The sequence below is a fragment of the Rhodococcus sp. RCBS9 genome, assembly GCF_029457415.1.
GTDB lineage: Bacteria > Actinomycetota > Actinomycetes > Mycobacteriales > Mycobacteriaceae > Rhodococcus_F > Rhodococcus_F qingshengii.
This window is the reverse complement of the sequence record NZ_CP120422.1, coordinates 6,356,029-6,412,226: the sequence shown is the minus strand read 5'-3', so window position 1 is coordinate 6,412,226 and position 56,198 is coordinate 6,356,029. Positions and strand designations below refer to the sequence as shown.

Sequence of the window (56,198 nt, the reverse complement as noted above, 5' to 3'; positions counted from 1 at the left end):
GCGCCGTCGTTGGCCTTGTACGTCTGGTAGTCACCGTCCGGCGTCACGTTCATGAGGTTGACCAGTGCGCCGTCGCGATCGGCGTGCAGCAGCGCATCCCACTCGCGACCCCAGACGACCTTGATGACGTTCCAGCCGGCACCGCGGAAGAACGATTCCAGTTCCTGGATGATCTTTCCGTTGCCGCGGACCGGGCCGTCGAGGCGCTGGAGGTTGCAGTTCACCACGAACGTGAGGTTGTCGAGGCCTTCGGTTGCCGCGACGTGAGCGAGGCCGCGTGATTCGGGCTCGTCCATTTCGCCGTCGCCGAGGAACGCCCACACGTGCTGATCGGTGGTGTCCTTGATGCCGCGGTCGTTGAGGTAGTGGTTGAACCGGGCCTGGTAGATGGCGTTCATCGGGCCGAGGCCCATCGAGACCGTCGGGAACTCCCAGAAGTCGGGAAGCAGCCGTGGGTGCGGGTAGGACGGCAGTGCGCCGCCGAAGTCGGCGTGGGACTTCTCCTGGCGGAATCCGTCGAGCTGTTCCGCGGGGATCCGGCCCTCGAGGAAGGCGCGCGCGTAGATGCCGGGGGAGGCGTGACCCTGGATGAAGATGTGGTCGCCGCCGCCGGGATGGTCCTTGCCGCGGAAGAAGTGGTTGAAGCCGACCTCGTACAACGCTGCCGAGGATGCATAGGTCGAGATGTGACCGCCGACGCCGACGCCCGGTCGCTGAGCGCGGTGGACCATGATCGCGGCGTTCCAACGGATCCAGGCGCGATAGCGGCGCTCGACCTCTTCGTCGCCGGGGAACCACGGCTCGTTTTCGGTCGGAATCGTGTTGACGTAGTCGGTCGAAGTGAGCGCGGGGAGTGCGACGTGCTTCTCGCCGGCGCGTTCGAGCATGCGGAGCATGAGGTAGCGGGCACGCGTGGGTCCGGATCGATCCAGAAGTCCGTCGAATGATTCGAGCCATTCGGTGGTCTCGTCCGGATCGATGTCCGGCAGGTACGACGCAACACCTTCGCGAATGACGCGAACGCGACCGTCGGTTCCCCCCGGCGTATTCGACGCGGGCGAACCCGACTCGCCGGCGGCGCCGGAATCGGCGTTCTGCCCGGACGCGGGACCCTGGATCAGGTCAGACAACGTGTGCTCCTCATTGGTTTGGGGACGCGTGGTGGGGCGTCCTTACATAGGTGATCGAGGCCTTGTTAGGTCCGACGCACTTCCATCGTGAATATGGCGCGTACCTCATCTTTCACCATCCCGGTCGGTCCGGCACACCTCGCCTCTGGTTACTCTCGGGTAGCGTTTTTCGGCGTGACGCAGGGGTGTGATGGTTCCCCGTAGTCACAGGCTTGGGGGATCGATCGGAACGTATGAAGGGGTGGGAAAAAATAAACAAAGAAATCAATTACGGCAGGGTCGGGGCGTGGGTCTCGGTCGGATCGATCGCAGTGGGACTGTCGGTGATCGTGGGATGTTCGGCGGCGGTGACCGGATCGGCAGTACCCAATGAAGCGCACGTGGCTGCATACCAATCCGAGGTGAGTATTTCGATGGCCGCCGCGTCCTCGTCGAAAGCGGCGGCAGATGCGGCAGAGGCAGCTTTCGCGATCTGTGAGGAAGCGGTCTCTCGATCGAAAAACGACGTGGTTGCGTTCAATGCCTACGTCGACGCCGGAAATCATGGTGAGACCGACCTGAGAGCCGAAGCAAGCGCTGCTGCTTCCTCGGCAAGGGAGACGGCCTCGTGGTTCGACTCGGTCGCGAGTGAACTTCCGACGCAACTTTCCGGACTGTTCGCCGAATTGGCCGCGAACCTACGTTCATCTGCTGTCGTGATCGAGAGTGATCATTCGGCCGATGAAATCAATTCGATCAGCGATACGAGCAATTCGATTCGCAAGTCGATCTTCGATGAATGTGGATCCCTGTGACCTGCGGTAATCCGCAGGCGTAAGGTTCGCCGTGTGTCAGAAGACGATCTTTGGTGAAAGTTTTCGGCGTGGTCGGCTTGCGCTAACGCCTCAGACCATGTTCGCTTTCCCTAATTGATCGTCAAACGGTAGGTGTGCGGGGTCGCCACACACCATCAACAAAAGGAGGACCCCACCGTGGTCGCCGCGGCGGATGCCCAGAACTACGCTCAGAAACTCGGGATTACCACTGACATGGTGGTGCAGGAACTGGGCTGGGATGAGGATACCGACGACGGCATTCGTGCCGCGGTTGAGGAAACCATCGGCGGGGAAATGCTCGACGAGGATTCCGACGAGGTCATCGACGTCGTGCTGCTGTGGTGGCGCGACGAGGACGGTGACCTGGTGGACGCCCTCATGGATGCCATCGGGCCCCTCGCCGACGAAGGCTTCGTGTGGGTTCTCACTCCCAAGACCGGTCTCGACGGACACGTCGAGCCCAGCGAGATCGCCGAATCGGCGCCGACTGCCGGCCTGACGCAGACATCGGCAGCCAACCTCGGTGACTGGTCGGGAAGTCGACTGGTTCAGCCGAAGGCTCGTCCGGCCAACAAGCGCTGACCCGGTCCTTTCCGCACTTTCCCAAGGAATCGCACATGCCTCTCGAAGTTGGTGCCCAGGCACCGGATTTCACCTTGAAGGACCAGAACAACCAGGAAGTTTCGCTCGCAGATTTCCGCGGTAAGAAGAACGTTCTGCTGGTCTTCTATCCGTTGGCCTTCACCGGGACTTGTCAGGGGGAACTCTGCAAGGTCCGTGACGAGCTTCCGAAGTTCGAGAACGACGACACCGCCATTCTCGCGATTTCTGTCGGTGCTTCGCCGACTCACAAGATCTGGTCGGCCGAGCAGGGATACACATTTCCCTTGCTGTCGGACTTCTGGCCGCACGGTGAGGTCGCTCAGAAGTACGAGGTGTTCAACGACAAGTTGGGCTTCGCGAATCGTGGCACCTTTGTCATCGACAAAGACGGAATCATTCGTTTTGCCGAGATGAACGGCCCCGGAGAAGCCCGTGACCACGGACTTTGGGCAAACGCGCTTGCCGCGCTAGAGTCTTAGAGCACTCCCGGTGAGGGTCTCACCGGGAGTTCGGGCGTGTAGCTCAGTGGTAGAGCTCTGGTTTTACACACCAGCGGTCGGGGGTTCGAAACCCTCCGCGCCCACCGAAGAATTCAAACCCCGATCTGCATGTCGATGCAGATCGGGGTTTTTCATTTTCGACAACGAATTGTCCGCAATACGCCATTCTGGACGCATGTCCAGTTCTGTGATCGAAGTAGCCGTCGACCCGACGCGCGTGCATCCCACCCGTCCGCACATACACATCGCCGAGATGCCCAGTCTCAGTGTTGCGTTGTTCGCGGGGCAGACGATCCGGGTTCGTTCCCAGAGCGACGCACTGGCGACCGGGATTGCCCGTGTCTGGGAAATCAACCGAATGCACCGCTTGATCTACCTGACGATCGACTGGGACGGGTAGAGATCGGCTCGTGCAGACACGTGACGGTTGGCCAGAGAACGAGCGTCGCTGCTACAACTACGCTCGTGCAGATTTCGGTTCGTTCGTCCCAGTCTCGATTCAATGCGCGAGCTGCCGGGCTTCTCCTCGGCTTCGTTGCGGATCGGGTCTTCGCCGATCCGGGGCGGTTCCATCCGGTTGCCGGCTTCGGAACCGCGGCTATCGCGCTGCAGAAGATGTCCTACCGGGACTCGCGCGCGGCCGGAACACTTCATGTTGCCGTGCTCTTGGCCGGCACCGCAGGACTTGGGCTCGCAGCCGAAAAAGTGTCGCGCCGGGCCGGTTGGGTGGCCGTCACGGGTACGACAGCGATGGCTACCTGGGCCGTGCTCGGCGGGACGTCGCTTGCACGCACCGGCATCGACATGGCCGCTCGATTGGAGGCGTCACAGGTCGATCGCGACCTGACGAAAGCGCGCGAGCTTCTCCCTTCACTGTGTGGACGCGATCCCTCAGTGCTGGGCGAGGACGGCCTCACGCGTGCAGCGCTGGAGTCGGTCGCCGAAAACACCTCGGATGCAAGCGTCGGTGCAATGTTCTGGGGTGCAATTGCGGGCGTGCCGGGTCTGTTCGTCTACCGCGCCGCCAACACCCTCGACGCGATGATCGGCTACCGCTCCGAGAAATACCGCAGATTCGGGTGGGCTGCGGCGAGGTTCGACGACCTGGTCAACATCGTCCCCGCTCGGCTGACAGGTGCGCTGACGGCTGCGTGTGCACCGGTGGTAGGCGGCTCGGTTCAGGAATCACTGGCAGCGTGGAAACGCGACGCAGCGGCTCATCCAAGCCCCAATGCGGGCGTCGCGGAAGCGTCGGCGGCAGGGGCGTTGGGCATTTCGTTGGGTGGTCGGACCGAGTACGCGCACGGGGTGGAGATGCGTCCCGTCCTCGGCCGCGGGCCTGTGCCGACGCCGAACGATCTGCGCCGCGCGGCGAGGCTTTCGTCGGCGGTGCAGATCAGTGCAGTTGTGGTGTCAGCGGGTATTTCAGCGGGTATTGCCGTATCGATCGGCAAGTTTGGCTTCCTGCGCCGTCAGCGGCACTGATTCCGGCTCCGGCTTCTTGCGACGGCTGAAGGTACGAGCCGGTTCGGCGGGGTGTGAGGCAGGCGCGGACACCGGCGCTTCCGGGGTCGTCTCGGTAGCGGCGTCGTCCGCTGCGAAGCCGTCGACAGCTGCTTGAGCTGCCTTCTCCTTGCGACGTTCGCGCCACTCCGCGCGAATGAAGTAGGCCAGTCCGAGCGGCGCCATGATGCCGAACGCCAGCCATTGGAACCCGTACGAGAGATAGGGGCCTGCATCGAGTTGGGGGAGAGGGATCGTCCCCAGGCCGCCGGGCTGGTCGGGTTCGAGTTGGATGTACGCGTCGATCAGGTCCGTTCCGATGAACTCGCCGATAGGTTGTGCGTCGATCGAGTAGACCTGTTTCGCGCCGTCCTCGAACATCGGAACTCGGCCGGGCGCGGTGCCTTCCGACAGACGCACGCGACCGTTGAGAGTGACCGGATCGGTCGGCGGCGCGGCGATGGGCGGTGCCTCGGCGCCGTTGATCGGCCGAACGTATCCGCGATTGACGAGGATCGTGCGGCCGTCGTCGAGAAGGAAAGGCGTCAGGATCTCGTACGACGGTGCGCCCTCGATGGACTGCAGTCGAACGAGGATGTCGGCGTCGGGCAGATAGGTGCCTGCCGCGGTGATGTTTCGCCATTCGTCGTCCGGTGCGATCGTCGAATCGGCGATGACGTCACCGATCGGCACGGTCTCCGCGTTGATCGAGTTCGAGATCAGATCATTGCGGTGCTCGGTCTTGGTGTTCTTGCCGAGTTGCCATGGAGCGAGCACGGTGAAGCACAGGTAGGCGAAGAGCCCGACCACAGCTGCCAGTACCAACCAACCGGGCCGCAACAGGAATTTCAGTCTTCGCACACGTCCACGGTATCCGTTGCCTGAACGGGAGTGAATTTTGCTCCGGGTTCAGGCTCGCTCGCGGATCCAGTCGAGTATGTCGGGAATGGCCGCTTCGATCTGGTCTCGCACCAGTTCGAAGTCCTCCTGGTCCCCGTAGTACGGGTCCGGAACCGATTCTCCGTCCGCCTCGGGGTCGAACGATCGCAGTAGGCGCCGACGCTCGGTGGGCACGCCGAGATGAGCAAGCTCACGTTCGTGCCCGGTGTCGAGGGCGACGACAAGATCGGCGGCGAGATGATCTGCATTGACCTGCGCGGCACTGTGGCCCGTCGGATATCCGGCCGCTCGGAGCACGACGTTGGTCCGCTCGTCGGCCTCGCTACCGGTGTGAAACCCCTCGGTACCTGCACTGCTGACACGGACTCGGTCGGCGAGGCCTTCACGGTCCAGATGCGCGAGCAAGATCTTTTCGGCCATCGGTGACCGGCAGATATTGCCGGTGCACACAAACGTCACATGAAGTGGTTCAGTCACGTGGAGTGGTTCAGTGGCGGCCATCGAGAAGTCCTCCCAGTTCGGATGCCGACGATACGGAGCGAAACGCTTGCCGCGCTTCCTCGGCGGAACCGTAGCCCCATTCGACGACGACGGTGGGGATGCCGTACTTCGCGGCGCCGAGCACGTCGTGATCACGGTCGCCGATCATGAGAACGTCGGGGGTTCCGCCGTCGGATGCGAGGACGGGAGTGATCCCGAGTGAGGTCAGCGAATGCGCGATCACATCGGGTTTAGCCCGACGAGTTCCGTCGTCACTCGCGCCGCCGATGAACTCGAAGTGCTCGGCCAGGCCGAAATGCTCGAGGATTCGAATGGCGAATCGCTCCGACTTGGAGGTGGCGACGGCCAGTCGGGTGCCGCTCGCGCGAGCCTTACCCAGGACGACGTCCATGCCTTCGTACACCGAGTTCTCCTGCCACCCGGTCGCGTCGTAACGCTCGATGTACGCGGCGATCGCCCGATCCACGTCCGCCGGGGCCATACCGAGTGACCTGAAGGTGTCGACCATCGGCGGGCCGATCACCGATGCCAACATCGCTTCCGTCGGCTCCGGATGGCCGACAGTTGCCAACGCGTGTCGGAAGCCGCCGTGAATGCCGGGAGCGGAATCGGTGATGGTTCCGTCCAGATCGAACAGAACTACGGGAAAGCGGTCGAGCGGTGGTGTCGTCACGGCACTCATTGTCCCGGACGGCAGGGGTGATGTCCGCGCACGGTGCTCGACCGTAGGCTGACCGGGTGAGTACCGGAACGGTTGACCTGGAGAGCTTGCGACATCACGGCGATGTCGAAGCGGAGCCCGGGTTACTCGATTTTGCCGTCAACGTTCAAGGCTCCGGCCCGCCGAAGTGGTTGCGGGATCGGCTGGCCGCAGGGCTGGCGACGCTCGGTTCGTACCCGTCGGCCGCAGCGGAACTGAAGGCTCGCGAAACGGTCGCGCAGCGGCACGGGCGCCGGCCCGAAGAGGTGTTGTTGCTCTCGGGCGGTGCCGAGGGATTCGCGATGCTGCCGCGCCTGGGCGCTCGTTCGGCAGCGCTGATCCATCCGTCGTTCACCGAGCCGGAACTGGCACTGCGAGAGGCCGGTGTGCCGGTGACTCAAGTGATTCTGGAGCCGCCTTTCGAGCTTCGGACCGCGCAGGTACCCGAATCCGCGGACCTTGTCGTTCTGGGCAATCCGACCAACCCGACGTCCGTGCTTCACCCCAAGGCCGATGTGTTGGCATTGCGTCAGCCGGGCCGGATCCTGGTGGTGGACGAGGCCTTCGGCGACGCGGTCCCCGGCGAAACGGAGAGCATCGCCGGTGTCGAGTCGGCGGATGTACTGGTCCTTCGGAGCCTGACCAAGACGTGGGCGCTCGCCGGATTGCGGTGTGGATACGCGATCGGCTCTCCCGATCTTCTGGCTCGACTCAGTCACGGCCGAGCCCACTGGCCATTGGGCAGTCTGCAGATCGAGGCCATCACGGCGTGCTGCGAACCGTTTGCCGTCGAGCAGTCGAGGATCAAAGCCGACGCGATTGCCGTGGACCGCCGAGACATGTCGCGGCGACTGACCGAGATCGGGATTGCCGTGCACCAACCCGCTGCGGGGCCGTTCGTGCTCATCGACGTCCGTGACGGCGCCACGATGCGAGAGCACCTGCGTGCCCGCGGAATCGCCGTCCGCAGGTGCGACACCTTTCCCGGACTCGGCCCGGATCGGCTGCGCGTGGCCGTCCGTCCAGCCGAGCAGGTTGCGGTACTGATCGAAGCGATGAAGGAGATCTTGTGAGTGGCCCCACCCTTGCGGACGTCATAGCCGTGCTGGAATCCGCGTATCCGCCGGCCCTGGCGGAATCGTGGGACTCGGTCGGTCTGGTCTGCGGCGATCCGGCCGACGCTGTGACGAGAGTGGTTTTCGCGGTGGATCCGACCGAGGCAGTGGTCGACGACGCCATCGCCTCCGGTGCCGACCTTCTGGTCGTTCACCATCCACTTCTGCTGCGTGGGGTGGACACCGTCGGTGCTCACACACCCAAAGGTGCGTTGGTTCACAAGCTCATCAAGGCGGGATGCGCACTGTTCTCGGCGCACACCAATGCGGACTCGGCCGACCCCGGAGTGTCCGACGCGTTGGCGCAGGCTCTGGGCCTGACCGTGCTTCGCCCGATCGAACCCAAGCCGACGCAGCCGCTCGACAAGTGGGTCGTCATGGTTCCGGTGGAGAATGCATCGGCCGTGCAGGATGCACTTTTCGAGGCCGGGGCTGGGCGGATCGGTGACTACCGCCAGTGCAGTTGGACCGTCACCGGTACGGGTCAGTTCCTGCCCGCCGACGGAGCGAATCCGACGATCGGGACCGTCGGTGCTGTGGAGCAGGTTCGCGAGAATCGTGTGGAAATGATTGCCCCTCGCGGAAAGCGAAGCGCAGTGCTGGGCGCATTGCGTGCCTCCCATCCGTACGAGGAACCGGCCTTCGATGTCTTCGAACTCGCAGCGTTCCCCAGTTCACTCGGACTGGGGCGGTTGGGTGAGCTCGACCACCCCGAAACCTTGCGGGAATTCACCGCGCGAGTGGCGCGCTCACTGCCCTCGACCGAGTGGGGTGTTCGCGCGGCCGGAGATCCAGACGCGACCGTTCGTACCGTGGCGGTGTGCGGCGGTTCCGGCGACTCGTATCTCGACGTGGTGGCGGCACTGGGCGCCGACGTCTACGTCACTGCGGACCTGCGGCATCATCCCGCGGACGAGCATCTACGCGCCGGTGGCCCGGCTCTGGTCGACGTCGCGCACTGGGCGAGTGAATACCCGTGGTGCGCGCAGGCGAAATCGGTGCTCGACGCCGCGTTTGCCGACAATCCGGAGTGGGAAAGCCGGGTTTCGACAATTCGCACCGATCCGTGGTGTTTGAGTGCGCATTAGTGCAGCGCTCTGCAAGGTACGGTTGCACGAACAATTCAAGAGCAGTTCTTCGAGAGCCGTCCTTCGCGAGCACTGCCGACATCGGACTTACAGCAGGAGTTATACAGCGTGAACGTCGAACCACAGGTGCAATCCAAGCTTCTCGACCTCGCCGGGGTGGATGCTGAGCTCACTCGGATCACCCACCGACGCGGAGCGCTTCCCGAGCAGCAGGAAGTCGAACGTCTCGAGGCCGAGCGAATCAGCCGTAAAGACGCGTCCGTAGCCGTCGAAATCCAGATCGACGACATCGATCGCGACATTCGCAAGCTCGAAGGCGAGGTCGACGCGGTTCGTCAGCGCGAGGATCGTGACCGCACACTGTTGCAGAGCGGGTCGGTCGGGGCGAAGCAGCTCACCGAACTCGAACACGAACTCGGCAGCCTGGTCCGGCGTCAGGGGCTCCTCGAGGACGAGTTGCTCGAAGTGATGGAGCAGCGTGAGGCGTTGCAGGCCGATCACGATCATGCCGGTGCCCAGCTGTCGCAGGCCGAAGAAGAGCTGATCGACGCCAAGCGTCGCCGCGACGATGCCGTCGCTGATCTGGACAAGGCGCAGGAGCGTTGCGCCGCCGATCGTGAACGACTTGTCGGTGAATTCCCCGCCGATTTCCTTGCTGTCTACGAGAAGCAGCGCACCCTGGGCGGACCGGGCGCGGCGCTTCTGCAGGCACGCCGATGCGGCGCTTGCCGGATCGAGATCGACCGCGGCGAGATCTCCCGAATTGCCGCGACACCGGCCGACGTCGTCGTTCGTTGCCCAGAGTGCAATGCAATCATGGTGCGTACCAAGGAGTCCGGTCTGTGAATCCCACGCAGGTCATCGTCGAGGCCGACGGTGGATCGCGCGGCAACCCCGGCCCGGCCGGCTACGGCGCCGTGGTCTTCGACGCCTCGCGCTCGGTGTTGGCCGAACGCAAGGAAAGCATCGGTATCGCGACCAACAACGTCGCCGAGTACCGCGGACTGATCGCCGGGTTGACCGCTGCCGGTGAACTCGGCGCGTCGAAGGTCGACGTCCGCATGGATTCCAAGTTGGTCGTCGAGCAGATGTCCGGGCGCTGGAAGGTCAAGCACCCGGACATGATTCCGCTGCAGCGGCGCGCTGCCGAGCTGGCGACGCAGTTCTCGCGAGTGACCTACACGTGGATTCCTCGCGGCGAGAACTCTCATGCCGATCGTCTTGCCAACGAGGCGATGGACGCGGTTGCCGGCATCGAAACCGGCCCAGTCGCACCTTCGGCCCCCGCACCTGCTGCACCTGCCGCGCCGTCCGAAGAGACGTCGGAGCCGCAGATCGCCGGCTCTCCGGGATGGATCGCCACCACCGGCAAGCCGACACGAATGTTGTTGCTACGTCACGGACAGACAGCGATGTCGGTCGATCGCCGGTACTCCGGACGCGGGAATCCGGAGCTCACGGAACTGGGCCGCGCGCAGGCTGCCGGCGCAGCCGGACGCTTCGGGAACCGAGGCGGTATCGACGCCATCGTCTGCTCACCCCTCGGCAGAACCCGTGAGACGGCAGAGGCATCGGCCCGCGTGCTCGGTTTACCCGTCGTCGAGCACAAGGGTTTGATCGAAACCGATTTCGGCGACTGGGACGGACTCACGTTCCGCGAGGCAGCCGAGCGTGACCCGGACCTGCATCGCGAATGGCTCTCGGACACTTCGGTGCGTCCACCGGGCGGCGAGAGTTTCGACGAGGTACGCGAACGAGTCGTCGCCGCGCGTGACGACCTGATCTCGACCTACGGCGGCGCGACGCTGTTGGTCGTCTCTCACGTCACCCCGATCAAGACTTTGGTGCAGCTGGCCCTCGATGCCGGGCCGTCGTTGCTGTATCGGTTGCATCTGGATCTGGCGTCGCTGAGTATCACCGAGTTCTATCCCGACGGGGGAGCCTCGGTCCGGTTGGTCAACGACACGTCACACCTTCGCTGAAAGAGCCCCGACGGCTGATCAGCCTCTGATCAGATCACCAACCACAGGGCACTCACGGCGGCGAGCAATGTCAGTGGCGTCGTGATGACCCCGAGCAGAGTGAATGTCGCCAGCGTGGGCGGTGCGCCCGCGCTGGTGGCGACTCGTCGCCAGAGCATCGTTGCCAGTGAGCCCACGTAGGTGAGGTTGGGGCCGAGGTTGACGCCGATCAACATTGCAAGCACCAGAGCTGGAGGTGCCGCCGTTCCGAGCGCTGCGATCATCAGCAAGGTTGCCGGCAGGTTGTTGACGAGATTGGACGCAACCGCCGCTACCGCGGCGACAAAGAGCAGTGAGCCGTAGCTGGTGTCGCCTGGCAGGATCTGCGCAATCCATTCACCCACCGGCCCGTTCGCGACTCCGGCGACGATGATTCCGAGAACCAGGACGAACGCGCAGAACCAGAGGTCGGCAGCGTAGAGCATCTTGGCGGCGGTCGTACGGTGCCGAGCCAGAGCGATCGCTCCCAGGACACTCGCACCCACCACCGCTATCCAGGCGGGCTCGATCCCGAAGAAACCCGAAACCGCGAAACCGAGCAGCGTCATTCCGATCACCGTCAGCGGCAGAATCGGCGCAGGCGCAGATCTGGCTGCCACCGGCGGTTCGGCGCTGTCGCCCCGCGCGAGTTCCGAACGGAAGAACAGTCGAAAAATCAGGTACTCGACAGCGATCGTCACAACCCACGGCAACGCCATCAACGCGGTGAAGTGCAAGAACGTCAAACCTGTTGCAGCAAACGCGATGAGGTTGGTCAGATTCGACACCGGCAGGAGCGTCGACGCCGAGTTCGACAGGTGCGCACTGGCATAGGAATGGGGCCGCGTACTTGCTCCGATGGATCGTGCGGCCGCGATCACTGCGGGTGTCAACAGCACGACGGTGGCGTCGAGGCTCAGGACCGCCGTGGTCAGGGCAGCGGCGCCGAAAACGTAAATCAGCAACCGGTGTGGATCGGCGAGGGATTTTTGCTGCAGGATCTGGCTGACCCAGCGAAAGACGCCGAGAGCATCGGCGGCATGAGCGAGAACCAGCACGGCAACCAGGAAGACGACGGTGGGTGCCATGCTCGCCAGTTCGTCGCGGGCTTCGTCGAGAGTTACGACGCCGGTCAGGAGAACGACGACAGCTGCCGGCCCGGCGATGACGATCTCGGGAAGCCCGCGTGGACGCACTATCGCGAAGACGAGGACGAGGGCGACGAGCAGGATCGGTAGAAGAGTCACGCGATGGTGCTCCGTGTCGGGGCGAGCGTCATTTGAGCAGTTTGTAGAGCGTGTTCAGGTTTCGGGTTGTGGTGAACGCCTTGAACTTCGGTTTTCCGGTGTTCCTGCCGAACGCGCTCTTGACGGTCTGCCCCTTCTCGACCTCCCAGTACAGGACTCCGTCGCCTGCCGCCACACGCTCGACCGAGGCATCGAGTTGCGCTGCCGCAGTGCTCAATTCCTCCAGGATTTCCGGCTCGGAGGCAACCATCGCATAAGCATGCCAACCCTCGCGTTCGCGCTCGAACGGGTAGTTGTCCACGATCGCCTGCAGTGTCGGAAGGTCGAGGACGAACACCCAAGCCTCGTAGCCGAACTCGCGGGCAAGGGCGGATTCGATCTGTTTCTTCAGCGTCGGGATGTCGGTGCTCGGACTGTTGAACAGAACGTTGCCTGAGGCCAACACGGTTTTCACCCCTTGGAATCCGAGGTCACCGAAGACTCTCGCCAGGTCCGCCATCTTGATGTTGATGCCGCCCACGTTGATACCGCGTAGCAGGGCCACGTACCGAGTCATACGGTGACCATAGTGCCGGCCACCGACAGGCGCCCGGTAGCATACGGGGGCGGACGAGTTGGCCGGGCGGCCGCGGCTTCTGGAACCAGCGCGTATCGCGCACAGGCCTGGGGCCGAGGAAAGTCCGGACTCCACAGAGCAGGGCGGTTGTTAACGGCAACCCGAGGCAACTCGCGGGACAGTGCCACAGAAAACAGACCGCCTGCCTTTCGAGGCAGGTAAGGGTGAAACGGTGCGGTAAGAGCGCACCAGCACCTCGGGTGACCGGGGTGGCTAGGTAAACCCCGCCCGGAGCAAGGTTGAAGGTCGCATCGCTCGCGGTGCGGCTGCGCAGGTGTTCGAGGGCTGCTCGCCCGAGCCTGCGGGTGAACCGCTCGAGGCACCCGGCGACGGTGTGCCCAGATGGATGGTCGCCACTCGGCACTTCGGTGCCGCAGGACAGGATCCGGCTTACACGCCGACTCGTCCGCCCGCGATCTGCACAGTGAGAAAAAGAAGACCCCCACCGGATCGGTGGGGGTCTTCTTTGTTCGAAAAGCTGTCAGACAGGCTTGATGACCAGCAGCGTAGCCCAGTACGTTGCCGCGTCATGGCCCATGAGCGGGAGGAGGTAATCGTAAAGAATTGCGGACATGCGCACTCCATTTTCTGTTCGTAGCTTGTGTTGGGCATTCAAGCAGAACTCACCGTTCGAATGTCCGGTTCTCACCTGCCAGGCCAAGTAGAAAGAATATCAGTCTCACAGCGATCTACAAGCTTCTATCTCACTCTGATGTCACACTGTGGATATGACTGATGAAGATCGACTCTGGTACTTCGACGTGTCCGACGGTTCCGTCACGCAGGGAAAGGGTGCGTCCTCGCTGACGAGGATGGGGCCGTACCCTGATCGGGACTCTGCCGAGCATGCATTGAAGATCGCTGCCGAACGCAACAAAGCCGCCGATCGGGCAGACGAAGACTGGAACAACTGAGACTTGGAATAACTGAGACTTGGAACAGTTGGGACTCGAACAACTGGGACCGGTACTGCTGCTACACCGGCCCGAACCGATCATGGAGGATGCGTGCCCGCAAGTCGAATGATGGTGCAGGGAATCGACTTCGGAGTGGTTCGGGCGGAGTTCGACTTGCCAGGAGCATTCTCGGCTGCGGCGCAGGCTGAGGCCGAGAATGCGGTGGATCGTTTCGGTGCCGGGCGTGTCGACGAAACGGGTATCGCCTTCGTGACCATCGACCCTCCCGGATCGATGGACCTCGACCAGGCAGTGCACATCGAGAAGACCTCGACCGGGTACGTCGTGCACTACGCGATCGCCGACGTCGCGGCGGTGGTGACGCCGGGTGGCGCTCTCGACATCGAAACCCGCAAGCGGGGCCAAACCTTCTATCTCCCGGACGGTTCCGCCCCGCTGCATCCCCGAGCGTTGTCGGAGGGATCGGCGAGTCTGCTGCCGGACGTGGTTCGCCCCGCCGCGCTGTGGCGGATCGAACTCGACGCGCAGGCCGAGCCGACGTCGTGGCAGGTGAGACGCGCTCTCGTGAAATCGGTGGCACGTCTGGACTATTCGACCGTGCAGCGCGATGCCGACGCGGGAACCTTGCATCCGTCCATCGCCGCACTACCGGAGTTCGGACGATTGCGCAGTGTCTCGGCGGTTGCCAGGGGTGCCATCGAGCTGAAACTGCCCGAGCAGTCAGTGGTTCGGGATCAGTCGGAGGACGAGTCCTCGGCTCGCTGGCGGATCGAACTGGAGCCACGTACCGAAGCGGACGACTGGAACGCAGAAGTGTCGCTGCTGACCGGGATGTGTGCCGGCCGCATGATGATCGACGCAGGTATCGGGTTGCTTCGCACGCTGCCGCCGGCCGAGGAGTCCGCGGTTCGGACCTTGCGGAGAACTGCAGTGGCGCTGGGTATCACGTGGCCGGAGGGGCAAAGCGTCGGGCAGATTCTTGCCGGCCTCGATTCCAACGAGCCGTCGACTATGGCGCTGATGTCGGTTGCGCCGTCGTTGCTGCGCGGGGCAGACTACGCGGCCTTCGACGGCCGACTACCGGAGTTGACGGTGCATGCGGGGATCGGAGCGCCCTACGCTCACGTGACTGCTCCGCTGCGCCGGCTGTCCGATCGTTTCAGCACCGAGGTGTGTCTGGCGATCACAGCTGGTACGCCGGTACCGGAATGGGCGCGCACTGCACTTCCCGAGCTGCCCGACATCATGAGTGGGTCCGACTCGCTGGCGAACAAGGTCGACCGTGCGTGCATCGATCTGACCGAGTCCACGCTGCTCGACGGCCGGGTCGGCGAGGTCTTCGACGCAGTGGTGATGCGCGCCAAGGACGGAAAGCGCTCGGCGGAAGTGTTTGTCCCGTCGGTCGCCGTGATTGCGAAATGCGTCGGAACGCCCGACGACGGTGAGCGCGCAAAGGTGCGACTCACCGCCGTCGACACCGTCAAACGGACGGTGGAATTCACGTTCCCGGCGTAGGGAGTTACCGGTAAGAATCGGTGGCTTCCACCAGGTGATGCATGATGCCGGGCTCCATCGCGGAGTGTCCCGCGTCGTCGACGATCACGAGCTTGGATTCGGGCCACGCCTTGTGCAGCGCCCACGCGCTGGTGGCGGGGCAGACGACGTCGTAGCGGCCCTGGACGATCGTCCCCGGAATGCCGTGCAGTGCGGAGCTTTTGCGTAGGAGTTGGTTCTCGTCGAAGAACCCGCCGTTGACGAAGTAGTGGTTCTCGATACGGGCGAAAGCCAAGGCGAACCGGGTCTCGGAGTTCTGTTCGATCTTGTCCGCCTGTGGGTACAGGTAGCTCGTCGATCCTTCCCAAGCCGACCAGGCGATCGCTGCCCGGGCTGCGACGTCGGGGTCTTCGGAATGGAGCAGTTGGTGATAGACCGCGACGAGGTCTTCGCCGCGCTGCGCCTCGGGTACAGGTTCGAGGAATTTGTCCCAGCGCTCCGGGAAGATGTTTCCCGCGCCGCCGTTGTAGTACCAGTCGATCTCGCTACGACGCAGGAGGAAGATCCCGCGCAGGACCAGCTCAGTGACGCGCGTAGGAAACGTTTCGGCGTAGGCGATGGACAGCGTGGAACCCCAGGACCCGCCGAAAACCATCCACTTGTCGATCGAAAGATGTTCACGCAGGGCTTCGATGTCGGCCAGCAGCTTGTCCGTCGTGTTCACCGACAGGTCGGCGCCGTCGGCAACGTGAGGGGTGGACCGCCCGCAGCCGCGCTGGTCGAGTAGAACGATGCGGTATGCGGCCGGATCGAAGAACTGGCGTACCGCCGGTTGCGCACCACCGCCGGGGCCACCGTGCAGGAACACCACCGGCTTGCCGTCCGGATTTCCGCTGACTTCCCAGTACATGCTCTGGCCGTCACCGACATCGAGGAAGCCGGTGACGAAAGGCTCGATCGGGGGATACGGACTCCGGAGAGCCGACGGCTGCGCGGAAGTGTCGGTCATCAGAAGCCCACCAGGCCGGAAGCGAGATCGGGGATCTCGAGTGCGGAAATCGCGCCGCTCCGGACGTCGGGGCACGCGGCTGAGGTTGCCGCGTCGATGCTTTCGCGGTTCTGAGCGAGATCGAGCAGGTTGATGCCGTTCTGCGTCGCCCACGTGATGACGATCGTGTTCAGTCCGCCCTTGCCGAGCGTCGGGGTGACGGTCCGCCAGTTCTGCAGCTGCCCTTCCATATCCGAGCACAACTGCTGGACTTGAGCGTCGGTGAACGTCGAACCGGACGCGGTTGTTGCCGGCGCCGTCGTGGTGGAACTCGCGGGCGTAGTGCTGCTGGGCGCGGGAGAGTTGGTGGACCCTCCCGCGCATCCGCTCAGCACCGTGACGAGAGCTGCCGCGCCGACTACAGCTGCGGCAGTAGAACTTCGACGGTTACCGATCATTGAACGCACCCCTGGCTGGTTGAGAGACAGGCGGCGTTCGCCGGTCTCGGATCAGAAACTGTGTTCTGCGGCCGGGAAAGCGCCAGTGCGAACTTCTGATGCATAGGCTGCGGCTGCGGAACGCAGTTCGTCACCGACGTTACCGAAACGCTTGACGAACTTGGCTGTCTTACCGCTCGTGTAACCCGCCATGTCCTGCCAGACGAGTACCTGAGCGTCGCATTCGGAACCGGCCCCGATGCCGACGGTGGGGATGGTGAGTTTGCGGCTGACCTGGCCCGCAATCTCGGCCGGAACCATTTCCATGACGACGGAGAACGCCCCGGCTTCCTGGACTGCAATGGCGTCCGCCACAAGTTGCTCGGCCGCGTCGCCACGACCCTGGACGCGGAATCCGCCGAGCGAGTTCACGCTCTGCGGGGTGAATCCGACGTGTGCCATGACGGGGATGCCGGCCGAGGTGATTGCCGCGATCTGCTTGCTCATCCGCTCACCGCCCTCGAGTTTGACGGCGTGCGCGAGGCCTTCCTTCATGAACCGTGTGGCAGTCGCCAGGGCCTGCTCGGCGGAACCCTCGTAGGTGCCGAAGGGGAGGTCGGCGACGACGAGTGCGTGCGGCGCGCCGCGAACGACGCCACGCACGAGCGGGAGCAGTTCGTCGACGGTGATCGGCACGGTGGTGTCGTAGCCGTAGACGACGTTGGCGGCAGAGTCGCCGACGAGCAGCACCGGGATGCCTGCGTCTTCGAAGATGCGTGCCGTGGAGTAGTCGTAAGCGGTGAGCATCGACCAGCGTTCGCCGTTCTGCTTCATCTCGGCGAGGTGGTGAATGCGCGTCTTACGCTTCGGTGCATCGGTAGAGCTTGCAGTGGGTACAGAAACTGCACTGGGTACAGAACCGTAGAGAGGTGTTTCGGACATCGTTGTCCCTTTCTGGCCTCGAGGCCCTGAGCGTTGATCGCCTTCGGGTCCCCGGGTGTGGGTGATGACGTGTTCAGTCTGCCACCGGACATCGCCGACACGAATAGTTGACGGGGTGCAATGGGTCACATCACCGCGCGCGTATCAGGTAGGTGCCGAGACGAGGCGAACCGCTGGCTATCGCGGTTTCCTGGCACCATCGATGGCATGTCGAAGTTCGTTCGCCTCTCCGGTGCCCTCGCCGGAAGCGCAGCAGTGCTCGTGTTGGTTGTCGGTTGCACCAGTTCGGAAGGCACGCCCGAATCAGTGGAACCTGCTGGTTCTGCCGCGTCCGCGGTGCCGTCCGGCCTCGAGAAATTCTACGAGCAGACGCTCGACTGGGGTTCGTGCGACCAATTTGTCGAAGAAGGAACTGCGCCGCTGGGGCGTGGGATCGACTGCGCCGAGGTGAGCGTTCCCGTCGACTACGCGAATCCGAACGGCGACACCGCGAAGGTGGTGATCTCGCGTTCGAAGGCAACCGGCGACCGCATCGGCTCACTGTTGCTGAACCCCGGCGGGCCGGGTGGGTCCGGGCTGTCGATGGCGACCTCGGGTTCGGGCACCGAATTGCAGGAACGTTTCGACATGATCGGCTTCGATCCGCGGGGGATCGGGGCGTCGACCCCGCAGGTTCGGTGTTTGACGCCGGAGGAGACCGACGCGGAGCGTGCGGAGGTCAACGTCGACATGACGCCGGAGGGCATCGCTCTCGCCGAGGCGGACAGCAAGGACTACGCCGCCAAGTGCGCTGAGCGGACCGGTACGGAGTTCCTCGCTCATGTCGGTACCTACGAGGTGGTGCGAGATATGGACGTCATTCGGGGCGTTCTCGGCGATCCGAAGATGAACTACCTCGGGTTCTCGTACGGGACCCGGCTCGGATCCACGTACGCGGAAACCTTTCCGCAGAACGTCCGAGCGATGGTCCTCGACGGCGCGCTCGACCCCGAGCAGGATCCGGTCGACGAAGTGGTCTTGCAGGGGCAGGGCTTCCAAGGCGCGTTCGACGCCTTTGTCGCCGACTGTGTCTCGCGAACGGATTGCCCGCTGGGTGATGATCCGGCGCAGGCGCAGGCACGCTTTCAGGCACTCGTCGATCCGTTGATCGAGAAGCCGGCACAGACCACCGATCCGCGCGGGCTGAGTTATTCCGACGCGATCACGGGCGTGCAGCAAGCTCTGTACTCGCCACAGTTGTGGACGCCGCTGCGTGGGGGTCTGTCGAGTCTGGCCGACGGACGCGGCGACTCGCTGCTCAATCTCGCCGACATGTACGAAGGCCGTGAGGATGACGGCAGCTACTCCAACATCAACGACGCGTTCAACGCCATTCGCTGCGTGGACGATCCGGCAACCACCGACCGCGCCGAGGCCGGCGAATCCGACACTCGGTACCGCGAGGCGGCGCCGTTCCTCGACGACGGCCGCGGGACGGGTCAAGCGCCGCTCGACCTGTGCGCGTTCTGGCCCGTTCCGGCTACCGGCAGCCCTCACGCGCTCGACCCCCAGGCGCTCGCTGACGCCGGTCTGCCGCAGCTGGTCGTCGTGTCCACGACGCAGGATCCGGCGACCCCGTATCAGGCCGGAGTGGATCTCGCGAAGCAGTTGGGCGCTGCTCTGATCACGTTCGACGGAACCCAACACACGGTGGTTCTGGACGGAAACTCCTGCGTCGACGATGCCGTCGTCGACTACTTCGTTTACTTGAAGGCTCCGGAAGAGGGTCTGACATGTTAACCGGCGCGACGCCGTACGCTGCGCCTATTCGATGGTGACCAATCACTCTGTTAACCGGGACCACTGATGTAACACAGATTTAACGTGGCTTGCTTAGTCTCGCGTGCATGGATCGCCAAAAAGAATTCGTGCTTCGTACCCTGGAAGAGCGCGACATTCGGTTTGTCCGCTTGTGGTTCACCGATGTTCTCGGGTACCTCAAATCGGTGGCGATCGCCCCCGCCGAACTCGAAGGCGCCTTCGAGGAGGGAATCGGATTCGACGGTTCCGCCATCGAGGGATTCTCACGAGTCTCCGAAGCCGACACCGTCGCTCGGCCCGACGCCTCGACATTCCAGATCCTGCCGTGGGCGCACAAGGACGGTGCGCAGCATTCCGCTCGCATGTTCTGCGACATCACGATGCCCGACGGTTCGCCGTCGTGGGCCGATCCGCGCCACGTACTGCGTCGCCAGCTGAGCAAGGCCAGCGACTTGGGCTTCAGCTGCTACGTCCACCCGGAAATCGAGTTCTTCCTTCTGGAGAACGGCCCGATCGACGGCACTCCACCGATCCCGGCCGACTCGGGCGGATACTTCGACCAGGCCGTGCACGATTCGGCTCCGAATTTCCGCCGCCACGCCATCGACGCACTCGAGTCGATGGGCATCTCGGTCGAGTTCAGCCACCACGAGGCCGCGCCGGGTCAGCAGGAGATCGATCTGCGCTACGCCGACGCACTCTCGATGGCCGACAACGTGATGACGTTCCGGTACGTCGTCAAGGAGGTCGCGATCGGTGAAGGCGTCCGGGCGAGCTTCATGCCCAAGCCGTTCAGCGATCAGGCCGGCTCCGCGATGCACACCCACATGAGCCTGTTCGAGGGCGACACCAACGCCTTCCACAATCCGGACGATCCGATGCAGCTCTCCGAGACCGGCAAGGCGTTCATCGCCGGCATCCTCGAGCACGCCAACGAGATCAGTGCGGTCACGAACCAGTGGGTCAACTCGTACAAGCGACTCGTCCACGGGGGAGAGGCACCCACTGCTGCGTCGTGGGGCCCGTCCAACCGATCGGCTCTCATTCGCGTCCCGATGTACACGCCCAACAAGGCGTCCTCGCGCCGCGTCGAGATCCGTAGCCCAGACTCGGCTTGCAACCCGTACCTGACTTTCGCGGTCCTGCTTGCTGCCGGTCTTCGCGGCATCGAGAAGGGCTACACCTTGCCGCCCGAGGCAGAAGACGACGTGTGGTCGTTGACCTCCGCCGAGCGCCGCGCCATGGGTTACAAGGAACTGCCGAGCAACTTGGACAGCGCTCTGCGCGAGATGGAGAAGTCGGAGCTCGTGGCCGAAGCACTCGGCGAGCACGTCTTCGATTTCTTCCTGCGCAACAAGCGTCGTGAGTGGGAGGAATACCGCAGCCACGTGACGCCGTTCGAGCTCAAGACCTACCTCGGTCTGTGACGGTGAAACCGCCCGCTGCGAGATCAGCAGTTCCAGGACCGGGTCGACTCGGGCTGGTCGAGCCCACCGCTGCCGACGAGTTGCGTCAGCTCGGTTGGGTCGACGCCGAGAGCATCGAACTCTTGTGGTCGCTGTCGCGTGCCGCGAACGCCGACCTCGCTCTGCGCACCCTTGTGCGGATCAAGGACGGGCTCGGCGACGGGTGGCGCGAACTCGATCAAGCCCTTCGCAAGGACAAGAGCCTGCGCGGCCGTTTGTTCGCACTGGTGGGTGCGTCGTCGGCCTTCGGCGACCACCTGGCCGCGGATCCGATCGGCTGGAAACTGCTCGACGGCACCGCTCTGCCGACCAAGGACGAGGCGACTGCAGCCTTGCTGGAGGTCGTGGGTGCAACTGTCGACGAGGGTGCCACCGAAGGTTCCCTGACCTACCGCGCCACGGTGACCGGGCCGGAAGCTGTTGTTGCTCTGCGTAAGTGCTACAAGGACCAGCTGATGCTGCTGGCTGCGGCTGATCTTGCGGCGACCGTCGAGAACGAACCCGTAGTTCCGTATCAGACTGTGGGGCACCAGCTTTCCGATCTGGCCGACGCCGCGCTGACCGCTGCACTTGCGGTGGCCATCGCAACGGTGTGTCCCGAGGGCAGCTGTCCGATCCGGCTCGCCGTGATCGCCATGGGCAAATGTGGTGCGCGCGAGCTGAACTATGTCTCCGACGTCGACGTGGTGTTCGTCGCCGAACCGGCCGATGCGACGGCCAGTCGCGTTGCCGGTGAGATGATGCGTATCGGTACCTCCGCATTCTTCGAGGTCGATGCTGCGCTGCGGCCCGAAGGCAAGCGCGGAGAACTGGTTCGCTCCCTCGAATCCCACATCACGTACTACAAGCGCTGGGCCAAGACCTGGGAGTTCCAGGCACTGCTCAAGGCTCGTCCGATGACCGGCGACATGGAGCTCGGTCGCCAGTACTCCGAGGCGATGAGCCCGATGGTGTGGATCGCCTCCGAGCGCGAGGACTTCGTCCCCGAAGTCCAGGCCATGCGTCGACGCGTCGAGGAAATGGTTCCCCCCGAACTGCGTGAGCGTGAACTCAAACTCGGCCGCGGAAGTTTGCGCGACGTCGAATTCGCCGTCCAACTCCTGCAATTGGTGCACGGGCGCGCCGACAGTTCGTTGCATGTCCAGAGCACCGTCGACGCACTGACTGCATTGGCGGCGGGTGGATACGTCGGCCGCGACGACGCCGCCAACCTGACCGCGTCGTACGAATTCCTGCGTCTGCTCGAGCACCGTCTGCAGTTACAGAAGCTCAAGCGCACACACACCCTGCCGCCGCCGGACGACGAGGAAGCGCTGCGTTGGCTGGCCCGCGCCGCGCACATGCGACCCGACGGTCGTCTGGATTCCCTGGGAGTCCTGCGCGCCGAGATCAAGCGGAATTCGCATCGGATTCGCCGCCTGCACGCCAAGTTGTTCTACCGCCCGCTTCTCGAATCGGTAGCGCGGATGGACAAGGAAGCACTGGTCCTGGGGCCCGAAGCCGCGGTGAGGCAGTTGGCCGCTCTCGGTTACACGGCGCCCGAGCATGCACTCGGACATCTGACCGCACTGACCAGTGGCGCTTCGCGCAAGGGTCGTATTCAAGCGCTCCTGCTGCCGACTCTGCTCGAATCCCTGGCGGACACACCGGATCCCGACGCCGGTCTGCTCGCCTACCGCAGGCTCTCGGATGCGCTCGTCGACCAGACGTGGTTCCTGCGCCTGCTCCGTGACGAGGCTGCGGTCGCCGAGCGTCTGATGACCGTGCTGGGCTCGTCCGCGTACCTACCCGACCTGCTCATCAAGGCTCCCGACGTGATCCGTTTGTTCGCGGATTCACCGAGCGGGCCGCGCCTGGTCGAGCCGAAGCCCGAGGATGTCGCTCGCGGAATCCTCACCGCCTCCGGCCGACACAGTGATCCCAATCGTGCTGTTGCTGCGGCCCGCTCGCTGCGGCGACACGAGCTTGCGCGCATCGCTTCGGCCGACATCCTCGGCATGCTCGATGTTCCTGCAGTCTGCAAGGCGCTGTCCTCGGTGTGGGCCGCGGTGCTCAATGCATCGCTCTCCGCGGTGATCAAGGCCAGCGTCACCGAACTCGGGACCGAGGCGCCGGCCAGTTTCTCCGTCATCGGCATGGGTCGACTCGGCGGCGGCGAACTGGGCTATGGATCCGATGCTGACGTGCTGTTCGTGTGCGAACCTCGTGAGGGCACCGATGAGACCGTTGCGGTCAAGTGGGCCAACAGCATTGCCGACAAGGTCCGCAAGCTCCTCGGGGCACCGAGTACCGATCCGCCGCTCGAAGTCGATACCGGACTACGTCCGGAAGGCCGTAACGGTCCGATGGTGCGCACTCTCGAGTCTTACGACGCGTACTACGCGAAGTGGGCTCAGGCGTGGGAGATTCAAGCGCTGCTTCGTGCGCACCCGGTTGCCGGTGATCCTGAATTGGGACTGCGGTTCCTGCACATGATCGACAAGACCCGCTACCCCGAAGGCGGCGTCAGTGATGCGGCGGTGCGCGAGATCCGGCGCATCAAGGCGCGAGTCGATTCCGAAAGGCTTCCTCGCGGAGCCGATCCGGCAACGCACACCAAACTGGGTCGCGGCGGTCTGGCCGACATCGAGTGGACTGTGCAGTTGCTGCAGCTGCGGCACGCCGACAAGATCGAGTCGCTGCACAACACGTCGACGCTCGAGACTCTCGACGCCATCGGCGCCGCGGAACTGCTCAGCGAAGGTGACGTCGAACTGCTGCGTGACGCCTGGATCACCGCGACGAAGGCACGCAACTGCCTCGTTCTGGTGCGGGGGAAGCCGACCGATCAACTTCCCGGCCCGGGCCGTGTTCTCGCGGCGGTGGCGCAGGTCGCTGGATACGGCGACGACGCAGGGGAATTCCTCGACAACTACCTGCGCATCACGCGTCGGGCAAAAGCAGTGGTGGAGAGGGTCTTCGGCGGGGAGTAGCGTTTTTGCTCAGTCTTGGCGAACCGGCGCATTCGCGGCGAACTTGCGGACTTCGGCGTCCTGCCACACGTGGGCGGGAACTCCTCCGCCGAGTAGCTCGCGCGCGAGCGCGGGTTGCCCGCCGATCGGTACGTCGCTGCCCGCGATGATCATGTTGCCGTAGCGACGGCCCTTGAGCATCGCGGGATCGGCGATGATCGCCATGTGTTCGAATTGCGCACCGATCGTTGCGGCTTCACTGCGCGCGCCCTGAAGATCCGGGGTGTCGCCGCAGTTGACGATGTAGATACCGCCCGGTGCCAGCACGCGTCGTGCGTGCGTGGTGAATTGCGCCGTCGTCAATGGTGTCGGAGTTGTGCTGCCGGCGAAGACATCTCGAATCACGATGTCCCGGGTGGACTCGGTGAGAGTTTCGGTGACGGCGCGGGCTTCTCCGACGCGGATGCGCAGAAGAGGCGCGCGCGGGAGGTCGAACCAATCGCGTACGAGTTCCGCCAGAGCACCGTCGATTTCGACCACCACTTGACGCGCGTCAGGGTAGGTGGCGGCGAAGTATCTGGCCATAGAGCAGGCGCCACCGCCGAGATGAAGCACCCGCAGGCGCTCGGCCTTGTCACGTTCGGAATCGACCAGATGCGCGATCCACCGCATGTACTCGAAATCGAGCACCGTGGGATCCGCGACGTTCACGTGGGAACTGGGCACTCCGTTGATCTGGATGATCCAACTGTCATCGGAGTACTGATCGCGGACTAGTTCGCACGTCCCGGTATCGATCGGAAAAGTGCCGGCGACGGGACCGGACTCGCCTCGCTCGGGAGCACTGCTGCGAGTTCTGGTCTTGCGAGTTCCCTTGGCCACTGTGTCCATGTTAGCCGTGCGCCTTTTTGGTAGTGCCCACTACCAAAAAGGCACACGGACCGACGGTATTCTCGGGCTACTTCAGGCACACTCGTACATGGAGTGTGATCGGCGACACAAATGCCGGCGCGTTCTTTCGTCGTCCGTGCATCACGAAGAATTTCGAGGAGTGCAGGTGAAGGTCAAGGCAGCGGTAGTCAAGGCGCCAGGTCAGGCGTGGGAGATCGAAGAGGTCGAGCTGGGGGACCCGGTCTCGGGTGAGGTGCAGGTCCGACTCGCCGCATCGGGGCTGTGCCATTCGGACGAACATTTGCGTACGGGCGCCAGCCCGCTGCCCTTCTACCCGGCCCTGGGCGGGCACGAAGGCGCCGGAGTGGTGACGAAGGTCGGACCGGGTGTCGCGAGCGTCGAAGAAGGCGACCACGTGGTTCTCGCCTTCATCCCGGCGTGCGGACGTTGTCCGTCCTGTGCGAAGGGTCTGCAGAACATCTGCGACGAAGGAGCCGGCCTGTTGACCGGGCAGGCGATCTCCGACAAGACGTACCGCGTCACCCTCGACGACGAGCCGGTCATCCAGATGTGCCTGCTCGGAACATTTTCGCCGTACGTGACCGTCAACGAGGCGTCGGTGATCAAGATCGAGAAGGACATCCCGCTCGACAAGGCGGCCTTGCTCGGCTGCGGTGTTGCCACCGGTTGGGGATCGGCCACCGCAATCGGTGGAGCCAAGGTCGGCGACACGGTGGTGGTCGTCGGCGTCGGCGGCGTCGGAATCAACTCGGTGCAGGGTGCGGCGTCCGCCGGAGCACGATTTGTGATCGCGATCGATCCCGTCGAGTTCAAGCGCGACAAGGCAAAGGAATTCGGCGCCACACACACTTTTGCCTCCCTCGAGGAAGCGCTACCGGTGATCGGCGAGATCACCTGGGGCAAGATGGCCGACGTCACCGTGATCACCGTGGGCGAGATTCACGGCGACATCATTCAGCCCGCGCTCAGCGCGACGGGCAAGGGTGGCCAGGTCGTGGTCGTCGGAATGGGGCATTACGCGGATTCGCAGGTGACGCTCAGCCTCTTCGAGCTGACCCTTCTGCAGAAGCGTTTGCAGGGAGCCATCTTCGGCGGGGTAGGGCCACGGTCCCAGATTCCCAAGTTGCTCGATCACTACCGAAGCGGCGCACTCAAACTCGACGAGTTGGTGACCAAGACTTACAAGCTCGAGGAGATCAACGAGGGGTACGCCGACATGCTCGAAGGAAAGAATCTGCGCGGGATGATCGTCTACACGGAGGACGATTACTGATCGTTTCCCTTTGACTGAAGGCTCCGGCCCGGCACCACGCTTCGTGGTGTCGGGCCGGAGTCTTCTGCCCCCACGCACATTTCTGTCGATCGATGAGTCGACTGCCCCCGTAGTGGGCACTCGCAGAGTGAGGAAACCGGGCACCGTGTCCGGATCTCAGTCCACGACTCGACAGAGAAGAGCAGAGCATGCCCTACATCACCACCTCCGACGGAACCGAGATCTACTACACCGAGCACGGCGTCGGTCGGCCGATCGTCCTCAGCCACGGGTGGCCGCTGAGTTCTGACGCGTGGCAGGTCGAGATGAAGTTGTTCGCCGACGCCGGATACCGGACCATCGCGCACGATCGTCGAGGACACGGTCGCTCGTCGAAGACGTACACCGGCAACGACATGGATACATATGCCAAGGACCTGGCTGAGCTGATCGACACACTCGACCTGAAAGACCTGGTCCTGGTTGGCCATTCGACCGGCGGCGGGGAAGTGGTCCGGTACGCGGCGCAGCACGGCAAAGGGCGCGTGGCCAAGGTGATCACCGCCGGCGCCGTACCGCCGATCATGGTCAAGTCGGACGGCAACCCCGAAGGCACACCGATCGAGGTCTTCGACGGCCTCCGTGAGGGAGTTCTGCGAGACCGATCGCAGTTCTACAAGGATCTCAGCGAGAGCTTTTACGGCGCGAACCGCGAAGGTGCCGACGTCTCGCAAGGGGCGAAGGACGACTTCTGGCGGCAAGGCATGTTGGTCAACCTCGCCGCGGCCTACGACTGCGTCAAGGCATTCTCGGAGACGGACCAGACCTCCGATCTCGAAGCCATCGACGTTCCGTTCCTCATCGCTCAGGGCGACGACGATCAGATCGTGCCGATCGGCGCAGCGGCCGAGAAGGCGATCAAGCTGGTGAAGAAGGGCACGCTGAAGGTGTATCCGGGCGCACCTCACGGCATCTACGGCTCATATCAGAAGACACTGGACCAGGACATTCTCGCGTTCATCGAGGACTGACGTCAGCGAGGCGGAAGGACCGGAGTCGAAAGGACCAGAGTGGGAAGGATAGAATTGCCATGTCTACACACGTTGCCTCACTATGCAATGGCCCCAGTGTCTTCGAGAACGAACTTGGGTCGATCTCGCAACTCGACACGAGTTCGTTGCCGATCCTGTCCGGTCTGTCGATCAAACGAATTGTTCTCGGTCCCGGCGCGATCCGTGAACCACAATGGAACGTCAACGCGAACCAGATCGCCTACGTCACCAGCGGAACCGTGCTCGTCTCGATGCTGGGCAATGCTGACGAGTTCGCCAGTTTCGTGGTGCGAGCGGGGCAGATGTATCACGTCGAATCCGGCGCGATTTATCACATCGAGAATGTCGGAGAGGAGGAGGCGGAGATCATCGCTGCCCTGCGTACTTCACTCCCGCAGCACTTTTCGTTGCAGAGTAGCGTCAGCGCAATGTCGAACGCGGTGCTCGGCAATACCTACGACCTCGCCGCGTCAGCCTTCGACGTCTTCGGTAGGGCCGATGCGTCCCAGATAGTTCGGCGGGACGGCGCCGCCGTCGTTCCCGATACCGCCGGCTTTCCCAACGCGCATCTCTTCGATCTCGAAGGCCAGATCGCGCCTCTCGCATATCCGTACGGACAGGCGAAAGTGGCGCGAAAGCAGTATTGGGCGGCGCTGGAAGATCTTTCGATGTACTCGTTGACTATTCGCGAGAGTGGAATGCGTGAGCCACACTGGCATCCCGTCACTGCCGAAATGGGATACGTGCATCGTGGTCATGGGCGGATGACGGTTCTCGATCCCGACGGATCACTCGACACCTACCTACTGGAGCCCGGTCAGGTGTATTTCGTTCCGCGTGCCTATCCCCATCATATCGAGGTTCTAGGCGACGAGGACATCAATTTCCTCATCTTCTTCGACCAGCCGACACCGGGCGACATAGGCTACCGTGCAACGGCTTCCGCGTTCTCGCGCAGCGTTCTCTCGGCCTCGTTCGGCGTTCCGGAGCGGGAGCTGCCGCACTTCCCTTTCACCCCGATCGATCCGCTCATCGTCTCGCGGATCAATCCGATCGACCGCCAGCACTGACCGGCAAGGACGCCCATCATGACCACCACGCTCACCGTGACCGATCACGGGACGACGCTCGACTTCACGTACGAGGACGCCCTCCGCTATCACGGTCCGCAGGCCCCGGGCGGCGTGGCCCATGCCTACAAGGTTCTCGAGCGTGCTCTCGGTGTGTTCGGCGCGGAGGGCTCCGTCGAGCGTCGTGACCTGGTCGTGGCCACCGCACACGGCGGACCAGGAGTGCGCGATGCGTTCGAGTTGGTCACGCGCGCGGTGACCGAAGGGCGGTACACCGTTGACAGATCCTTGGCCAGGCGTGAACGTGGAAACACGCTCGCGCTGTATGTATTTCGGATCACCTATCGCGGCGCGAGCGTCACGCTGACTGTTCGGGAGGGGTTCGTCGTCGACGAGTTCATCACTCTGTCCCGTAAGTCCGACCGGACGGCCGAAGACGAGTCACGGCTGACAGAGCTCAAGCAGGAGATGGCGGATCGAGTGATGTCGAGCCCGGCCGAGAGCGTGTACGACGTCGACACCGGCACGCTCCCCGTCTGAGCGACGGCGGCGCAGGCGTCGGCGTGCAGAAATCTGGGCTGTCTGAAGTCAGCGGCTGGCGAACATCCTTATTCGTTGGTCGCGGCTGCGCTCGAGATGGTTGCGCATGTGACCACGTGCGGACGATTCGTCCCGGGCGCGGATGGCGTTCAGGATCTCTTGATGCTCCGAATTGAGCAGGTCAGGTTCGCCGTAGTTCGACGGCGGGCCGCTGTCGTAGATTCGCAGTTGGGTGGTGAGGCGGATCAGCAATGAGGTGATCGTGGAATTGTGGGCGGCCTGCCAGAGGGCCTCGTGAAACTTGAAGTTTCCGGCACGAACCTCGGTACCTTCTGTTGCAGTGCAGCAGAACTCGTGCAATCCGTCCAGGCGGGCAAGGTCGAGATCGCTGTGGCGGAGTGCGGCGGCGCCGGCGGCTTCCGATTCGAGGGCAACCCGCGCTGCGTAGATTTCGATGACGTCCTCGGGTGTGCCGGAACGGACACGAAAACCGCGGGCGGCTCGTTCGAGTAGACCGTCGTGCGCGAGCCAGTTGAGTGCCTCGCGGATCGGGGTACGCGATGCGCCGTACGATTCGCACAATTGAGTCTCGTGCAGCGGAGAGCCCTGGGGGAACTTGCCGGCCAGGATGTCGGCTCGCAGGCGCAGGTACTGCCGCGAGGTCTGATCGGACCGGCCCAGCGCAGCCTCCGGCACCAGCAGATCGGTGGTGCTCGTATCGGCGTCGAGATCCATGTGTCCTCATTCCTGTGCATGCAAGTAGAGCGCGTTCGATTATGCCATCGGCGACGAGTGAGTACTTGCGTATACGCTAGTACTCATTTAGGTTCGTGCTTGTTCGTTTCCGAGGGAGAGGGTCTGAAGTGGCTGGAGAGACCGCGTCGCCGCTGGTGAGTGCTGCTGAACTCGACGCGATGCTGCGCGAGGGAGGCGTCGCTGTGCTCGACGCGACAGTTCATTTTCCTCCCGCGCGATTTGACGGCGACTATCGCCCGGAGTCCGGGTACGACGGCTGGGTTTCCTCGCACATCCCGGGTTCCCGACACGTCGACCTCATGGACGTCTTTTCCGAAAGGGAAGCGGCGCTGCATTTCACACGCCCGTCAACGGAGCAGTTGATGTCCGATCTCCAATCCAGTGGTATCGAACCGGGTGCGACAATCGTGATCTACGACCAGGGTTCGACCACTTGGGCATCACGGCTCTGGTGGGTGTTTCGCAACGCCGGCATCGAAGCAAGGGTCCTCGACGGTGGCCTCGCCGAATGGACTCGATGCGGCTTCGCCCTCGCGAGCGGCGACGACGTCACCCACGCGTCGGCGTCGAAGCGTTGGGGTGTGACGGACCTTGGCCTGTGGGTCGATCTACCTCGCGTTGCCTCACTGTCCTCAGGAGGAGAAGCCGGAACGCTGGTGTGCGCGCTGGCGCCTAAGCAGTACGAGGGAACGGAGAAGACGCGATATTCGCGACGCGGACATATTCCGTCAAGTGTGAATCTGTCTGCGAAGGGTCTTCTCGACGCCGATGCCCGGATGCTTCCGGCGGACGATGTTCGGTCGAAATCTGCTGACGTTCTACCAGCCGTCGCTGAACCTGTCGTGATCTATTGCGGCGGTGGAGTTTCGGCGTGCCTGACAGCACTCGCACTGATCCGCGGCGGCTATGTGGACGTCAAGGTCTATGACGGTTCGTTGGAGGAATGGACTGCAGATCCGACTTTGCCGATGGTTGTCGGCGGTGAGCCCGGCGGCGCGCTTGCGGATGTTCGATGTCCGCGATCCTGAATCGCCGCAGTCCTCAATTACCTCCCGTCCTGAAGGAATTCTCATGTCTGACACTGTCTCTGTCGAAACCGTCGCGTCGGCGATCGACGCACTCCGCGATCAGGTACCGCTCGTCCAGTCGCTGACCAACATCGTTTCTGCGAACTTCTTGACCAATGTTCTGCTCGCTGCCGGCGCAAGCAACGCTCACATCGACAACGTTCACGAAGCCGGTGGGTTCGCTGCCGTCGCCGGGGGAGTGCTCGTCAACCTCGGGACGCCGGACGACGGGACTGCCGAAGCCTTCCTGATAGCAGCAGAAGCGGCGCGAACTGCGGGTACGCCATGGGTTTTGGATCCCGTCGGTGTCGGCGGACTACCTTGGCGGAGCGGTATCGCTGTGGACTTGTTGTGCTTTCACCCCAACGTCATCCGAGGGAACGCATCGGAGATCATCGCTCTGGCCGGACTCGGCGGTGACACCCGCGGCGTCGACAGTGCCTCCGATTCCGCCGACGCGGTGCCCGCCGCTCTGTCACTCTTGAAGCATGCGGATGCCGTGTCGGCATCCGGACCGGTCGACTACATCGTCGGCCGCGATGCGGGCGGTGACACCCAGGGCATCCGAGTCTCCGGTGGCAGCGCGCTGTTGCCGCGCGTGACCAGTACCGGTTGCTCTCTGGGCGGTCTTGTCGCCGCATACCTCGCCGTCACGTCGACCGCGCTGGACGGATTGGTTGCCGCGCACACGCATGTTGCCGTGGCATCGGAGATCGCCGAGGAAAATGCCTCGGGCCCCGGTTCTTTCGCGGTCGCATACCTCGACGCGCTCTACAGCGTGAATGCGGACACCATCCGTTCGCGTGCCCGAATCGAATCGTTCGACCTGCCGGCTGGAGTGCAGAACTGATGGGCATCAAGACATTCTGGTATCTCACCCAGGCAGACGGGGACTACCCGTGGAGCCCCGGTGGGCTGTTCCCCGTGGACGGGGCCAGGCAGATCGAGCTCGCGAAGACTATCGACGACGGCGGATTCGAAGGTGCGCTTGTTGCCACCTGGCCGAACGATCCGTTCATCTCGGCGACGTGGGCGGCAGCGCACACCACGCGCATGAAGTTCCTCGTCGCCGTCTACGCGAACATGACGCCGGCGCGACTGCTGGCGGAGAAGGCATTGACTTTCGACGCCTTCAGCGGCGGCCGACTGTTGATCAACTCGGTCAACGGACGCGAGAACATCCTGACCAAGTACGACATGAACGTGCCCCACGACGAGCGTTACGAGTTGGGGGAGCAGTACTGGGCGGACTTCCGCCGCATCTACGCCGAAGGCACGGAGTCGAACTTTCCCAACACACCACTGCGTATCGATGCGCCCGCTGGGCATCAGGTTCCGCTGTGGGGTACCGGTGATTCGCCTGCAGGCCTGGCGAATTCAGGCAAGGTGCTCGACACCTACTTGGCGATGCTGCGCGAGACTTCGTTCATCGAAGACAAATTCTCTGCCGCACGGGCGGCGGCGGAGGCAGCCGGGCGCGAGTTCACCGACTTCGGTGCGCTCACCGGTGTGATCGTTCGCCCCACCAAGGCGCAGGCGCACGACCGGTTCCGTTCGTTGTTCGAGAAGACGGGCGTCGAGCAGATCGCTCATGTCTTGGACAACGCAGTGCGTCGTCGTACTCAGGGGAAGCAAGACCTCAAGACCTTCACCACCCGCGACGCTCAGCGACAGGGTTGGGCGGACAAGATTGCCTCCGGCCGACTTCCGGAACCGGAGGAGTTGTACGTCGGTGACGGGCTGTACGCGGGTATCACGGCGTGGTCACCCCTCGACATCTTCGGCACCGGGTCATCGGCCGTGTACTACGTCGGCGATCCGGATTCGATCACGGACTCGGTACGCACGCTTCGCAGCCGAACCGGTTTGACTGCACTGATCCTGGCAGGTTGGCCTCTGATCGAGGAAGCGAAGTGGGTTGCGGAGCATCTTGTTCCGCGATTCGACGAACTCAGCTGACGGCGCGCCGCAAGACAGTGGCACCGAGACCTAGAACGTCGCGGAGAAATGCTGTGGCAGTGTCGATTTCAGACGCAGTACATTCGAGAAGGATCTTGACTTCCACGTCCTTCTTGACGATGTCGGCAACAACGGCCACGGCGACAACACCGTTGCCGACGGCCGAGCCTCGGAACAGATCGATCCCGTCGCCGTCCGCGCTGACCGTGCCGTCGAGATAGCCGTAGTCGAGCGGATAGATCGCATCGGGGTACCGCGGGTGTGCCGACCCTCGGGGGCGATCGATCACGACAGCTGACGTGGCAGCCAGGTGATCGAGGGCGGCGAACAGTTCTTCACTCATCGTTACCGGTGCTCGCGCAGTAGCTGAGTCGGTGTCAGGCCTGCCAGTGCACGCGTATCGCGTGCGAGGTGGGCTTGGTCGGCGTAGCCGGCGGGACCGGCCAGCGACGACAGCGTGAGATTTGCGCCGCGGCTGAGAGTCAACACGTCCTGCATTCGTTGCACCTTCTGAATCAGTTTGGGGGACAGCCCGACCGCCGATGTGATCGATCGTCTGAAATGACGTTCGGAAACACCGAGGTCTGCAGCAATCTCTCGTATCGGCGTGGAAGGGGAGGAGATGAGCGCGGAGTAACCACGCTCGATTCCGTGGTCGGGTTCCAGTCCGCGCCACAACTGGCCCAGTAGGTGAGCGTCGACTGCCTCGTGGCTCAGGGCGTCGGCAAGTACCCGCGCTTGTCTGGAAGTGAGGATGTCGTCGAAGGCGATCTTCGAATCCTGCACCGCGTCGGCAGCTGTGCCGAGCAGGCTCCGCAGAGCCGGTGGATTGATCCGGATGCCCCACATGGTTGTACCGGCGGCGACCGAAACCAGATCGGCACCGGTGGCAGGTCCGACGAGCCACGACTTTCCGGTGCTGTCGACGATGAAGTCGGCGCAGAGATCGGGAAGAATCCGCTTTGCTTCCGTGGGCGTATGGGCTTCGCTGGTGCTTTTCCACGTGCAACTGAAGAGGCCGGCCGAACCGGTGATCCGAGTCTCGACATAGGTGTGGCCGTTTTGTTCAAGACTCGACGCTACCGTCCGACTACCGTCGAGAGCGAGGGTGTCAGTGCCGGTCATCAGATCATCGTCACACACTCGCCGATCACTTCTCGACCCGAAACAGGAGAAATACCGTGTCCGTCTCTCCGAGACTCGATCTCGTCGGAATCGTCACCAACGATCTCGCGCGTTCCCTCGCGTTCTACCGAACCCTCGGGCTCGACATTCCGGAAACACCCGCTGACGCTCCGCATGTGGAGTTCACTTTCGACGGTGGGCTTCGGCTGGCCTGGGACGCGCTGTCCACCATCGCGAGCTTCGATCCGGACTTCGCTGTCGGGGAAGGTCGACACCCCGTCGCTTTGGCCTTCGATTTCGGGACTCCCGCCGCAGTAGACGAGGCGTATCAGCGCATGACAGCCGACTTCCCCGGGCACAAGGCGCCCTTCGACGCCGTATGGGGGCAGCGTTACGCCGTTCTTCTCGATCCCGACGGCAATACCGTGGATCTCTTTGCCGCGCTCTGAATTCGAACGACGCAGGCCCCGAACGAATATCGGTCGGGGCCTGCGGTTGTCGGTGATCGAGTCGTTGTCAGTTCACCAAGCGTTCAGGGTGTCGAGGATCTGGCCTCGGGCCTTCCACAGTTCTGCACCCCAGTACGGCCACGAATGAGTGCCGTTGGCCGGGAAGCTGTACGTTGCCGGAATTCCCAGGGAGTTCATGCGCAGTTGGAATGCCCGTGAGTTCATCAAGGCAAGGGCCTCGAGCCCGATGGCACTACCGGTATTCACGAAGTCGACGGGCCGACGCGGTTGATCGAACTGCCCGGGCAGGCCGCTCGCAGCGGATATGTACAGCGAGAGCCCAGCCAGTTCGGGTGCAAACACGAAGGGATCGTTGCGGAGCCAAGCGGGGTTCCACGGCGGTCCCCACATTGCATCGACATTGAAGGACCCGGCGCTGACCATGGCCACCCGGATCGCCTCACGCATGCCTGGAGCTGAGATGTTGAGGTATCCCGAGAGCGAACCGGCGAACTTGAACTGATCGCGGTGGTAGGCGGCTAGCGTCAGTGCCGCGCTGCCACCCATGGACAGTCCGAGCACGCCGTTGTTGGTTCGGGAGACGCCGCGCGATTCCAGATAGGCGGGAAGTTCCTGGGTGAGGAAGGTTTCCCATTTGTACGTGACCGGCTGGCGATTCAAATTGCTGTTCGCATACCAGTCGGAGTAAAAGCTGGACTGCCCGCCGACCGGCATGACCAGGGTGACGTTGTCGCCGCGATACTGCTCGAGAGCGTTGGTCTCGAAACTCCATGCGTTTCGGTCGTCGCGTGCTCGTAGGCCATCGAGAAGATAGAGCGCCGCGTTGCCGCCGCGCGAAGCCCACTGGATCTGAACCTTGATCGGTCCCATCGACGAGTCGACGAACACTTCCTCGTAGCCACCGGCCGGGGCGGTACGCGCGGGCGCTGCGGTCGCTACCGATCCGCTGATCAGGCCTGCGGTCAGGGGGAGTGCGAGTGCTGTCGCTGCGAGGCCCAGGATCCGACGCTTGATTCGTTTCGAAATACGGTTTCTCGAAAGATCCGGGTTCGAAATATCTGGGTTCTTCGCCAAATCTGTGTGAGCCTCGTGCATGTATCACTCCCGCCCCAAAGGTGCTTGCACACCGAAATCCGACCGAGCCCCCCGAGGCGCGGAATTCCTTATGACACTAAGTGGTCTGTATTGACCTCGACGGCACCGTTACCGGTTCGTTATCAAACTGGTCCGATTTACCGTAATGCCGTCAGGCGTCGTCGACCGGAGGTTGTGCCACGATTTGCCAACCTCCACGAATCAGGTGTTCACGTACCCGAGCGACGTCCGATTCGTGCGGAATATCGTCGGTGACCTTGGTGATGAGGACGCCGATGTCGATCGGATCGACCGAACCGGGAAAGTCCATCGGATCGACCGGAAGCGGAAAGCCGGCGACGAGATCGTCAGCAAGAACGGCGATCTCGTCGTCGGACAGTTGTCGCCGGAGCAGGGCCATCAAAGGGACGTAGTCCTGCTCCGGCACACCGTTCGGATACCCGGCACGCAGCCAGCCGAGTATCGAAGCCAGAAGTGGTGGAAGACTCAACGAATCGAGCTTCAGTGGTTGTCGAGATCAGCGAGGGGCCACCCGGCGGCAGCAAGGACGGAGGCAACGCGCGCGATGTCCTCGTCCGAGGGAGTCTGGCTCGTCAGATCGGCGATCTGAGCGCTGATCTCGTCGCTCGAGATCACCTGGTCGCTGTTGACGTCGCTCAGTTCTGCGAGTGCAGCGCCGATGGCAATGTCTCGAATTTGCGCGTCCGAGAGTTTGCGTCGTAGCAATGCGACCAGCGGAATGCGGTCCTTGGGCGGTATGCCTTCGGGGTAGCCGGCGCGAAGCCAGTCAAGAATGGATTGAGGAAGGGATGGAGTCGGTGCAGTCACGGTGATGTCTTTCCGCTCGTGAGGGTGCACGGGATCAGAAGATCTCGATGCCGAATGTGTGGCTGAGGAAGCCCTGCATGATGAAGAGGATTCCGGTGACGATCGCGATGAGCACGACCGCGAAGCACACCACTGCGCCTGCCACGGCCAACGGACTGCGAGCCGCGACGGCAGTGCTCCCGCCGCCACTGCCACGTTGTCCGGCGTCGAGCGACTTCAGGCCGATTGCGAAGATCGCCGGTAGTCCGGCGCCCAGCAGGAGGCCGACCAGTACGACCTGCCAGAGCGAGTCGACGGTGTTTTTCAAGATATCCATGTCGATTCCCTCTTTCAGGCTTTGACGTCGGTGGTGACGCGGGCGTCCGGACCGGGGACCTCTGCGGGTACCAGGCCGCCGTCCCACTCGGCGTTGACGTTGCTCGGATCGATGGGCTCCTTGCGGGAGCGCAGGTACATCCAGCCGGCCAACGCGATGAGCACGGCGAAGACGACCAGGACACCGGGCAGGCCGCCGACGATGTTGGCCAGTCCCCAGCACAGAGCGCCGACGATTGCAGCGGACGGAAGAGTGATCAACCAGGCGACCGCCATACGTCCGGCTACGCCCCAACGAACTTCGGCGCCCTTGCGTCCCAGACCGGTTCCCATGATGGAACCCGTCGCCACATGGGTGGTGGAGAGCGGAAGGCCGAGGTGGCTGGAGGTGAGAATGATTGCAGCAGAGGATGCTTCGGCTGCCATGCCTTGTGGTGCGGCAATCTCGACAAGTCCCTTGCCGAGAGTGCGGATGACTCGCCAACCGCCGAGGTAGGTTCCGGCAGCGATCGCGAGCGCACAGGTGAGCTTGACCCAGAACGGCATGTCCGCGTCGGCGGAAATGGTTCCGTGGGCGACCAGGGCGAGGAAGATGACGCCCATGGTCTTCTGAGCGTCGTTGGTGCCGTGTGCGAGGGAAACGAGTGAAGCCGAACCGATCTGGCCGAGTCGGAAACCTTTGTCCTTGGTTTCTTCTCCGACGTTGGAGGTGATGCGGTAGATGAGCCAGGTGCCGGCCGCGGCAACCAAGCCGGCCACGACGGGAGCGAGAACTGCGGGGATGACAACCTTGCTGAGGACGCCGCTCCAGGCGACACCGCTCATGCCGAGGGACGCGATGGCGGCGCCGATCAGGCCGCCGAACAGTGCGTGTGAGGAACTCGAGGGGATGCCGAGCAACCACGTTGCCAGGTTCCAGATGATGCCGCCGACAAGGCCGGCGAAGACGATGGTGAGCAGCGCTTGGCCACCCACATTTCCGAGGTTCACCACGCCCTTGGCCACGGTGGCAGCAACCTCTACCGAGAGGAAAGCTCCGACCAGGTTCAAGGAAGCAGACAGAGCGACTGCCACCTTGGGCTTGAGGGCGCCGGTTGCAATCGACGTGGCCATAGCGTTGCCAGTGTCATGAAAACCGTTGGTGAAGTCGAACCCCAGAGCGGTTACGACGACGACGAGGAGAACGATGAGTTCCGCATTCACGAGAAGTCATGTTCCAACACCTCCGGGCCTCAAATCGACCTCAGACGTGGTCGTTCCGCGACATTTCCACCACTCGGCACCTGTTGTTCACCTTCGTCCGGATAATTGTCCGTTTTGAAACTCCTGGGGTAGAGAAAATTCATTCGCGTGCATGGTCGTGGAGGTTGTGGAGGCATACGCTCGTTTCATGTCCCTGGGCGAAGAGAAGACGATCTCGGTCACCACATTCCGTAAGAGCGGTGACGGCGTAGCCACGCCGACGTGGGTCGTGCCTCTGCCTGACGGACGTATCGGCTTCTGGACTTCCTCGAAGTCGGGTAAGGCCAAGCGTCTGCGGAACAACCCACGCGTCACCGTGGTGCCGTGCAACAACCGCGGAAAGGTTGCCGACGGTGCGTCGCCGGTCACCGGGACCGCTCAGTTGGTGAGCGGTGGAGCTGAATTCGACGAGATCCGCAGCAAAGTCAAAGCGAAATACGGTGTGATGGTGCCTATTTCGAAATTCTTCAACACCCTCGGTCACATCGGTAATGGTCCGTTCCCGTACGGCGACACCGGCGTGATCATTTCCGTCGATGCGTAGTCGGGATTGCGTAGCGGAGTAGTCTGAAGGTATGGAACCCACGACCGGGCACCTCTGTCTGACGGTTCCACGAATCCTCCGTCAAGGAGCCTCGTCATGGCGCACATCAGCACTCTCGACTATGCAATGGAAGCGCCGCAGCGCCATGTCGGGCAACCTTTCCCGTCGCCGACGCGGACTCCGCGATTCCTGCTTCGTGGGCAAGGTGCCGTCAAGGCATCGGTTGACGGCGCGTGGTTCCCGTGGACCACGAACGTCACGGCGGAGCTTCACGATCTGATATCCGCACTTTCGTTGCGGCTGGGGCCGATCGCGAGGGTTGCGTTCGACTGGAACACGATCAGTAGTGCGCAGCGACGTATTGACGAGGTCGACGGACTGGAAGTGCGGGGTCCGTACCCTGGCCAGCCCCACGATTTGATGTATCTCGACGATATCTATGGTCGTCAACTCGTTTTGATGATGATTCCGCCGTACACGGATCCGGACCGCGCGTACGAGGTCATGCGGCGGTTGGTGGATCCTGTCCGCAGCGAAACCTATCGGGTGCAGTGAGATCTTTCTGACGTGCGGGGGTCGAATCTCGCGATTCCTGAACATGCGTCCAGTTTGTCTGGTTTGATGGTTCTCGTAACCACGATCTCAGGCGCATTCCCTCAGGTCAGCGCTTGGGCGCGGCAGCTTGACTCCCTGCCGTGTCGTCGGTCCGGCATGTCCACCACCCTCCCACTGTGCGTGAGCGCCGGACCAGAGGAAGCCCCGCCCTCCCCACGGGGGTGGGGCTTCTACTTTGTTCCGGTGCAGGGGTCCGCGCCCGAGCCCAACGTGATGATCCGTCTGCCGTTCGCTCTGACGTATTTTCAGCCGTCACAGATCGGACCTGACGATGACCTGATCGACCTGGGTGCCGTGCGGCAAGCGGTGTTGGACACAGCCCGATCGTTGCACCCGGGAGCGGCCATAGAAGGGGGTGAATCGGTCTTCCGTCGAGTACCCCGTCAGCAGGGTGTCGGGATCAGTTGGCTCGTCGGGATCGACAGGGAGACGACCACTTTCGTGTCTGCTGTCACGGGTATCGGCAACGAGGTGATCGTTCACGAACTACCAGAAGATGGCAGCGCCACCTTCGTGTTCGACGAGTGATGCCCGATCCGCTGGGGCCGCCGGGGTGTGTGGCCCAAGCGCACAACACCGATAGGTCGTCACACTGGTACACACAGTCATGACGGAAAACGAGGAGCCTGAGGCAGTGAGCACAACGAGTACAGCGGATACGTTGTTGTCGGGGCCACGCGGACGGCGGATGCTGCTTGACTACGTGATGGATGCCGAACGGATCCGGCGACCCGAGCCACATGACGACTCGTTTGGTTCCGCGGTTTTTCTGGCCTCCTATCACCTCGACCCCGACCGAGACTCGAGCGTATTGTTCGGCCCCGGCGCAGACGAAGCGCGGCAGACCGTCGTCACTGCCGACGATGTAGCGCACCGCCTGTCCGAAGTACCGCTTCCCGAGGTGACCGAGGTTGCACTCCGTTCTGCCCTCGCCGCAGCGACGGACACAGCACGCTACTGGCAGGACCCCGACGGTGAAGACATCCTCGTCACAACCGAGCCGGTACGGCATGAGCTTCGACGAGTCGCCGAGCACATCGCACGATCCCAACACTCGCAGTGGTGGACGACCGCGCTCGCCGAGACCGACCAATGGGTGATAGTGAGCCTGGACGACGACAGCCCCGATACCTTTGAGTCGACGGCTGCAGAACTCCTGAGCGACTGGCATGAGCACACTCTCGCAGCGGAAGCGCGAGCCGCTGATCGTCCGACCGATCCGAAGGCGAACTGGTCCGGTTACTGGTGGTCGAATCCGTCTGTTCGGTGTTCGACACGGGCACTGTTCGACGGGACCCCGGCAGAATTGTGGTTCGTCGAAGACAGCATGGGTTGGAAACGCATCGCCGTGCGACCAGTCGACGCACCCGCCGGCGCTCGCATATACGAGATCGACGGCGCGCAGGCGTGGGCGGAACTCTGCAGACGGTTCCCCCTCGAGGTCACCGCGGATAAACGACACGACTGGTACCGGACCACCGGACGATCAGGGCGCTGGGTCATCCCCAACTGGCAGCTCGTCGCTGAGAGCTACACGGGCGTGCATCTCACCGTTATGGGATACCTGGCCGCGGCGGGAACCGCGATCGGAGTCGACGACGAGACGGCGAGCGTCATCGCCGGGTGGGCGCCCGACGCAACATGCTGGCTCACTGACCCCGACCGCATCGGCGACGAATCCCGTACCTGGGTGCTCGACGACAGCCGCGAACATCCCGACTGGGTCGAAGAAACGCAACAATGAGTGACAGCCAATCGTGTTCGCTGTGCAATGTCCACTCGGTGAGCATCGCGGAGTGCAAGTCGAGACGGGTAACCCCACCTACGCGGACGAGGTGAGGGGCTGTGTCCGCTCTGGTCCTTGGTCACGGTTGAGTGCTTCTATCAATTTGGCAATGCCAACAGCCGCCTCGTCCTCAGCACCGATATCGGGCGTGCTCGGTTACAGTGCCGTGCATGAGCGGGACAGACTGGTGCAGTCGGCTGTGTGGCGTCGTGGATGTCAGCGATGAGTGACGTTTCGCCGGCAGGTCACCGTTCATCATTTCGACGCTTTCTCACGGCCGCGGTGATCAGTTCGGCCGGCTCGTCGGTGACAGCTGTGGCGATGCCCATTTTGGTGGTGCAGCTTTTGGACGCGACGCCGTTCGAAGTGGGTGTGGTGAACGCGGCTCAGTTGATCCCGTATGCGGTGCTCGGGTTGGTCGCGGGGGTCTACGTCGATCGGTGGCGGCGCAAGCCAATTCTCGTGTGGGCCAGCGTCGGTCGGGCAGTTGTGCTCGGTGCCGTCCCGCTTCTGTGGCTCGCCGGGCTTCTGCACGTCTGGGTTCTGGTCATCGTGTTGCTGTTGTTCGGCTCCTTCTCGGTGTTCGGCTTCGCTGCGATGCAGTCCTTGTTGCCCCGGCTGGTTCCACGCAGTCAACTGGTGAAAGCAAACGCTCGACTCGACCAAGCCGACGCAGCGGCAACGACATTGGGGCCAACGGTCGGAGGCGGACTCATTGGCCTGCTCGGCGCTCCAGTGGTGATTGCCGTCGACGCAATCAGCTATTTCGCTGATGCCGCACTCAATTTCGGGCTCGACGTCGACGAGCCTCGATCCGTTACTCGCTCCCGAAACCTGATGAACGAAGTGCGTGAGGGTCTGAGATTCACGTATCGCCACCGCACTCTCAACCCGCTCGCGATATCGACACACGTGTGGTTCCTTGCCAACGGAGCTGCGTTGACTGTGCTGTCGCTGTTCGCTCTCCGCTCGCTCGGGTTCAGCGCCTACACATACGGTTTGCTTCTGACGACGTTCGGTGTCGCAAGCCTCCTCGGCACATCTTGCGCTCACGCGCTCGGCACGCGCATCGGATCAGGACGAGCAGTCATCCTCGCCCGCACGGTATACCCCGTCACCTGGCTTCTCGTGGCCTTCGCGACGGACACAGGTGTCGGCCATGTACTGCTCTTCGCAGCACTGGGCCTGCAAGGGTTGGCAGCGGGCGCGGAGAACGCGAACGAGATGGGCTATTGGCAAACACTCACCCCCGATGAGCTTCTCGGGCGTGTGAATGCCGCCCGACGCTCCGTCAACCGCACCATGGCTGCGCTCGGCGCAGTGATAGCAGGTCTGCTGGTCGGCGCGATCGGTGAACGCCTAACCCTGCTCGGCGTCGTTGTTGTGTTCGCTATCGCTGCAGCCACATTGGGGTTCTCTCCGATACGACATCCGGCGCGAAAACTCTGACCTCGAGACGCGCACCAGCCACGCCTGCCCTCAGCTCGTTTTCGGTCGTAGTCGGCACGGGAGATCGGATCCTTGAGAGCAGCGAACGCTGAAAGATACTTGGCGCGTTTGAGTCTGGCGTTGCCGCTGTGTTGTCGGTGCTCACCTTTGACGGACGTTCCGGAGCGATGTGTGCGAGGTGCGACCCCGGCGTAAACGGCGAGCGCCCCTGCGTCGCGGAACGACCGATGTCGGTGATCTCGATGAGCATCGTCACACCGGTCCGTATGCCCACGCCCGGTAGCGACGTCAAGATCGGACCAGCCGGGTATTCGGCCAGGGTTGCTCTCAGCGCGCGGCCAGGTCGCGGCGGCGAACCCGGCCGGTCCACCGAACTTCGCGAGCAATCCTGGTCCGACCGGGCGGTGCATCTGCGCGCCGATCGCGCGTCCGTGGCGGATTCACCGACAACAGCATCGACCGCAGGCGGTTGATCAACCGGTTTTCGTCGATCGCCAGATCGGCGTCGAATTCGGACAGCACGCGTAGACCCTCGACAAGGTCGCAGGCCTTTCCGATCGGCAACAGCGTATCGGGGAGTGTGCGGGCGGCATCGACGATGATGAAAGCATCTTTCGCGTCGGTCTTTCCGTTGCCGGGTACAGGTCCGCGAAACGCTGTATCCGCAGCCCTGGACGGTAGGTCGACTACTCGCACTTCGCTACCGGCCTCGGCACAGATAACTACTGGATCCGGTAGCCGTGCCCGGAGCAGCACTGCGCAGTGGAGAGAGATGTTCCCGGCTACGTGGTGGCCTGCTTTTCCTCGGGGGTGTCGTCGGTTCGGCTACGATTTCCGGTAATCCGGTCTCGGTACTGGATGAGGTGCGGGTCGCCGAGTTGTTGCGGCCAGAGTTGGATGTGGAGTCGTATCTGCGGTTGGGACTCCGGTGTCCGGTAGGCGTCCCAGTGCTCAGTCCGTCCCCGAGCTAACACTCGCACTCGGCACGGGCCTGGCCTCGGATGGGGAATTGGATTCGATACCTCGCCTGAGAATCCGTCGAAGCAGAGTGCGTCGCTCTTGATGGTGAACGAACACTCCGCGATGTCCTCCCACACTGTGAATAGCGAATCCGTGAGCGGAGGGGCTGGTGTTTCGGTGGAGGTGACTGTCACGCGTACGAGCCCGCGTCCACCGGTGTGGATGACGAGTCGGCCTAGTCCGCCGGTGACGAATTGGGGTTCGGTGGGAAACCAACCCGGCGCAAGTGGTTCGTAGTCATCCGGTGATCGCAGGACGATCGTGTTGTAGAAGGAGTCCACTTCGATTGCGAACGGATCGGGCATCTATTGCTCCTCCTGCACCCAAGTTGGCATCGGTCGAATGTATACCCGATGTAATTCCGCTCAGTTGCGGCTGGGACGTGTGTGGCAGACACATTCGATCGGACCGAAACAAGTGCACCCGCCCCACAGATGCGGGACGGGTGCACTCGGTATTCGCAGGTCTGACTTACGTCAGGATGCGGATCACACGTCGTAGTAGAGCTCGAACTCGTACGGGTGCGGACGCAGGTTGACCGGAGCGATTTCCTGCTCACGCTTGAGCGAGATCCAGGTCTCGATCAGGTCGGTGGTGAAGACGCCACCCTCGGTCAGGTACTCGTGATCGGCTTCGAGGCGGTTGATGACCGTCTCGAGGCTGGTCGGAGCCTGCGGGATGTTGCGAGCCTCCTCCGGGGGAAGCTCGTAGAGGTCCTTGTCGACCGGAGCCATCGGCTCGATCTTGTTCTTGATGCCGTCCAGGCCGGCCATCATCTGTGCAGCGAAGTTGAGGTACGGGTTACCCGAGGAGTCGGGTGCGCGGAACTCGAGACGCTTTGCCTTCGGGTTGTTGCCCGTGATCGGGATACGGACAGCTGCCGAGCGGTTGCGCTGGCTGTACACGAGGTTGATGGGGGCTTCGTAGCCCGGCACCAGACGGTGGTACGAGTTGATCGTCGGGTTGGTGAAGGCCAACAGCGACGGAGCGTGGTGCAGGATGCCGCCGATGTAGTGGCGCGCCATGTCCGAGAGGCCTGCGTAGCCGGACTCGTCGTGGAAGAGGGGCTTGCCGTCCTTCCACAGGGACTGGTGGACGTGCATGCCCGAGCCGTTGTCACCGAAGAGCGGCTTCGGCATGAAGGTTGCGGACTTGCCGTGCTGCCAGCAGGTGTTCTTGACGATGTACTTGAACAGCTGCAGGTCGTCAGCAGCTGCGAGCAGCGTGTTGAACTTGTAGTTGATCTCCTGCTGTCCGCCGGTGCCGACCTCGTGGTGGCCGCGCTCGAGCTCGAAGCCTGCGTTGGTCAGGTTGGTGGAGATTTCGTCGCGCAGGTCCACGTAGTGGTCGTACGGAGCGACGGGGAAGTAGCCACCCTTGGCGCGAACCTTGTAGCCGAGGTTCGGGGAGCCGTCGGCGTTGGTCTCTGCGCCGGTGTTCCAGGAACCGGAGATGGAATCCAATTCGTAGAAAGCGGAGTTCATGCCGGAGTCGTAGCGAACCGAGTCGAAGATGTAGAACTCGGCCTCGGCGCCGAAGAATGCGGTGTCCGCGATGCCGGTGCTGACCAAGTACTCCTCGGCCTTGCGAGCAACGTTGCGCGGGTCGCGGCTGTAGGACTCACGGGTGAACGGGTCGTGCACGAAGAAGTTGATGTTGAGGGTCTTCGCCTTGCGGAAGGGGTCGATCTGCGCCGTGGTGACGTCGGGAAGCAACATCATGTCGGACTCGTGGATCGACTGGAATCCGCGGACCGAAGATCCGTCGAATGCGAGGCCGTCCTCGAACACGTCCTGGTTGAAAGCAGACGCCGGGATCGAGAAGTGCTGCTGGACGCCGGGCAGGTCGCTGAACCGAATGTCGACGTACTCGATGTTCTCGTCCGCGATGTACTTGATGACCTCTTCGGCCGTGGTGAACGCCACGCTTGTGCTCCTTAAGTCGCTTCAGCCAAGTGATGTCGGTTGAATCCGTCGAGGCAGACGGTAGGGAGCTGGTGTTGCCCGCTCGTCAACCCTTTGTTTCGGCAGTGTTACGCGTCGCAGCATCCTGGGGATTTCCGAAGTCCATGTGACCGGCCACACAGTTAAAACCCGGCAAATCTGGACTACGGTGCTGCGACGCCTATCCTGGACAGCATGGCACGTATCACCGGAACTTGGCTCTCTGGGCCGCAAGCAGCTTTGCCGAAGAGCGCAGACGGCCGTGAGCAGTCGTACCGTGGCGAGCTCCTCGGTTTCCCTCAGGAGGGTCCGGGTTCGCTGGTCGGTTCGGGCCGTCGTATCGCGGCACTGTTGGTGGATTGGGTGATGGCTGTGGGAGTGGCCTCGCTCATCACCGGCGACTTCTTCGACGGTATGACCTCGACTGTCACGCTGATGGTGTGGTTCGCCGTCGGTGTCGTCACCGTGGCTCTGTTCAACTTCACCCCGGGGCAGTTCGTCCTCGGACTTCAGGTTGCGCGTATCGAAGGCCCGATCCGAGTGGGCTTCGTGCGCGCGCTCGGACGTCAGGCACTGCTTGTGTTCGTGATTCCCGCGACCATCACCGACATCGACGGTCGCGGTATGCAGGACCGCGCGACCGGCACTTTGCTCGTGAAATCGCGCTGACACAAATCTCTCGAAGTAAAGAAAGACCCGGGTCCGTGTGGGCCCGGGTCTTTCGTTTTGCTGTGGGGGAGTGTCAGCGACGACGAATGGTTCGCTGCATTCCCTTCATCTTCGCGCCTCCGGGCATCGGGCCCTTGGGAAGCGCTGCTCCGCCGCCGCGTGCGCTCAGTGCAGCGAGTCGGCCTTCGATGTTGTCCATGCGCTTGGTGTCGATGTTGCGCGGCAGCTTGTTCAAGTAGCGCTGGAGCTGCGAGAGCGGAACCTGGCCCTCGTCGTTGCCGATGATGATGTCGTAGATCGGGGTGTCGCCGATGAGGCGGGCGGTCTTCTTCTTCTCCTGCGCGAGGAGGCCCTTGACGCGTTGCGGCGAACCTTCGGCGACGAGGATGACACCCGGCCGTCCGACGACGCGGTGAACGGCATCGAGTTGGGTAGTGCCGGCGACGGCATTCGTGACGCGCCACGCACCCTGCATATTGTCAAGCGCCCACGCAGCGGCACCGGCCTGACCTTCAGCCTTCTTGTACACCGATTTCTGGACGCGACGACCGAAGATGATGAAGGCGCCGAGGAGACCGAGAACGATGCCGATCGGAAGCAGGAACCACTGAAGGCCCCAGATGAGGCCGACCAGGAAGAAGACCAGAGCCGCACCGACGAGGGTGCCGATCATCAGCGGCAGGAGGAGCTTGTCGTCCTTGCGCTGCATCTGGAATGCCTGCCAGAGCTGAGTTCTACGTTCCTTGGAAGCCTGCTTGCGGGCAGCCTTCGCTGCAGCCTTTGCCTCTTTGGTGGGTTTGCCCTTACCGGATTTGCTGCCGTTCGCCATGTACCCAGGATACGTCCATTGCTGTGCGCCTTTACTAACCGCCCGCGGTTAATAAAGGCGCACAGCAAAAAGTGGATCAGCGATTCAGGCGCGCCATGAGTGAGCTGGCTTCCTGGGAAGCGTCGCCGCCCTCGGTCAGATGACGCTGCGCCTCGGGAAGTTCACGGCTGTGATGTGCCATGGCCTGCGCATACAGGCGGCCGGCGCGGTACGACGAGCGAACCAACGGACCGGCCATGACGCCGGCGAAGCCCATCTCTTCTGCAGCCTTCGAGTGCGCGACGAACTCCTCGGGCTTGACCCACCGCTCGACGGGGTGGTGCCGGGGCGAGGGTCGAAGGTACTGGGTGATGGTGAGGATGTCGCAACCGGCGGCGTGGAGATCTGCCATCGCCTCGGTGACCTCTTCAGGGGTTTCGCCCATTCCGAGGATCAGGTTGGACTTGGTGACCAGTCCGTAGTCGCGTGCTGCGGTGATGACGTCGAGGCTGCGCTGGTACCGGAATGCCGGACGGATCCGCTTGAAGATGCGGGGGACGGTCTCGAGGTTGTGTGCGAGGACCTCGGGGCGTGAGGCGAAGACCTCGTCGAGCAGTTCGGGCTTGCCGTTGAAGTCCGGAACCAGGTTCTCGACGCCGGTGCCCGGGTTGAGTTCGTGGATCTTGCGGACGGTCTCGGCGTAGAGCCAGGCGCCGCCGTCGGGGAGGTCGTCGCGGGCGACGCCGGTGATCGTGGAGTATCGAAGGCCCATGGCCTGAACGCTTTCCGCGACGCGACGGGGCTCGTCGCGGTCGAGGGCTTCGGGCTTGCCGGTGTCGATCTGGCAGAAGTCGCAGCGGCGTGTGCACTGCTCACCGCCGATCAGGAACGTGGCTTCGCGGTCTTCCCAGCACTCGTAGATGTTGGGGCAGCCCGCTTCCTCGCAGACGGTGTGCAAACCTTCACGCTTGACCAGGCCCTTGAGCTCCGTGTACTCGGGGCCCATCTTTGCTCGGGTCTTGATCCAGTTGGGTTTGCGTTCGATAGGCGTCTCCGCGTTTCGGATCTCGAGACGGAGCAGCTTACGTCCTTCTGGGGCGATAGTCACGACAGTGATCCTACGCCCGGTGATTACTGCAACGGGGTTCGGGCGAGCCCGTCAGCTGTACTGAACGGTAGTAAAAGTCGGAGTAGGCGAGGCGCTTTCGAAGGTGACGCGCTCGACGTTCCGTTCGGTGACGGGCATGGTTCCGTCGAGAGCAGCGATCACTGCCTCGGTCACAGCGGGAGTGACTTCGTCCACGGTGACGTCGCGACCGAGTTCCTGCGACAGCGTCGTGACCCCGGCGTCACGGATGCCGCAGGGAATGATGTTGTCGAATCCGGTCAGGACCGAATTGCAGTTCAGGGAGAAGCCGTGCAGTGCCACGCCCCGTTGGACGCGCACGCCGATGGCAGAAACCTTGCGCTCGGGCTTCCATTGCCCGTTTGCGAGTTCGGCGGGCAGCCAGACGCCGGAGCGGCCGTCGATGCGCCCGCAGTTCAGGCCGAGGTCCGTGCACACCGTGATCAGTGCTTCCTCGATGCGTCGGACATACCGCACCACGTCGATGGGCTCGGCCAGTTTCACGATCGGATATCCCACCAGCTGGCCGGGGCCGTGCCAGGTGATCTTCCCGCCGCGGTCGACGTCGATGACAGGCGTGCCGTCGACGGGACGATCTTCGGGTTCCGTGCGTCGTCCTGCCGTGTACACCGGCGGGTGTTCGAGGAGCAGTAGCGTGTCCGGTCCGATGTCGTCCGCCCGCGCTGCCGCGAGCTCACGCTGGCGGTCCCACGCGGCGTTGTAGTCGATCGAACCGAGTTGTTCGACGGCGATCGGCAGTTTCGAGAACCGGGCGGAAACGGCAGCGCTGCTCATGGACGTAGAGATTACGCCCGACTTCGGAATCAACCGAGTGCGGCCGCCAGCGCTTCGCCGATCGTGTTGTGGCGGAAAGAGAATCCCGCCTTTTCCAAAGCTGCGGGAATGGCGCGCTGGCCACCGAGGATGCCGCTCTTGGCGAATTCTCCGATCAACGCTTCGAGTGCGAACCCGGGAACGATCCAGGGAGCCGGGCGGTGGACCGCACGGGACATGGCGTCATTGAACTGGGCATTGGTGACAGGGGCCGGACCGGTCAGGTTGACGGGACCGGAGAGTTCGGAATTCGTGAGCGCGAACTTGATCGCGTCGCACTCGTCCTCGAGTGAGATCCACGGAAAGTACTGGCGACCGTTGCCCAGTCGCCCGCCGAGGCCGAACGAATAAAGGCGCCGAAGCCGACCGAGCATGCCCCCATGAGGTGAAATCACGACGCCGGACCGCAGATTGACGACGCGGGCACCCGCCGCACGCGCCGGTTCGGTGGCAAGTTCCCAATCGCGACACGTCGTGGCGAGAAAGTCTGTGCCTGCCGGCGAATCCTCGTCGACGATCTTGTCGCCGGTGTCGCCGTAATAGCCGACGGCGCTCGCGTTGGCGAGGACGGGAACCTTCTCACTCGCGACCGCTTCGGCCAAGACGTCGGTCGCGACGATGCGGCTGTCACGGATCGCTTGCTTGTAGGAACCCGACCACCGTTTGTCGCCGATGCCGACGCCGCAGAGGTTCACGACGGCGTCGGCGCCCTGCAGGACGGAGAGGTCCAGACGGTCGTGGTCCGGGTCCCAACGCGATTCGTCGGGGCCGGCGGTCGAGCGTCGCACCAGACGCACCACGTCGTGGTTGTCGGAGCGCAACGATGACACCAAGGCCGTTCCGATCAAACCGGACGAGCCGGCGATGACTACTCGCATTCGGAAAGCCTCCTTCGATTCAGCGTGCTTCGATATCCGAACGTATATCTCCGACCGTACTGAAAAAGCCGGGGCGCCACCTCCTGATGGAGATGACGCCCCGGCCGGCCGAGCAGTTGCTTACAGGCCCAGATCAGCTTCGAACGAGGCTTCTTCCAACCGCTGCTTCACAGTGGTGAGGAATCGGCCGGCGTCGGCGCCGTCGACCAGACGGTGATCGTAGGTCAGCGGCAAGTAGATCATCGAGCGAACGCCGATGGACTCGTTGCCGTTCTCGTCGGTGACCACCATCGGGCGCTTGACGATCGCGCCGGTTCCGAGCATGGCCGCCTGCGGCGGTACCAGGATCGGGGTGTCGAACAGCGCGCCCTGGCTGCCGATGTTGGTGATGGTGAAGGTGCCACCCGAGAGCTCGTCCGGCTTCAGGCCACCCGAGCGTGCACGCTTGGCGATGTCGGCGATGGCGCGGGCCAAGCCGGCCAGGCCGAGATCGCCGGCGTTGTGGATGACGGGGGAGAGCAAGCCCTGATCGGTGTCCACTGCGATGCCGAGGTGCTCAGCGTCGTAGTAGGTGATCTGCTTGGCAGCCTCGTCGTAGCTTGCGTTGATGTTCGGGTGCGACTTCAGCGCCTCGACGACTGCCTTGGCGAAGAACGGAAGGAACGTCAGGTTGACGCCTTCGCGCTCGATGAAGCCGGCCTTGGCACGGGCCCGCAGGGCGACGATCTTGGTGACGTCCACCTCGAAGGTCTGCGTGAGCTGAGCGGTGTTCTGCAGCGACTCACGTGTCTTGGTGGCCGTGATCTGCCGAATACGGTTGGCCTTCTGCGTGGTTCCACGCAGGTGTGCCAGTTCGGGTCGGACGCCTGCGGCTGCGGTGGCGGCCGGTGCGGCCGCGGGTGCTGCAGCAGCAGGAGCTGCGGCGGCGGGAGCCTTCTTGGCCTCCGCAGCGGCGAGCACATCCTGCTTGCGGATGCGGCCGCCGACGCCGGTGCCGGTGACGGTCGCGAGGTCGACGCCGTTGTCCGTGGCGAGCTTGCGCACGAGCGGGGTGACGTACGGGCTGCTGTCACCGGACGCTGCGGGGGCAGCCGCCGGTGCGGGAGCCGCAGCAGGCTTCGGAGCGGGTGCGGCCGGTGCGGCGGCAGGCTTGGGTGCTTCAGCCTTGGGTGCTTCGGCCTTCGGAGCTTCGGCCTTGGGGGCAGGGGGTGCTGCCGGTGCTGCGGGAGCGGCCTTGGGTGCCGGAGCCGCGGCGGGTGTGCCGGAGCCGACGACGGCCAGCTGGCCACCGATCTCGACGGTGTCGTCTTCCTGCGCATTGATCTCGAGCAGGATTCCGGCGACGGGGGACGGGATCTCTGTGTCGACCTTGTCGGTCGAGACCTCGAGCAGCGCCTCGTCGACGGCAACCTCGTCGCCGACAGCCTTGAGCCAGCGGGTGACGGTGCCTTCGGTGACGGACTCGCCGAGGGCGGGCATCGTCACGGCGGTACCTTCAGCGGAACCGCTCGAAGCAGCGGGTGCCTCGGCAGCGGGAGCTTCTTCAGCGGGAGCTTCGGCAGCCGGCGCTTCCTCGGCGGGAGCTTCCTCGGCGGCGGGGGCGGGTGCCTCTGCCGCGGGTGCTGCGGCTTCGCCGGCTTCACCGATCTGGGCGAGCTCGCCACCGATTTCCACGGTGTCGTCTTCCTGCGCGACGATCTTGGTCAGGACGCCGGCGACGGGAGACGGAATCTCGGTGTCGACCTTGTCCGTGGAGACTTCGAGCAAGGGTTCGTCGACTTCGACCGTGTCTCCTTCCTGCTTGAGCCACCGTGTGACAGTTCCCTCGGTGACGCTCTCACCTAGGGCTGGCATCTGGACGGAGAAGGCCATGTCTTTTGACTCCTCGACAGTTGTGTTCGGGTTGTTGAATTTTGTCGACTTGTGGTCGTAATGCATTGTGCTCGAGTGGCGCGCGACGTGCGGCTACTTGTAGCTATTTTGCCGATGTCGACGCGCGGGCGCGGCGTCACCGTCGTTCATCTTTCCATTGATACGCCGGGCGTGTCCGATGAGGGGGATGCCGTCCGTTTCGGGTGTGTCGGCTACTGGCGAGTAGGTATGCGTCGGGGGTCCGGCTGTAACGTCGTAAGCGGACCAAACGGTATGTCGTGCGCAGGCACAACGGACATCGCCTGGCAAACTTGACATATCGCCGGGGTGCATCCGCGGCGTCGGTACCGAGGAGGGTACGACCGTGGGACTGTTCGATCGTTTCAAGCGTCCGCCGAGTGCGGCTCAGGCCGCAGCGCAGAGTGATGCGGATCATCTGGCGAATTGGGCGCACTCGCACGAAGGCGTCGAAGCCTATGTGGAACCGCAGACGACGGTGACCGAGGTGACCGTCGTCCTGGTTGCGAAGGACGGGGAGTGGACTCGTCGTCGTGTCGGCGGCGAACGTGGTGCCCGCAAATTGGGACAAGACCTGAAGATCCCGGTCTACGACGTCCGCAAGACGGGATATCCGCAGCGTATGCGCGATCACGACGAACGTAAGCGAATCGAACGCAAGCGTGCCCGCGAGCAGGAATTACGCGACGGCGCTTGAACTGCTGTGCGCCTTTATTAACCGCGGGGGGTTAATAAAGGCGCACAGCAAGGGGTCAGCCGTTTACCGCGATGTCCTCCAGGACCGAGATCATCGTGCGAACGGGAACGCCGGTACCGCCCTTGCCGGTGTAACCCCACGGCCCTGACGTGTTGTAGGCCGGCCCCGCGACGTCGATGTGCGCCCACTGGACACCCTCGGGAACGAATTCCTTGAGGTAGTGAGCTGCGACCAGCATGCCGCCCCAGCGGTGTGGGGTGACATTGGCCATGTCGGCGACCTTGGAGTCGAGATCTCCGCGCAATTCCTCCGGCAGCGGCATGGCCCAGCCGTTCTCGCCGACGCTCTGCGAGATGGAGGCGACGCGGTCACGGAACTCGTCGGTGCCCATGACTCCGGGGGTGCGGTTGCCGAGCGCGACCATCTGCGCACCGGTCAGGGTGGCGGTGTCGATCATGTAGTCGGGATTGTCCTCACCCGCGCGAACCATCGCGTCGGCAAGAATCAAACGGCCCTCGGCGTCGGTGTTGACGACCTCGATGGTGATTCCGCCGTACTGGGTCAGCACGTCGCCGGGACGCTGGGCGGTCGCGGACGGCATGTTCTCGGCCATCGGTACGTATGCGACGACGTTGACGGGCAGGCCGAGCTTGGCGGCAAGCACGACGGTGGAGATGACGGCTGCGGCGCCGCCCATGTCCGAGGTCATGTTCTCCATACCGGCGGCGGGCTTGATGGAGATTCCGCCGGTGTCGAAGGTGATGCCCTTACCCACCAGTGCGACCTTGCGGGCACCACGCTTCTTCGACGCGTATTCGAGGCGGACGAGACGCGGCTGGCGTGACGAGCCCTTGCCGACGCCGATGATTCCGCCGTAGCCACCCTTCTCGAGTGCCTTCTCGTCGAGAACCTGGACGGTGAGCCCGGCCTCGACGCCCAGTGCTTTCGCGCGCGCGGCGAACTCGGCGGGGTAGAGGTGGCTCGGGGGAGTGTTGACGAACTCGCGTGCGGTGGCGACGGCCTCGGCGATGGCGGCCGACCGTGCCAGCGTCGCTTTGGTCTCCTTCGTGCGCGGCGACGGCACCAGAAGTTCGACGCGGGCCAGTGGCTGCGAATCGGGACCGGGAGCCGTCATGGACGACTTGAATTCGGTGAAGCTGTACGCGCCCAACGCAAATCCCTCGGCGGCGGCACCGAGGTCGAGGATCGAGAGCGTGGTTGCGACGGTGTCGATGCCGGACAACGAGCGAGCTGCGGCGCCGGCGGACTTACGGATCTGCTCGCTGCCGAGCTTGTCGGCAGAGCCGAGTCCGACGGCGAGAACGCTGGTGACCGACAGTTCGCTCGGTGCCGGGACACGAGTGAGCTGCTCGGGCTTGCCCGTGGCGCCGACGGCGATGAGGCTGTCGAGGATCTCGGCGAGTACGTCTTCGGCGACGATGCCTTCGCTGAGTGCGATTTCGGGGCCGTCCGGACCCGACGTCAGACCGACGACCAGTATCTCTGCGCGCTTGGCGACTGTGCCGGCGAGAACGAGGTCGGGTCCCAACGATCGGGCTGTGCGAGTGCTCAAGGTGTCTCCTGTGAGGTGAGTGTGCGATGCGTCCGGTTCTGGCGGATGCCTGAGTCGATGTTAGGCCCTTTGCAGTTTGCGGACGGGCGATCGTCACGGCCGGGTGAGCTCTCGCTGCGGACATGTTTCGATCGGCGAAGTCCGATAGGTTGTGGGCCATGACCGACGAACAACTGTTGCAGGGCCCGATCCACCCCGTCCACGTCGAACTCGGCGCGACGTTCGCGCCGTTCGGGGGGTGGCAGATGCCGGTTTCGTACGCCGGCGTCGTGGCCGAACACACCTCTGTGCGTGAGAATGTCGGACTCTTCGACGTCAGTCACCTCGGCAAGGCCGTCGTGCGTGGCGCGGGCGCCGCGGAATTCGTGAACTCCGCACTGACCAACGATTTGAACAAGATCGGGCCGGGTAAGGCTCAGTACACGTTGTGCTGCAACGAGTCCGGTGGTGTCATCGACGACCTCATTGCGTACTACGTCAGCGACGACGAAATCTTCCTTGTCCCGAACGCAGCCAATACCGCGGACGTCGTTGCGGCTCTGGTCGCCCTCGCACCGGACGGAATCACCGTCGAGGATCAGCATCGTGCCTACGGTGTGCTGGCTGTGCAGGGTCCGAAATCGGTGGCGGTTCTGACCGCTCTGGGACTTCCCACCGAGATCGAGTACATGGCGTACGAAGATGCGGAATGGAACGGCGTGCCTGTTCGTGTGTGCCGCAGCGGTTACACCGGTGAGGTCGGCTACGAACTCCTGCCGCGGTGGGAGGACAGCGAGCCGTTGTTCCGCGCGCTTCTCGAGGCAGTGCGCGCCGAGGGTGGGCAGGCCGCCGGACTCGGCGCCCGTGACACTCTTCGTACCGAGATGGGGTATCCGCTGCACGGGCATGAGCTTTCGCTCGAGATTTCTCCGCTCGAAGCGCGCTGCGGATGGGCGATCGGTTGGAAGAAGCCGACATTCTGGGGCAAAGAGACCTTGACCGACGAGAAGGCTGCCGGCCCGGCTCGCAAACTCTGGGGGATCAAGGCTCTCGATCGCGGCGTGCTTCGTGCCGGCCTCGGTGTTCTGCGTGACGGCGAGGCAATCGGCGAGACCACCTCGGGGACGTTTTCGCCCTCGCTCAAAGTGGGAATTGCGTTGGCGCTCCTCGATTCCGGTGCCAATGTCTCGGCCGGCGACGAGATCGAAGTCGACGTCCGTGGTCGTGCTCTTCGGTGCGTCGTGGTGTCTCCTCCGTTCGTGGAGACCAACACCAAGTAGAGAGCTTTTTCACGTTCGATAGGATTGCGCCCATGACAGGTGCCGCCGATTTCGTTCGTGTTCAGAGCTCGTCCCCGAAGTCCGACGCCGAGCGCCGTGACATTTTGGCGGCGCCCGGCTTCGGGCGGCACTTCACCGACCACATGGTCTCGATCGACTACACCGCGGGCAAGGGCTGGCACGACGCCCAGGTGTTGCCGTACGGAAACATCGAGCTCGATCCGGCCGCAATGGTTTTGCACTACGGACAGGCCATCTTCGAGGGCCTCAAGGCATACCGTCAGCCGGGTGGCGAGATCAGCTCGTTCCGCGTCGAGGCCAACGCCGAGCGTTTCGCGGCATCTGCGCGCCGTCTGGCCATGCCGGAGCTCCCGTCGCAGATGTTCATCGATTCCATCACCGAACTGATCGACGTCGATCTCGACTGGGTTCCCGCAGCCGGTGGCGAGGACGCGCTCTACCTCCGTCCGTTCATGTTCTCCACCGAAGCCGGACTCGGTGTCCGTCCCGCCGACGAGTACCGCTACCTGCTGATTGCCTCGCCCGCCGGTGCGTACTTCCCGCGCGGCGTCAAGCCGGTCAGTGTGTGGCTGTCCACCGAATACGTTCGCGCGGCCCCCGGCGGTACCGGCGCGGCCAAGTTCGCCGGCAACTACGCCGCTTCACTCCTCGCCCAGGCGCAAGCCGCCGACGAGGGTTGCGACCAGGTGGTCTGGCTCGACGCCATCGAGCGCACGTACGTCGAGGAAATGGGTGGAATGAACCTGTTCTTCGTCTTCGGCTCGGGCCCCGACGCTCGCCTCGTGACGCCGTCGCTGTCCGGTTCGTTGTTGCCAGGCATCACGCGCAACTCGTTGCTCGCCCTTGCCGCCGATTCCGGTTTCGCCGTCGAGGAGCGCAAGATCAGCACCGACGAATGGCGCACCAAGTGCAAGAGCGGTGAAATCACCGAGGTCTTCGCTTGCGGCACAGCAGCAGTCATCACCCCCGTCGGACGCGTCAAGTCCGCCGAGGGCGAGTTCACCATCGCCGACGGCGAGCCGGGTGAGGTGACGATGGCACTGCGCGACACCCTCACGGGTATCCAGCGCGGAACCTTCGCCGACACCCACGGCTGGATGACGAAACTTCACTGATCGCTGGTTCGTTCCGCGAGCAATCGCTCCCGGAAGAACTGCAGAATCTCGTCTCGTGCGACGGTGGTGGGCGATCCCGCCTCGTCGACGAGATGAGCCGTCACCACGCTGTGTGGATTGGCAATGACGTGTTCGAAGAACGGCGACGTTGTCGCGTTGGCCGCTTCGTCGGGTAGTACCTTCCCGACGAAGCGCTCGCCCAAGGCCTTCGAATAGGCGGCGAATCGTTGTGCGCGGCAGAACGAGTCACCTCGAAAGCGGTATGCAAGCACCGTGAGGTCTTCGGCCTCGAGTCTCGAGCGCACGGCTTCGAGTTCTTCGGGCCCGCTGTCGGTTTCGTCCGGTCGATCGAGCGGTAACGACGGTTGGGCGAGAACCGGCGCGATGACCGAGGGTTCGAGCATCATCGACAACGCGAAGTTACCGGTGAAGCACATTCCGATCACGCCGACGCCAGGACCGCCGCTCTCCTCATGCGCCGAAGCGGCGAGTGAACGCAGCCAACGGACCGCCGGACTCGGTTCGTCGGCAGCGAGGGCGCGGAATTCTGCACTGACGCAGGCTCTCTTGAATAC

59 protein-coding genes, 1 tRNA gene and 1 other RNA gene (2 of these 61 only partly in view) are annotated in these 56,198 nt (G+C 63.4%); 33 read left to right on the top strand and 28 right to left on the bottom strand.

Annotated features, from left to right (window positions below; translation table 11 throughout):
- Positions 1-1,130, bottom strand: the start of a protein-coding gene (gene aceE, locus P0M12_RS29845) for a pyruvate dehydrogenase (acetyl-transferring), homodimeric type (protein ID WP_042445740.1). It extends 1,726 nt beyond the left edge of the window; the window shows 1,130 of its 2,856 coding nt (coding positions 1-1,130); it begins with the start codon at positions 1,128-1,130; its stop codon lies beyond the left edge, outside the window.
- Positions 1,131-1,363: 233 nt separating this feature from the next.
- Between aceE and P0M12_RS29840 the strand changes: the two genes are divergently transcribed.
- From P0M12_RS29840 to P0M12_RS29815, 6 genes are all read left to right on the top strand, one after another.
- Positions 1,364-1,924: a hypothetical protein gene (locus tag P0M12_RS29840; protein ID WP_238704674.1), complete on the top strand. Its 561-nt coding sequence runs from the start codon at positions 1,364-1,366 to the stop codon at positions 1,922-1,924.
- Between the two features lie 177 nt (positions 1,925-2,101).
- Entirely contained in the window at positions 2,102-2,527 is a 426-nt protein-coding gene (locus tag P0M12_RS29835; protein WP_003941575.1) for a DUF3052 domain-containing protein, read from the top strand.
- A 35-nt stretch (positions 2,528-2,562) separates the two neighbouring features.
- Positions 2,563-3,027 (top strand): peroxiredoxin, encoded by a 465-nt coding sequence (locus tag P0M12_RS29830; protein ID WP_003941619.1) that lies wholly within the window; start codon positions 2,563-2,565, stop codon positions 3,025-3,027.
- Between the two features lie 32 nt (positions 3,028-3,059).
- Positions 3,060-3,131: transfer RNA gene (locus P0M12_RS29825), tRNA-Val, on the top strand.
- Between the two features lie 92 nt (positions 3,132-3,223).
- Positions 3,224-3,448 carry a hypothetical protein gene (locus P0M12_RS29820; protein ID WP_050656439.1) on the top strand — a complete coding sequence of 75 codons (225 nt, stop codon included), beginning with the start codon at positions 3,224-3,226 and terminating at the stop codon, positions 3,446-3,448.
- 65 nt (positions 3,449-3,513) lie between these two features.
- Positions 3,514-4,533: a cobalamin biosynthesis protein gene (locus P0M12_RS29815; protein WP_064113247.1), complete on the top strand. Its 1,020-nt coding sequence runs from the start codon at positions 3,514-3,516 to the stop codon at positions 4,531-4,533.
- Here the strand turns inward: P0M12_RS29815 and P0M12_RS29810 are convergent.
- The 3 genes from P0M12_RS29810 to P0M12_RS29800 are packed head-to-tail and all read right to left on the bottom strand — an operon-like array spanning position 4,474 to position 6,634.
- The gene (locus P0M12_RS29810) at positions 4,474-5,412 is read right to left on the bottom strand and encodes an SURF1 family protein (RefSeq protein WP_064113239.1); all 939 of its coding nucleotides are present in this window, start codon (positions 5,410-5,412) and stop codon (positions 4,474-4,476) included. The genes P0M12_RS29815 and P0M12_RS29810 overlap by 60 nt on opposite strands.
- Before the next feature lie 48 nt (positions 5,413-5,460).
- A complete protein-coding gene (locus tag P0M12_RS29805; protein WP_007735468.1) occupies positions 5,461-5,952 on the bottom strand; it encodes a low molecular weight protein-tyrosine-phosphatase in 492 nt (163 codons plus the stop codon).
- Positions 5,939-6,634: an HAD hydrolase-like protein gene (locus P0M12_RS29800; protein ID WP_042445748.1), complete on the bottom strand. Its 696-nt coding sequence runs from the start codon at positions 6,632-6,634 to the stop codon at positions 5,939-5,941. Before P0M12_RS29800 ends, P0M12_RS29805 begins: the two co-directional genes overlap by 14 nt.
- Before the next feature lie 56 nt (positions 6,635-6,690).
- Here P0M12_RS29800 and cobC point away from each other — a divergent pair, with 56 nt between their 5' ends.
- From cobC to P0M12_RS29780, 4 genes are all read left to right on the top strand, one after another.
- A complete protein-coding gene (gene cobC, locus P0M12_RS29795; RefSeq protein WP_050656437.1) occupies positions 6,691-7,725 on the top strand; it encodes an Rv2231c family pyridoxal phosphate-dependent protein CobC in 1,035 nt (344 codons plus the stop codon).
- Positions 7,722-8,855: a Nif3-like dinuclear metal center hexameric protein gene (locus tag P0M12_RS29790; protein ID WP_277377223.1), complete on the top strand. Its 1,134-nt coding sequence runs from the start codon at positions 7,722-7,724 to the stop codon at positions 8,853-8,855. The genes cobC and P0M12_RS29790 overlap by 4 nt, the downstream gene beginning before the upstream one ends.
- Before the next feature lie 108 nt (positions 8,856-8,963).
- Positions 8,964-9,701: a C4-type zinc ribbon domain-containing protein gene (locus P0M12_RS29785; protein ID WP_019748955.1), complete on the top strand. Its 738-nt coding sequence runs from the start codon at positions 8,964-8,966 to the stop codon at positions 9,699-9,701.
- Entirely contained in the window at positions 9,698-10,837 is a 1,140-nt protein-coding gene (locus P0M12_RS29780; protein ID WP_277377222.1) for a bifunctional RNase H/acid phosphatase, read from the top strand. Before P0M12_RS29785 ends, P0M12_RS29780 begins: the two co-directional genes overlap by 4 nt.
- A gap of 29 nt (positions 10,838-10,866) precedes the next feature.
- Here P0M12_RS29780 and P0M12_RS29775 read toward each other — a convergent pair whose 3' ends face one another.
- Entirely contained in the window at positions 10,867-12,102 is a 1,236-nt protein-coding gene (locus tag P0M12_RS29775) for an SLC13 family permease (RefSeq protein WP_234551551.1), read from the bottom strand.
- A 28-nt stretch (positions 12,103-12,130) separates the two neighbouring features.
- A complete protein-coding gene (locus tag P0M12_RS29770) occupies positions 12,131-12,658 on the bottom strand; it encodes a DUF1697 domain-containing protein (protein WP_277377221.1) in 528 nt (175 codons plus the stop codon).
- Positions 12,659-12,712: 54 nt separating this feature from the next.
- On the opposite strand from P0M12_RS29770, the gene rnpB reads away from it, so the two are divergent.
- The 3 genes from rnpB to P0M12_RS29755 all read left to right on the top strand — a co-directional run bounded on the left by rnpB (position 12,713) and on the right by P0M12_RS29755 (position 15,150).
- An RNA gene (rnpB, locus tag P0M12_RS29765) (RNase P RNA component class A) lies at positions 12,713-13,127 on the top strand.
- Between the two features lie 319 nt (positions 13,128-13,446).
- The gene (locus P0M12_RS29760; protein ID WP_007735457.1) at positions 13,447-13,632 is read left to right on the top strand and encodes a hypothetical protein; all 186 of its coding nucleotides are present in this window, start codon (positions 13,447-13,449) and stop codon (positions 13,630-13,632) included.
- 108 nt (positions 13,633-13,740) lie between these two features.
- Positions 13,741-15,150, top strand: coding sequence for an RNB domain-containing ribonuclease (locus tag P0M12_RS29755; protein ID WP_261259687.1), 1,410 nt, complete (start codon positions 13,741-13,743; stop codon positions 15,148-15,150).
- 4 nt (positions 15,151-15,154) lie between these two features.
- Here the strand turns inward: P0M12_RS29755 and pip are convergent, their stop codons facing one another.
- The 3 genes from pip to panB are packed head-to-tail and all read right to left on the bottom strand — an operon-like array spanning position 15,155 to position 17,496.
- Complete coding sequence (gene pip / locus P0M12_RS29750; protein ID WP_050656434.1) at positions 15,155-16,138, bottom strand: prolyl aminopeptidase; 984 nt, start codon at positions 16,136-16,138, stop codon at positions 15,155-15,157.
- Complete coding sequence (locus tag P0M12_RS29745; RefSeq protein WP_007735455.1) at positions 16,138-16,575, bottom strand: hypothetical protein; 438 nt, start codon at positions 16,573-16,575, stop codon at positions 16,138-16,140. The genes pip and P0M12_RS29745 overlap by 1 nt, the downstream gene beginning before the upstream one ends.
- Before the next feature lie 51 nt (positions 16,576-16,626).
- Positions 16,627-17,496, bottom strand: coding sequence for a 3-methyl-2-oxobutanoate hydroxymethyltransferase (gene panB, locus P0M12_RS29740; protein ID WP_007735454.1), 870 nt, complete (start codon positions 17,494-17,496; stop codon positions 16,627-16,629).
- A 207-nt stretch (positions 17,497-17,703) separates the two neighbouring features.
- On the opposite strand from panB, the gene P0M12_RS29735 reads away from it, so the two are divergent.
- The 3 genes from P0M12_RS29735 to P0M12_RS29725 all read left to right on the top strand — a co-directional run bounded on the left by P0M12_RS29735 (position 17,704) and on the right by P0M12_RS29725 (position 23,734).
- Entirely contained in the window at positions 17,704-19,275 is a 1,572-nt protein-coding gene (locus P0M12_RS29735) for an alpha/beta hydrolase (RefSeq protein WP_007735453.1), read from the top strand.
- 107 nt (positions 19,276-19,382) lie between these two features.
- Positions 19,383-20,723: a glutamine synthetase family protein gene (locus tag P0M12_RS29730; RefSeq protein ID WP_003941637.1), complete on the top strand. Its 1,341-nt coding sequence runs from the start codon at positions 19,383-19,385 to the stop codon at positions 20,721-20,723.
- Positions 20,720-23,734, top strand: a complete 3,015-nt coding sequence (locus P0M12_RS29725) for a bifunctional [glutamine synthetase] adenylyltransferase/[glutamine synthetase]-adenylyl-L-tyrosine phosphorylase (protein WP_277377218.1) — start codon at positions 20,720-20,722, stop codon at positions 23,732-23,734. Before P0M12_RS29730 ends, P0M12_RS29725 begins: the two co-directional genes overlap by 4 nt.
- 9 nt (positions 23,735-23,743) lie before the next feature.
- Here P0M12_RS29725 and P0M12_RS29720 read toward each other — a convergent pair whose 3' ends face one another.
- Positions 23,744-24,604 carry a fused MFS/spermidine synthase gene (locus P0M12_RS29720; protein WP_075833463.1) on the bottom strand — a complete coding sequence of 287 codons (861 nt, stop codon included), beginning with the start codon at positions 24,602-24,604 and terminating at the stop codon, positions 23,744-23,746.
- A gap of 166 nt (positions 24,605-24,770) precedes the next feature.
- Between P0M12_RS29720 and P0M12_RS29715 the strand changes: the two genes are divergently transcribed.
- The 4 genes from P0M12_RS29715 to P0M12_RS29700 all read left to right on the top strand — a co-directional run bounded on the left by P0M12_RS29715 (position 24,771) and on the right by P0M12_RS29700 (position 28,539).
- The gene (locus P0M12_RS29715; RefSeq protein ID WP_003941634.1) at positions 24,771-25,898 is read left to right on the top strand and encodes an NDMA-dependent alcohol dehydrogenase; all 1,128 of its coding nucleotides are present in this window, start codon (positions 24,771-24,773) and stop codon (positions 25,896-25,898) included.
- Positions 25,899-26,086: 188 nt separating this feature from the next.
- Positions 26,087-26,908 carry an alpha/beta hydrolase gene (locus P0M12_RS29710; RefSeq protein ID WP_054186670.1) on the top strand — a complete coding sequence of 274 codons (822 nt, stop codon included), beginning with the start codon at positions 26,087-26,089 and terminating at the stop codon, positions 26,906-26,908.
- Positions 26,909-26,967: 59 nt separating this feature from the next.
- Entirely contained in the window at positions 26,968-27,999 is a 1,032-nt protein-coding gene (locus P0M12_RS29705; protein WP_221742522.1) for a cupin domain-containing protein, read from the top strand.
- Positions 28,000-28,017: 18 nt separating this feature from the next.
- Complete coding sequence (locus tag P0M12_RS29700; protein WP_003941639.1) at positions 28,018-28,539, top strand: hypothetical protein; 522 nt, start codon at positions 28,018-28,020, stop codon at positions 28,537-28,539.
- A gap of 48 nt (positions 28,540-28,587) precedes the next feature.
- Here the strand turns inward: P0M12_RS29700 and P0M12_RS29695 are convergent, their stop codons facing one another.
- A complete protein-coding gene (locus P0M12_RS29695; protein WP_003941581.1) occupies positions 28,588-29,274 on the bottom strand; it encodes a GntR family transcriptional regulator in 687 nt (228 codons plus the stop codon).
- A 128-nt stretch (positions 29,275-29,402) separates the two neighbouring features.
- On the opposite strand from P0M12_RS29695, the gene P0M12_RS29690 reads away from it, so the two are divergent.
- From P0M12_RS29690 to P0M12_RS29680, 3 genes are read left to right on the top strand one after another with little or no spacing between them, the layout of a single operon-like run.
- Positions 29,403-30,323: a rhodanese-like domain-containing protein gene (locus tag P0M12_RS29690; protein ID WP_277377217.1), complete on the top strand. Its 921-nt coding sequence runs from the start codon at positions 29,403-29,405 to the stop codon at positions 30,321-30,323.
- A gap of 43 nt (positions 30,324-30,366) precedes the next feature.
- Positions 30,367-31,212, top strand: coding sequence for a hydroxyethylthiazole kinase (thiM, locus tag P0M12_RS29685; RefSeq protein ID WP_118603021.1), 846 nt, complete (start codon positions 30,367-30,369; stop codon positions 31,210-31,212).
- Positions 31,212-32,321: an LLM class flavin-dependent oxidoreductase gene (locus tag P0M12_RS29680; protein WP_277377216.1), complete on the top strand. Its 1,110-nt coding sequence runs from the start codon at positions 31,212-31,214 to the stop codon at positions 32,319-32,321. The genes thiM and P0M12_RS29680 overlap by 1 nt, the downstream gene beginning before the upstream one ends.
- Here P0M12_RS29680 and P0M12_RS29675 read toward each other — a convergent pair.
- Both P0M12_RS29675 and P0M12_RS29670 read right to left on the bottom strand, forming a co-directional pair.
- Entirely contained in the window at positions 32,314-32,664 is a 351-nt protein-coding gene (locus P0M12_RS29675) for an inorganic pyrophosphatase (RefSeq protein WP_047270827.1), read from the bottom strand. The two genes, P0M12_RS29680 and P0M12_RS29675, sit on opposite strands and share 8 nt — an antisense overlap.
- 2 nt (positions 32,665-32,666) lie before the next feature.
- Complete coding sequence (locus tag P0M12_RS29670; RefSeq protein ID WP_277377215.1) at positions 32,667-33,446, bottom strand: AraC family transcriptional regulator; 780 nt, start codon at positions 33,444-33,446, stop codon at positions 32,667-32,669.
- A 56-nt stretch (positions 33,447-33,502) separates the two neighbouring features.
- Here P0M12_RS29670 and P0M12_RS29665 point away from each other — a divergent pair, with 56 nt between their 5' ends.
- Entirely contained in the window at positions 33,503-33,895 is a 393-nt protein-coding gene (locus tag P0M12_RS29665) for a VOC family protein (RefSeq protein ID WP_003941628.1), read from the top strand.
- A gap of 72 nt (positions 33,896-33,967) precedes the next feature.
- Here the strand turns inward: P0M12_RS29665 and P0M12_RS29660 are convergent, their stop codons facing one another.
- The 5 genes from P0M12_RS29660 to P0M12_RS29640 all read right to left on the bottom strand — a co-directional run bounded on the left by P0M12_RS29660 (position 33,968) and on the right by P0M12_RS29640 (position 37,357).
- Positions 33,968-35,011, bottom strand: a complete 1,044-nt coding sequence (locus tag P0M12_RS29660) for an alpha/beta hydrolase family protein (protein WP_172827113.1) — start codon at positions 35,009-35,011, stop codon at positions 33,968-33,970.
- 151 nt (positions 35,012-35,162) lie between these two features.
- Positions 35,163-35,501, bottom strand: coding sequence for a DUF3349 domain-containing protein (locus P0M12_RS29655; protein ID WP_042445790.1), 339 nt, complete (start codon positions 35,499-35,501; stop codon positions 35,163-35,165).
- Positions 35,502-35,512: 11 nt separating this feature from the next.
- Positions 35,513-35,845: a DUF3349 domain-containing protein gene (locus P0M12_RS29650; protein WP_037129727.1), complete on the bottom strand. Its 333-nt coding sequence runs from the start codon at positions 35,843-35,845 to the stop codon at positions 35,513-35,515.
- Between the two features lie 28 nt (positions 35,846-35,873).
- Entirely contained in the window at positions 35,874-36,155 is a 282-nt protein-coding gene (locus tag P0M12_RS29645) for a hypothetical protein (protein ID WP_003941641.1), read from the bottom strand.
- A 14-nt stretch (positions 36,156-36,169) separates the two neighbouring features.
- On the bottom strand, positions 36,170-37,357 hold the full coding sequence (locus tag P0M12_RS29640; protein ID WP_003941590.1) for an inorganic phosphate transporter: 1,188 nt from the start codon (positions 37,355-37,357) through the stop codon (positions 36,170-36,172).
- 187 nt (positions 37,358-37,544) lie between these two features.
- On the opposite strand from P0M12_RS29640, the gene P0M12_RS29635 reads away from it, so the two are divergent.
- From P0M12_RS29635 to P0M12_RS29615, 5 genes are all read left to right on the top strand, one after another.
- Positions 37,545-37,940 carry a PPOX class F420-dependent oxidoreductase gene (locus tag P0M12_RS29635; RefSeq protein ID WP_042445944.1) on the top strand — a complete coding sequence of 132 codons (396 nt, stop codon included), beginning with the start codon at positions 37,545-37,547 and terminating at the stop codon, positions 37,938-37,940.
- Between the two features lie 96 nt (positions 37,941-38,036).
- Positions 38,037-38,495 (top strand): DUF5994 family protein, encoded by a 459-nt coding sequence (locus P0M12_RS29630; protein WP_042921868.1) that lies wholly within the window; start codon positions 38,037-38,039, stop codon positions 38,493-38,495.
- A gap of 180 nt (positions 38,496-38,675) precedes the next feature.
- Positions 38,676-39,083, top strand: a complete 408-nt coding sequence (locus P0M12_RS29625; RefSeq protein WP_277377214.1) for a hypothetical protein — start codon at positions 38,676-38,678, stop codon at positions 39,081-39,083.
- A gap of 106 nt (positions 39,084-39,189) precedes the next feature.
- Positions 39,190-40,299 (top strand): hypothetical protein, encoded by a 1,110-nt coding sequence (locus tag P0M12_RS29620; RefSeq protein ID WP_346772257.1) that lies wholly within the window; start codon positions 39,190-39,192, stop codon positions 40,297-40,299.
- Between the two features lie 264 nt (positions 40,300-40,563).
- Positions 40,564-41,790 (top strand): MFS transporter, encoded by a 1,227-nt coding sequence (locus P0M12_RS29615; RefSeq protein ID WP_277377213.1) that lies wholly within the window; start codon positions 40,564-40,566, stop codon positions 41,788-41,790.
- 327 nt (positions 41,791-42,117) lie between these two features.
- On the opposite strand, the gene P0M12_RS29610 is transcribed toward P0M12_RS29615, so the two are convergent.
- From P0M12_RS29610 to glnA, 3 genes are all read right to left on the bottom strand, one after another.
- Entirely contained in the window at positions 42,118-42,486 is a 369-nt protein-coding gene (locus P0M12_RS29610; protein WP_054827200.1) for a transposase, read from the bottom strand.
- Positions 42,487-42,572: 86 nt separating this feature from the next.
- On the bottom strand, positions 42,573-43,115 hold the full coding sequence (locus tag P0M12_RS29605) for a hypothetical protein (protein ID WP_054827201.1): 543 nt from the start codon (positions 43,113-43,115) through the stop codon (positions 42,573-42,575).
- Positions 43,116-43,298: 183 nt separating this feature from the next.
- The gene (glnA, locus tag P0M12_RS29600; RefSeq protein ID WP_003941609.1) at positions 43,299-44,735 is read right to left on the bottom strand and encodes a type I glutamate--ammonia ligase; all 1,437 of its coding nucleotides are present in this window, start codon (positions 44,733-44,735) and stop codon (positions 43,299-43,301) included.
- A gap of 213 nt (positions 44,736-44,948) precedes the next feature.
- Here glnA and P0M12_RS29595 point away from each other — a divergent pair, with 213 nt between their 5' ends.
- On the top strand, positions 44,949-45,422 hold the full coding sequence (locus tag P0M12_RS29595; RefSeq protein ID WP_003941579.1) for an RDD family protein: 474 nt from the start codon (positions 44,949-44,951) through the stop codon (positions 45,420-45,422).
- A gap of 73 nt (positions 45,423-45,495) precedes the next feature.
- Here P0M12_RS29595 and P0M12_RS29590 read toward each other — a convergent pair whose 3' ends face one another.
- The 5 genes from P0M12_RS29590 to sucB all read right to left on the bottom strand — a co-directional run bounded on the left by P0M12_RS29590 (position 45,496) and on the right by sucB (position 50,940).
- A complete protein-coding gene (locus P0M12_RS29590) occupies positions 45,496-46,251 on the bottom strand; it encodes a DUF4191 domain-containing protein (protein ID WP_003941625.1) in 756 nt (251 codons plus the stop codon).
- Between the two features lie 76 nt (positions 46,252-46,327).
- Positions 46,328-47,338, bottom strand: coding sequence for a lipoyl synthase (lipA, locus tag P0M12_RS29585; protein WP_277377212.1), 1,011 nt, complete (start codon positions 47,336-47,338; stop codon positions 46,328-46,330).
- Between the two features lie 51 nt (positions 47,339-47,389).
- Positions 47,390-48,151, bottom strand: a complete 762-nt coding sequence (gene lipB / locus P0M12_RS29580) for a lipoyl(octanoyl) transferase LipB (RefSeq protein ID WP_007730040.1) — start codon at positions 48,149-48,151, stop codon at positions 47,390-47,392.
- Between the two features lie 29 nt (positions 48,152-48,180).
- On the bottom strand, positions 48,181-49,068 hold the full coding sequence (locus tag P0M12_RS29575) for a TIGR01777 family oxidoreductase (RefSeq protein WP_007730042.1): 888 nt from the start codon (positions 49,066-49,068) through the stop codon (positions 48,181-48,183).
- Between the two features lie 120 nt (positions 49,069-49,188).
- Entirely contained in the window at positions 49,189-50,940 is a 1,752-nt protein-coding gene (gene sucB, locus P0M12_RS29570; protein WP_030537053.1) for a 2-oxoglutarate dehydrogenase, E2 component, dihydrolipoamide succinyltransferase, read from the bottom strand.
- Positions 50,941-51,304: 364 nt separating this feature from the next.
- Here sucB and P0M12_RS29565 point away from each other — a divergent pair, with 364 nt between their 5' ends.
- Positions 51,305-51,655 (top strand): hypothetical protein, encoded by a 351-nt coding sequence (locus P0M12_RS29565; RefSeq protein WP_003941713.1) that lies wholly within the window; start codon positions 51,305-51,307, stop codon positions 51,653-51,655.
- Positions 51,656-51,710: 55 nt separating this feature from the next.
- Here the strand turns inward: P0M12_RS29565 and P0M12_RS29560 are convergent, their stop codons facing one another.
- Positions 51,711-53,228: a leucyl aminopeptidase gene (locus P0M12_RS29560; RefSeq protein WP_007730044.1), complete on the bottom strand. Its 1,518-nt coding sequence runs from the start codon at positions 53,226-53,228 to the stop codon at positions 51,711-51,713.
- 158 nt (positions 53,229-53,386) lie between these two features.
- Here P0M12_RS29560 and gcvT point away from each other — a divergent pair, with 158 nt between their 5' ends.
- Both gcvT and P0M12_RS29550 read left to right on the top strand, forming a co-directional pair.
- Positions 53,387-54,487: a glycine cleavage system aminomethyltransferase GcvT gene (gcvT, locus tag P0M12_RS29555; protein WP_003941726.1), complete on the top strand. Its 1,101-nt coding sequence runs from the start codon at positions 53,387-53,389 to the stop codon at positions 54,485-54,487.
- A 32-nt stretch (positions 54,488-54,519) separates the two neighbouring features.
- A complete protein-coding gene (locus P0M12_RS29550) occupies positions 54,520-55,623 on the top strand; it encodes a branched-chain amino acid aminotransferase (RefSeq protein WP_003941766.1) in 1,104 nt (367 codons plus the stop codon).
- Here P0M12_RS29550 and P0M12_RS29545 read toward each other — a convergent pair.
- A protein-coding gene (locus P0M12_RS29545) for a dienelactone hydrolase family protein (RefSeq protein ID WP_030537052.1) crosses the window boundary here: on the bottom strand, positions 55,617-56,198 show its 3' portion. 240 nt of this gene lie beyond the right edge of the window; the window shows 582 of its 822 coding nt (coding positions 241-822); the start codon falls outside the window, past its right edge; the stop codon is at positions 55,617-55,619. The genes P0M12_RS29550 and P0M12_RS29545 overlap by 7 nt on opposite strands.

Bases quoted from the DNA above. Each gene is read 5' to 3' on its own strand.
- P0M12_RS29840 (WP_238704674.1), top strand. From the start codon at position 1,364: ATGAAGGGGTGGGAAAAAATAAACAAAGAAATCAATTACGGCAGGGTC.
- P0M12_RS29830 (WP_003941619.1), top strand. From the start codon at position 2,563: ATGCCTCTCGAAGTTGGTGCCCAGGCACCGGATTTCACCTTGAAGGAC.
- P0M12_RS29820 (WP_050656439.1), top strand. From the start codon at position 3,224: ATGTCCAGTTCTGTGATCGAAGTAGCCGTCGACCCGACGCGCGTGCAT.
- P0M12_RS29805 (WP_007735468.1), bottom strand. From the start codon at position 5,952: ATGGCCGCCACTGAACCACTCCACGTGACTGAACCACTTCATGTGACG.
- P0M12_RS29800 (WP_042445748.1), bottom strand. From the start codon at position 6,634: ATGAGTGCCGTGACGACACCACCGCTCGACCGCTTTCCCGTAGTTCTG.
- P0M12_RS29770 (WP_277377221.1), bottom strand. From the start codon at position 12,658: ATGACTCGGTACGTGGCCCTGCTACGCGGTATCAACGTGGGCGGCATC.
- P0M12_RS29760 (WP_007735457.1), top strand. From the start codon at position 13,447: ATGACTGATGAAGATCGACTCTGGTACTTCGACGTGTCCGACGGTTCC.
- P0M12_RS29755 (WP_261259687.1), top strand. From the start codon at position 13,741: ATGATGGTGCAGGGAATCGACTTCGGAGTGGTTCGGGCGGAGTTCGAC.
- pip (WP_050656434.1), bottom strand. From the start codon at position 16,138: ATGACCGACACTTCCGCGCAGCCGTCGGCTCTCCGGAGTCCGTATCCC.
- P0M12_RS29745 (WP_007735455.1), bottom strand. From the start codon at position 16,575: ATGATCGGTAACCGTCGAAGTTCTACTGCCGCAGCTGTAGTCGGCGCG.
- panB (WP_007735454.1), bottom strand. From the start codon at position 17,496: ATGTCCGAAACACCTCTCTACGGTTCTGTACCCAGTGCAGTTTCTGTA.
- P0M12_RS29735 (WP_007735453.1), top strand. From the start codon at position 17,704: ATGTCGAAGTTCGTTCGCCTCTCCGGTGCCCTCGCCGGAAGCGCAGCA.
- P0M12_RS29730 (WP_003941637.1), top strand. From the start codon at position 19,383: ATGGATCGCCAAAAAGAATTCGTGCTTCGTACCCTGGAAGAGCGCGAC.
- P0M12_RS29720 (WP_075833463.1), bottom strand. From the start codon at position 24,604: ATGGACACAGTGGCCAAGGGAACTCGCAAGACCAGAACTCGCAGCAGT.
- P0M12_RS29710 (WP_054186670.1), top strand. From the start codon at position 26,087: ATGCCCTACATCACCACCTCCGACGGAACCGAGATCTACTACACCGAG.
- P0M12_RS29705 (WP_221742522.1), top strand. From the start codon at position 26,968: ATGTCTACACACGTTGCCTCACTATGCAATGGCCCCAGTGTCTTCGAG.
- P0M12_RS29700 (WP_003941639.1), top strand. From the start codon at position 28,018: ATGACCACCACGCTCACCGTGACCGATCACGGGACGACGCTCGACTTC.
- P0M12_RS29695 (WP_003941581.1), bottom strand. From the start codon at position 29,274: ATGGATCTCGACGCCGATACGAGCACCACCGATCTGCTGGTGCCGGAG.
- thiM (WP_118603021.1), top strand. From the start codon at position 30,367: ATGTCTGACACTGTCTCTGTCGAAACCGTCGCGTCGGCGATCGACGCA.
- P0M12_RS29680 (WP_277377216.1), top strand. From the start codon at position 31,212: ATGGGCATCAAGACATTCTGGTATCTCACCCAGGCAGACGGGGACTAC.
- P0M12_RS29675 (WP_047270827.1), bottom strand. From the start codon at position 32,664: ATGAGTGAAGAACTGTTCGCCGCCCTCGATCACCTGGCTGCCACGTCA.
- P0M12_RS29670 (WP_277377215.1), bottom strand. From the start codon at position 33,446: ATGACCGGCACTGACACCCTCGCTCTCGACGGTAGTCGGACGGTAGCG.
- P0M12_RS29660 (WP_172827113.1), bottom strand. From the start codon at position 35,011: ATGCACGAGGCTCACACAGATTTGGCGAAGAACCCAGATATTTCGAAC.
- P0M12_RS29645 (WP_003941641.1), bottom strand. From the start codon at position 36,155: ATGGATATCTTGAAAAACACCGTCGACTCGCTCTGGCAGGTCGTACTG.
- P0M12_RS29635 (WP_042445944.1), top strand. From the start codon at position 37,545: ATGTCCCTGGGCGAAGAGAAGACGATCTCGGTCACCACATTCCGTAAG.
- P0M12_RS29630 (WP_042921868.1), top strand. From the start codon at position 38,037: ATGGCGCACATCAGCACTCTCGACTATGCAATGGAAGCGCCGCAGCGC.
- P0M12_RS29615 (WP_277377213.1), top strand. From the start codon at position 40,564: ATGAGTGACGTTTCGCCGGCAGGTCACCGTTCATCATTTCGACGCTTT.
- P0M12_RS29605 (WP_054827201.1), bottom strand. From the start codon at position 43,115: ATGCCCGATCCGTTCGCAATCGAAGTGGACTCCTTCTACAACACGATC.
- P0M12_RS29595 (WP_003941579.1), top strand. From the start codon at position 44,949: ATGGCACGTATCACCGGAACTTGGCTCTCTGGGCCGCAAGCAGCTTTG.
- P0M12_RS29590 (WP_003941625.1), bottom strand. From the start codon at position 46,251: ATGGCGAACGGCAGCAAATCCGGTAAGGGCAAACCCACCAAAGAGGCA.
- lipB (WP_007730040.1), bottom strand. From the start codon at position 48,151: ATGAGCAGCGCTGCCGTTTCCGCCCGGTTCTCGAAACTGCCGATCGCC.
- P0M12_RS29575 (WP_007730042.1), bottom strand. From the start codon at position 49,068: ATGCGAGTAGTCATCGCCGGCTCGTCCGGTTTGATCGGAACGGCCTTG.
- sucB (WP_030537053.1), bottom strand. From the start codon at position 50,940: ATGGCCTTCTCCGTCCAGATGCCAGCCCTAGGTGAGAGCGTCACCGAG.
- gcvT (WP_003941726.1), top strand. From the start codon at position 53,387: ATGACCGACGAACAACTGTTGCAGGGCCCGATCCACCCCGTCCACGTC.
- P0M12_RS29550 (WP_003941766.1), top strand. From the start codon at position 54,520: ATGACAGGTGCCGCCGATTTCGTTCGTGTTCAGAGCTCGTCCCCGAAG.